Below are 57,671 nucleotides of genomic sequence, written 5' to 3'. Positions count from 1 at the left end.
CAGATGCCGGTTTCCGTCCATGCCATTTACCGGCACCAGAAGACCGGAGGTGATGCCCATGCCGCGCAGCAGGGTTGAGACTTCCAACAGCGAGCCGGAGTTGATGTCCTTATCGTCAAGAGACCAGTATTGCGGCATCATCGATGAAGCGCCGCGCTTTATGACGGGACAATCTGCAAGTTCACCGTCCCGGGTCATCGCATTCACCACCCACACCGGCAGGCTGCTTTCCACCACTATCGGCAGGGCATAGGCATTGCGAATGCTCGGCAGCTTCAGCAAGGTCACGTAGGAATAACCGAACGCCTGCATCACCTGCTGCAGCGCCGCCAGCCATTGGGGTCTGTCGATGGCAGCCGAAAGGTCGCGGCAAAGTCTGGCCTGGCGCTCCGTCTTCGGCATTCAGGCGCCACCCGGCGGTGGGCGCAGGACACCCAGAAGCGACGACCAGGCGGCATGGGCAAACAGTGTTGCAACCTTCATATCGGGCGGACCACCTTGACTAAAGTGCCGGTTTTTCGGGTTTATCCTTCGGCTTGGCCATCAGTTTCTCCAGGAAACCGAGCATGACCGCCGAGACGACAAAGGCCAGATGGATGATGGTGAACCACATCAACTGGCTATCCGTATACTGACTGGCGTTGAGGAATATCTGTAGCAGGTGGATCGACGAAATCGCCACAATCGACGATGCGACCTTGATTTTCAGGCTGCCGGCATCAAGCTTGCCCAGAAACGAAACCTCGTCATCCGCCTCATCGAAACGGCTGACGAAATTCTCGTAGCCGGAAATCATCACCATGACGATAAGGCTTGCGACCAGTGCCGCATCGATCAGCCCGAGCATGGCGAGGATCATGTCCGATTCGTCGTAAGTGAAAACGTTTTTGGCGACTTTCAGGAATTTCAGCACGAAGGAAAATGCATAAACCGCCAGCGCCGCGACGAGCCCGAGATAAAACACGACGAGCAGCCAGCGGCTGGAGAGAATGATCCGCTCGACGAGCAGTTCAAGTGACTTCATTTCCGTATCCGATTACTTTTTTGTATATTGTTGCAGCATGCATTCTTCCGCCATCTAAACTGGCTGCGAATATCCTAGCAAGCGTCAATGTCGGGACTTTGGCCGGAACCCGGCATTTTCGGGCCTCTCCACCGGTCCGGATGCAGTCTCACGGGGCGTCACATTTTTGCCACGCACCGTTATGCTTTAAAACATGATGATAAAAGTCATATATAATATGTTGACAGTTATGATCATGTTTTTTAGTCCTCAGCAATCGGCTTGCCCGTAACAAATCAAAACAGTTTCAGCCGCGACAGCAAGCGCGGCGCGTTTTTGCGCGCCATAGCTTCTGCGCGCGCCTATCCGGGGGTATTTAATGTCCATCTCGCGCACACATTCGGCGCTGTTTTTGTGCACTGCCATGTCTATTCTGCCCTTTGCCGGACCTGCGCAATCGCAGGATGCCGCGTCGCAGACGAACGACACCACCACGCTGGAGAAGATCGTGGTCAAGGGCAAGCGCGTCAAAAGCGCGAATGCAGCCGCCGACACACCGCTTGCAAGCCAGACGACGGCGGAAGACATCAGGAAGAAAGACATCGGCAGCATCAAGGACCTCGGAAACTCCACCGAGCCGGGCGTCGATTATGTGGATGCCAAGCCCGGCAGGCCCGGCGGCCTGTTCATTCGCGGTCTGGGCGGCGCGCGTGTCGTGACCCTGATCGACAATATTCCCGTTCCCTTCTTCAACAATTTCGCCCGTCAGGGACAGGCCACGACGACCCTGAGTGATACCAGTTCGAGCTTTGATTTTTCATCGCTTTCCACGGTTGACGTTGTACGCGGCGCCGATTCCAGCCGCATCGGTTCCGGCGCCCTTGGCGGCGCACTCGTTCTGCGCACGCTTGAGCCGGAAGACCTGATCGGTGAAGGCAAGGACTGGGGCGGTGTTGCCAAGACCACCTATGACAGCGAGGACAGAAGCGTGGGCGGATCGCTCGCCGTTGCAAAGAAGATCGAAAACACCTCGGTTCTGTTCCAGGGCTCCTACAAGCGCGGCAACGAAACGGACAATAAGGGCTTCGCCGATATCTACGGAACCCGCCGCACCAAGCCCAACCCGGCAGATACCTACGAAAGCAACCTGATGTTCAAGATCCGCCAGGATCTGGAAGGCGGCCACCGCATCGGGCTCACGGCCGAGCGTTATTCATTGAGAGATCGCAGCGACATGCGAACCCTGCAAGGCGTCAGCGTATCGGGATCGACTTACCGTATTGGCGACTACAGCGGCTACGAGGATACGGAGCGCGACCGCGTATCGCTTGATTACGAATATGAAGCGCCGTCGACAGACAGCCTGATCGATGCAGCCAATCTGTCGCTCTACTGGACGCGCCTCTCCAAGGAATCCGGCGCTGGCAACCGGCTGACCAACAACTCGCTCTATATCCGCGAAGACAGCATGCGCAACAGCGCTTTCGGCATCGTCGGCGGCCTTGAATCCGGCTTCGAACTCGGCGGCGTGCAGCACACCGTGCGCTTCGGCGGCAACGCCATGACAACCGATTTCAGCCAGGCACTTTATGCCAACACAGGCGGAGTAACCTCATCGTCACAGTCGGACATGCCTGACGTGAGCGGCAAGAGCCTTGGCCTCTATCTCGATGACGAAATCGCGTTTGGAAACGGTTTCCGGCTGACCCCCGGCCTGCGCTTCGATTCCTACGATTACGATCCGGATGGCTCGGTATCCAGCAACAGCGGTTACAACACCTTCGGCCTGCCAAGCGGCAATAGCGGTTCGCGCTTCTCGCCGAAGCTGCTCGCCACCTACGACGTGACACCGGAATTGCAGCTCTTCGCACAATGGTCGATGGCCTATCGCGCTCCGACCATCAACGAGCTTTATCTGAACTTCTCGAATATCAGCTCGGGTTATGCCGTGGTCGGCAACTCCGCACTCAACCCCGAAACCAGCAATGGCTTTGAAATCGGCGCCAATTACGCCTCCGGCGATCTGACGGGGAGCCTGACGCTGTTCCACAACAAGTACAAGAACTTCATCGAGCAATACACGACCTCGACGACGCTGTTCCCCGGCTTCGGCGGCAGGGGCAACGGATCGCTCTTCACCTATCGCAACCGCAACAATGTTGAAATCTCCGGCGTGGAAGCCAAGGTCCGCAAGGAACTCGCAAACGGCTTCTTCGCCCATGCGTCGCTTGCTTATGCTTATGGCAAAGACACAGACAGCAACGAATTCATCCGCACGGTGGCGCCGTTCAAGTCCGTCCTCGGCGTCGGCTACGCACAGGAGACATGGGGCACGGAATTCACCGGCATCTTCTCCTCGCATATGCGTGACGACAAGGTGGCCACAACCTACGACGCACCCGGTTACGGCATCTTCAACCTGACCGGCTGGTGGGAACCGGAACAGACCAAGGGCCTGCGTATTCAGGCCGGCGTCTACAACCTGTTCGACAAGCAATACTGGAACGCCGTCGGCGTTCGTGACGTCAACCCCAATGCCGTCAGCACCGTCAACCAGCCTGTCGACTTCTATACGGAAGCGGGACGCACCTTCAAAATCTCTCTGACCCAGAAATTCTGAACCCGGTCGGAACATCATCTCCAGTCGGGGCGGCCTTCGGGTCGCCCCCTTTTTATCAGCGGCAGTAGAGATAACCTCCCTTTCGCTCCAGCACGTCGAGATGCAGGTGATCCTGATGGGTCGCGTCGCTGCCGGGGGAAAGAACGGTTCGGAAGAACAGGCAGGCGGCGGCTGTGATCGTCCGCTGGAAGGCACCTTCCACCGTTCCATCCTCGCCGCGCGGCTTCATCACCAGCGGATCGCCCTTGTCAAAGGCGATGGTGGAAATATCGACAGCATTGCCCTTGGCATGTTCGGAAATCTTGCCGGTTTCGGCACTGTTGCGGTTGCGGCAAATATAGGTCGAGGCATTGGCAATCGCCGTTACCTTTTTGTCCGGCAGGGCGAGAGCCGCAGCCGGCAGCATCATCTCCTTTGTCCAGCGCGATAGCGCAAGGGCGGTTTCGCAGCGCATGGTGCCAGATGGTTCAAGCTTGATGCCCGGCAGCACCACGGAAAGCTCGATCGGCGCTTCGATACCGCACCCCTGCTCGTCGTCGCGGATCGGCTCGAGCTCTTTGAATTCCGCGCCGATTTCCTTCAATGCGCCAAGGCAGGCCTGAAGCTCTGCCGGGTCTTCCGGCTTCACAGGCTCCGGCGGTTTTTCCTCGGGTTTCGTTGCTTCGACAGCCGGAGTTACCGTCTCGCCGCCGTTTTGCCCCTTGTCATCTTTCTTCTTGTCCTCGGCACCCTTCCCTTCCGCGTCGGATTTTCCTTCTTCAGGCGGTTGCGGCTTGGGGGTCGGCTTCGGTGTGTCTTCGGGCGTTTGCGCGCCCTTATCGGCCGGCTTTTCCGTCGTGGCAGGTGCTTGCTGTTCGCCAGGCTTCGGCTGTGGCACCGGCACCTGTGGCGGCGGTTCGGAAGCGGAAATAAGGGCGAGACTCGTCATCAGAAGACACAGGCGATGAAGCATTTTCCGGGGCACTCCTGACTGTTTCGGCAGGACAGGAACGCAACTCGCGCCGGTAAGGTTCATTCCGTCGCCGGAATCCGCTTGCCAAGGCGAATTGTGCAGGCTAACAATTTTCCCATGAACATCGTGTCTATGAACATTGCTAACTGGTGGTGGAGCAGCTTTACGCGGCCTTGACCAGTCATGTCTTCAGACAAAGTCCAAGCCGCCCGAATTTTCAGGCGGCTTTTTTGTTATTCTGCCGCCTGTCATCGGGCCTGAAAAACGGGAAGTGCGAAAGAAATGGTAACGATCATTCAGGATGACGGAGCGGAAACCTACGAGACGAAAGGCGGCATAAAGGTCAGCCGAAAGCGTCGCGCCGCCGAATATGCCAGCGCCATCGACAACTACATCGAAAAGCTCGATGCCCATCGCGGCGCGGTTTTCTCGTCGAACTACGAATATCCGGGCCGCTACACGCGCTGGGATACGGCCATCATCGATCCGCCGCTCGGCATTTCCTGCTTCGGTCGCCAGATGTGGATCGAAGCCTATAACGGCCGCGGCGAAGTACTGCTCGACTTCATCACCGAAAAGCTGAAGGCGACGCCCGATCTGACGCTGGGCGCATCCTCCGTCCGCCGTCTCGACCTCACGGTCAACGAGCCGGACCGCGTCTTTACAGAAGAAGAACGCTCGAAAATCCCGACCGTCTTCACGGCGCTGCGCGCCATCGTCGACCTGTTCTATTCGAATGCGGATTCGGCCATCGGCCTGTTCGGCGCCTTCGGTTACGATCTCGCTTTCCAGTTCGACGCGATCAAGCTTTCGCTCGCGCGCCCGGAAGACCAGCGCGACATGGTGCTATATCTGCCCGACGAAATTCTCGTCGTGGACCATTATTCCGCCAAGGCCTGGATCGACCGTTACGATTTCGAGAAGGACGGTGTAACGACGGACGGCAAGTCCTCAGAGATCGCGCCCGATCCCTTCAAGACCACCGACACGATCCCGCCCAAGGGCGATCACCGTCCAGGCGAATATTCCGAGCTGGTGGTGAAGGCCAAGGAAAGCTTCCGACGCGGCGATCTGTTCGAGGTCGTTCCCGGGCAGAAGTTCATGGAGCGCTGCGAAAGCAATCCATCGGCGATCTCCCGCCGCCTGAAGGCGATCAACCCTTCGCCCTATTCCTTCTTCATCAATCTCGGTCATCAGGAATATCTGGTCGGTGCTTCGCCGGAAATGTTCGTGCGCGTCTCCGGCCGTCGCATTGAGACCTGCCCGATTTCAGGCACCATCAAGCGTGGCGACGACCCGATTGCCGACAGCGAGCAGATCCTGAAGCTGCTGAATTCGAAGAAGGACGAGTCCGAACTGACCATGTGCTCGGACGTGGACCGCAACGACAAGAGCCGCGTCTGCGAGCCGGGTTCGGTGAAGGTCATCGGCCGCCGCCAGATCGAGATGTATTCGCGCCTCATCCACACGGTCGACCACATCGAGGGCCGTCTGCGCGACGACATGGATGCCTTCGATGGCTTCCTCAGCCACGCCTGGGCCGTCACCGTCACCGGCGCACCGAAGCTCTGGGCCATGCGCTTCATTGAAAGCCATGAAAAGAGCCCGCGCGCCTGGTATGGCGGTGCAATCGGCATGGTGGGTTTCAACGGCGACATGAATACCGGGCTTACGCTGCGCACCATCCGTATCAAGGATGGCATCGCGGAAGTCCGCGCCGGTGCGACGCTTCTCAATGATTCCAATCCGCAGGAAGAAGAAGCCGAAACCGAACTGAAGGCATCCGCCATGATCGCGGCCATTCGCGATGCAAAAGCCACAAACTCGGCCGCCACCAAGCGCGATGCCGCCAAGGTCGGCACCGGCGTCAAAATCCTGCTGGTCGATCACGAAGACAGTTTCGTGCACACGCTGGCGAATTATTTCCGTCAGACGGGTGCCACAGTTTCCACCGTCAGAACGCCGGTCGCAGCGGAGGTCTTCGACCGCTTCCAGCCCGATCTCGTCGTGCTTTCGCCCGGACCGGGCAGCCCGACGGATTTCGACTGCAAGGCGACGATCAAGGCCGCCCGCGCCCGCGAGTTGCCGATCTTCGGCGTGTGCCTCGGTCTTCAGGCGCTGGCGGAAGCCTATGGCGGCGAACTTCGCCAACTTGCGGTACCAATGCACGGCAAGCCCTCACGCATCCGCGTGCTGGAGCCAGGCCTGGTCTTCTCCGGTCTCGGCAAGGAAGTGACCGTCGGTCGCTACCATTCGATCTTCGCCGACCCTTCCACCCTTCCGCGTGATTTCATCATCACCGCTGAAAGTGAAGACGGCACGATCATGGGCATCGAACACGCCAAGGAACCGGTAGCCGCCGTTCAGTTCCACCCGGAATCGATCATGACTCTCGGCCAGGATGCCGGCATGCGCATGATCGAGAACGTCGTGGTGCATCTGACCCGCAAGGCGAAAACCAAGGCAGCGTAAACATCCTGCATCGGCGGCGTCACTTCGGCGCCGCCGGGCAAGCCTCAAACAGCGCGACTTCGAGATCGCCTGCTGCCTAGCTACGCGGCAGCGATGTGGAAATGCACAGCGCGAATTTCTTCAAAAGTTGCATGTCGAAGTGGCCTTCCCGGCGCAACATCCACGTCAGCGCTTCGTTTGCCGTCCAAGGCTTCTTGTAGGGCCGAACCGAGGTTACGGCGTCATAGACATCGCAGATCGCCGCAATGCGCGCGTGAAGACTGATCTCGTTTCCGGCGCAGCCGCTGGGATAACCGCCGCCATCAATGCGCTCGTGATGATTGAAGCAGACATCCAGAACCATGGCCGGCATCTGCTCGTTGCGAGACAAGATATCCCGGCCGAACGTTGGATGAAGATTGATGATTTCCCGCTCGGTGGCGCTTAAACCTTCCGCCTTGTTGAGGATCGACGAAGGAATTTCCACCTTGCCGATATCGTGCAGCAGGCCGCTGATGCCGAGCAGATCGACCGTTTCCTTCTCCAGCCCGAGATAATTGCCAAAATGGATCATCAACCCGCTGACGGAAACCGAATGCACGAAGGTCGTCTCGTCCTTCGACTTCAACCGGGTAACCCCGATGAAAATCGCCGGGTTCGACTGGACCGCATCGGAAATCTTGCCGGCCGCCGCAGTCATGCCCTTGAGGGACACGCAGCCACCGGCTTCGGCAACGGCAAATGTCTCGGCAATGGCATCGGCGGCAGAGCGCACGGCATGGGTAATGGCAGCCATGGTTTCGGGGCCATTGTTTAATCGCGGCGGGACGGTTCCAGAGTACGGCCTACCCTCGATATCGTTTCCCTTGGCCGTATTGATGATGATGCTTTCAGCGCCGCTCAATTTCAATTGACGCATCAACTCTTCATGGCGCAGAAGAAATCGATATCGCTGCAAAAATCCGCTGTTCGAAAGCGCTCCCTCGACCGCTTCGATAAACATGCCAACCGTCAATTGCTGGGTAGAAATTCGTTTGAGCATCAGACGCTTTTATTTTCCTTCCCGGGAATGGTAACCTGCACTGGCAAATGCTGAAAAGACCGGAACCAACCGGTATCCCTGCAAGGGTAAGTTACGCATTCCTAACATTGTTCAATTTTGGAACTTAAACATAAGATAGCACGAATATGAAAATTTTTTACTCTGGATATATTTAAAACGCAAAGAATCAATTCGATTAAGCCAAGAAACAACCTAAGAATGTAAATACTGAAAATTCTCGCGAACGACGTAAACCAGGAGCCGAAGAAAAGCCGCATGAATTCGAAACTTGAAACGCGCATCGATCAGGGTACGGGCCGTGAACCGGCAGATATAGTTCTCAAGGGCGGACGATTCTTCGACCTCGTAACTGGAGAACTTGTTGCCTCCGACATCGCCATATGCGGCGATACCATCGTTGGAACTTGCGAAAGCTACAAGGGTCGCCGGGAAATCGACATTTCGGGGAAAATCGTCGTTCCAGGTTTCATCGATACCCATCTCCACATCGAATCATCGCTGGTGACGCCGCACGAATTCGACCGCTGCGTTCTGCCCTACGGCGTTACCACCGCCATCTGCGACCCGCATGAGATCGCCAATGTTCTGGGCGCGGAGGGGCTTCGGTTCTTCCTGGACAGTTCCATGGAAACCATCATGGACATCCGCGTGCAGCTCTCGTCCTGCGTGCCCGCAACCCATCTGGAAACCTCGGGCGCCGATCTGCCGATCGAAAAACTGCTGCCGTTCCGTGATCATCCGAAGGTTATCGGCCTTGCCGAATTCATGAATTTTCCGGGTGTCATCCACAAAGACCCGGTATGCATGGCAAAACTCGAAGCCTTTCAGGGACAGCATATCGACGGACACGCGCCGCTTCTGTCGAGAACGGCGCTGAACGGATATCTGGCAGCCGGCATCCGCACCGAACATGAGTGCACCAGTGCTGCCGAGGCTTTGGAAAAGATCCGCAAGGGCATGCATATTCTCGTGCGCGAAGGCTCGGTCTCAAAAGACCTGCACGCCCTGATGCCTGTTATCACCGAGCGTCTGTCGCCTTATCTTGCGCTTTGCACCGATGACCGCAACCCACTCGACATCGCCGAACAGGGTCATCTCGATTATATGATCCGCACGGCAATCGCCAACGGCGTGGAACCGCTCGCCATCTACCGCGCCGCCTCGATTTCCGCCGCAAAGGCCTTCGGCCTGCGCGATCGCGGTCTTATCGCACCGGGCTGGCGCGCCGACCTCGTGGTGATCGATACCTTGCAGAACTGCAAGGCCGGCATGGTCTTCTCCGGCGGCCGTATCGTCGATGACGCGCTGTTTGCCACCCGCAAGCCGGTCGCGCCCGTCGGTCTTGACAGCGTCAAGGCAAGACCCGTGCTCGCCGCCCATTTCGGCGTGCCGGTCGCGCAAGGCGAGACCCCGGTGATGGGCGTGCTCCCCGGCAAGATCATCACCGAACATCGCCGCTACACGCTGCCGACGGACGGCAACCAGACGACTGTCGATCTCGCAAACGACATCATCAAGGTCGCCGTCATCGAGCGCCATGGCAAGAACGGCAACCACGCCAACGGCTTCGTGCAGGGCTTCGGGCTGAAGAAGGGTGCCATCGCCTCCACTGTCGGTCATGACAGCCACAATATCTGCGTTGTCGGCGTTAACGAGGACGACATGGCGCTGGCCGCCAACCGGCTCGGCGAAATCAAGGGCGGTTTTGTGGTAGTCGAAGACGGCAAGGTGACGGGCGAGATTGCGCTCCCGGTGGCCGGGTTGATGAGCCTCGAACCTTACGAAACGGTGCGAGACACGCTCCACACCCTGCGAAAGGCAGCCTATGCGCTCGGCACGACGCTCGAGGAGCCTTTCCTGCAGGTGGCTTTCCTGCCGCTACCCGTCATCCCGCACCTGAAGATTTCCGACATGGGCATGGTGGATGTGGATCGGTTTGCACTGATCTGACGATGGAGTTTATCGGCCGGAAACAGCGTAATCTACTTATGCCGCGTTTCTGAGACGGCGCGAGCCGTCTCAGGTTTTCGTTTCTGCAGGCCAGGTCACGTAATAATATTTGCCCGCGACCCTGCCAAAATAGGCGTGGCGCAAGTTCCCGGATTAAGCAGAAAAGAGCCGAGCGACGTCCGCATGAAAATGCCGGTTCAGACAAGGCGAAACGGACGGATTGCTAAATCGGCTGACTTACAGCATCGGCAAGTCATGAATGCGATGGCAGCAGCTTGCGGAAATAAACCACCCGTTCGGTCTCCTCAAACCCCAGCGCCGCATGCATGCGGTGTGAATCGATATTGGCAATATCGGCATCGGAGGCAAGCTCGCTCACACCCTTGCTGATCGCCCAGCGGGTGACCTCGGCGATCAATGCCGCGGCAACGCCCTGACCGCGGAATTCTTCTTCCACATAAACGCCTTCGAGAAACGCAACAGGCGATGTATCGCATCCGTTGACATAATCCCGCCGGAGGCTGACGTCGGCGAAACCGATGGCCATTCCGACCAGATCATAGGCAATGAAACCGGCGTCGTTGTCGGAGAGGTTCTGCAATTCAGCCCTATGTTCGGCAACAGAGGCATCGGGCCATAAACGGTGGCGCAAAAGGGACCAGTCGTCCAGAGATGCTGCGGCGTCCCTGATGGAAAATTTCAGGCTCAAGCGACGACCCCGCAAAACACGTCCAACCCCTCAAGCTTCACGATCCCGGCGTCGAACAGCGGCTCAAAACCCGGCATCGGCAGGATATCCGTGACCTCCATACCCTTCGGGATAGGAAATTCCACCGCCTCACGGGTCAGGTTGAAAACGAACAGCAGTTTTTCGTCACCCTTGTGGCGCGTGAAGGCCAGCACATCGAGATTGGTCTTGATGAAGTCCATATCGCCGTCGCGCAATGCTCCATGGGTTTTGCGGAAGGACAAGACCGCGCGGTAGTGGTTAAGAACCGAGTCCGGCTTGCGCTCCTGCGCATCCGCCGCCTGCATGGCGTGGGCATAGGGCACCGGCAGCCACGGCTTTTCCGCGCTTGAAAAACCCGCATTCGGCTTGCCGGTTTCCCACACCATCGGCGTGCGGCACCCGTCACGCCCCTTGAAGGCGGGCCAGAAGCGAATGCCGTAGGGGTCACGCAAATCCTCGAAGGCCAGTTCGGCCTCGGTCAGGCCCAGCTCCTCACCCTGATACAGACATATAGAGCCGCGCAGGCTGGCGAGAACGCAGATGGCGAGCTTCGCAACCCGCGTCTGCTCCTCGGAGCCTTCGGAAAACCGGCTCAGATGGCGCACCACATCGTGGTTGGAAAAAGCCCAGCACACCCAGCCATCCGTCACCACCTTGCCGAAGGTTTCGACCGAGCCCCGCAGGTGTTTTGCGCTGAAATCCGGGCCAAGCAGATCGAAGGTATAGCACATGTTGAGTTTGTCATCGCCGGATGTGTAGGCCGCGACCGTCTTCAGCGAGCGTGCGCCGTCCCCCACCTCGCCCACGGTGGCGCGGCCCTCATATTCATCGAGAAGCGCGCGGAAGCGCCGTAGGAAGGCCACGTTTTCCGGCCGCGTCTTGTCGTAGAGATGATCCTGCATGCCGTAAGGATTTACGTCGGACGCATCGAGACCAAAGCTTTCGTCGTCCAAAAGCGGCGGGTTGTCGCGCAACAGCTTGTCGTGGAAATAGTGATTGACGGTATCGAGACGAAAACCGTCCACGCCGCGATCGAGCCAGAACCGTACGGTTTCCAGAAGCGCATCCTGAACATCCGGATTGTGAAAATTGAGATCCGGCTGCGAGGCGAGAAAGCTGTGCATGTAATATTGCTTGCGCACGCCATCCCATTCCCATGCCGGCCCGCCGAACACGGAAAGCCAGTTGGTGGGTGCCGTGCCATCCGGTTTGGGATTGGCCCAAACATACCAGTCCGCCTTGCTGTTGATGCGGCTTGCACGGCTGTCCACGAACCAGGGATGCTTATCGGATGTATGCGAAATCACCTGGTCGATGATGACTTTCAGCCCCAGCCGGTGCGCCTCGGCCATCAATGCATCGAAATCGGCAAGCCTGCCAAACATCGGATCGACATTGCAATAATCGGATACGTCATAGCCCATATCGGCCATGGGCGAGGTGAAGAAAGGCGAGAGCCAGATGGCATCGACGCCGAGCGAGGCGATGTAGGACAGCCGCTTCGTCACCCCGGCAAGATCGCCGTAACCGTCCCCGGTCGTATCCTGAAAGGATCGCGGATATACCTGATAGATCACCGCCCCCTTCCACCAGTCCGATTGCGCTTGGGATTTGTGGACCGGGGCATGGGTTGTCGGCATGAGCGATCTCCTGATGAGGGTTGGTCCGAGAATATAAAGCAGCTGTCCCTGCGTAAACCGGAACTTCGCAAATGCCCAAAATCACCTCGAAGCGGGCTTGTCAGGCACCTCCTGTCGTCGTAATCCCGAAGGTAAAGCAAGTGGAGGATGACGGCGTGGGCGGACGGTTTCTGTCGATTGGCGAATGTATGGTGGAACTGTCGCAGGCCGGAAACGGGCTGCTGCGCAAGGGTTTTGCCGGTGATACCTTCAATACGGCATGGTATGCACGTGCCTGTCTGCCAGAAGACTGGTCCGTCGATTATTTCACGGCACTCGGCGACGATCCTCTTTCGCAGGACATGCTGGCCTTCATTGCAGATGCCGGTATCGGCACGGAAAAAATCCGCCGCATCAAGGGCGGCACACCCGGCCTTTACCTCATCAACCTCAAGGATGGTGAGCGCACCTTCAGCTATTGGCGCAACGCAGCCGCAGCAAGGCAACTCGCAGCAGATGCGGACCACCTGCGCAAGACGGTGGAAAGCGCCGACGTCATCTATTTTTCTGGCATCACGCTCGCCATTCTCGCTTCGCCCCACGATGTAGATACTTTCCTTGCGGAACTGCGCCGCGCCAAGGCAGCGGGCAAGCCCGTGGTCTTCGACCCGAACATCCGCCCGCGCCTGTGGTCCGACAAGGACACGATGCTGGAGACGATTACCAACGGCGCACGCGCCGCAACGCTGGTAATGCCAAGTTTCGATGACGAAGCCAGCCATTTCGGCGACACATCCGTCGAGGCCACAATCGAGCGTTACCGTGCACTCGGCGTCGCCAACATCGTCGTCAAGGATGGCGCAAAGGGTGCGACACTCGATTTCAGCGGCGCACGCAGCCACGCTCCGGCGGTAGAAGCCGTGGATGTGGTGGATACGACAAGTGCAGGCGACAGTTTCAACGGCGCGTTTCTCGCCCGATATGTAACCGGCAGTTCGCCGCATGACGCCGCCGTCTTTGCCGCACGGGCAGCGGCAACCGTCATCGGCCATCACGGCGCGCTGATCAGCCCCGAGCTTCTTCCGCTGGTCGGATGATGCAAGACGGAACCGGCTTCCTGATACCTGTGCTTGTCACAGGGATGACCAGGAGAGCGCATTACGGACAAGAGCAAGCTTGTGTGTGCAAAGGACACTTCTCTACCCTCATCCGCCCTGACATGATCCTGTAACACGCACGCCGCATATACGGGCGGAAGCCGGGTGGTGGGGAATCGCCCGCGCGCAGTCGAGCAGGATCGGTGTTTCATGACGAGAATCACGATTGTCACAGATGCCTGGCACCCGCAGGTCAACGGCGTGGTTCGTTCCATCGAAAATACCAATACGGAACTCGCGCGGCTGGGCGTGGATGTGCACATGGTGACACCGCAGAGTTTCTACAGCATCCCCTGCCCGACCTATCCGGAAATCCGCCTGTCAGTCGCCGGCTATCGCCGTGTCGCGGCGGAGATTGAAAAAAGCCAGCCCTCCTTCGTCCACATCGCCACCGAGGGTCCGCTGGGTTTCATGGCGCGGCGCTGGTGCGTGAAGAACAGGATGCGTTTTTCCACCAGCTATCACACCCGCTTTCCCGAATATGTCGCGGCGCGCTTCCCCATCCCGGAAAGCTGGCTTTACGCTTTCGTGCGCTGGTTTCACAATGGCGGCAACACCTGCATGGTGGCGACGCCAAGCCTGGAGACCGAGCTTGAGGCCCGCGGGGTTCGCAACTTGAAGCGCTGGAGCCGCGGCATCGATGCCGAACTGTTCCATCCACGTCCGAAAACGTCGCTGCCTTTCGATCTGCCGAGACCGATCTTCATGACGGTCGGTCGTGTGGCGGTGGAAAAGAACCTGCCTGAATTCCTCGACCTCGAGCTGCCCGGATCGAAGGTCGTGATCGGCGATGGCCCGGCCCGCCATGAATTGCAGGAAAAATATCCGCACGTGCTGTTTACCGGCATCAAGACCGGGGAAGAACTCGCGGCTGCCTATGCGCAGGCCGATGTCTTCGTTTTCCCGTCCAAGACCGACACATTCGGCAACACCATTCTGGAAGCGCTGGCGAGCGGTGTGCCGGTGGCCGCCTTCCCCGTTACCGGGCCGATCGACATTCTCGGCGGCAATCCCGGGGCAGGCGCGCTGAATGACAATCTTCGCGACGCGTGTCTTGCAGCGCTCCATTGTTCATCGCAGGAGGCTCTGGCGCTCTCCAAAAGCTACAGCTGGGAAAAGGCATCGCGGCAATTCCTCGACAACGTCATTCACGCCGCCGGAAAATCCCTGCCGCTTTTGTCCCGCTCACGACTTGCCTGACGTGGAGACACATTGATCCCCGACATTTTATCGGGGAACGGTGGACGAAACAAAGCAGGAGTGTCACAAGACGATCTGGACGCGACCGCCGTTATCTTTAGAACGGGGTCGGGCTGCTGATTGACGTCAGGCGGCTGCCGCGAGATCACGCTGGCCGTCCTAATTTCACAAAGACTTATCCCGTCTCAGATCACCACGCGCCGACGAGCGCCTGGCCGGAAAGCGGCACCGTCCGCGCCTTGCCGTTCCGCTCCGTGACCGAAAGCGACGGGGACATCTGTTTCGGCGACTTGCGGAACCAGTTTGCGGCGACGCTCGCCAGATCGCCAATCATCGCCTGCTTATGCCAGTCGGCAAAACGCCGCGCGGTGGCTTCCGGCTCGGAGCGGTAGAAGAAATCGCCGGAATGATCGAGATCGTTGATGGAAGCCGCCATGGCCGATAGCGGACGCTGAAACATCTTCGGGGGCACGGAAAGTTCGCGTGCGCTCTGCGAAAAAGCGGGCGCCATGAAATCGATAGCCCATCCGTCCGCTTCGACCCAGCAATGGAAATTATCGCCAGCGCCCGTTACGTAACCATCGTCACGATGGTCCGCAAAAAGCATGACCGTCCCGCCCAGATTATAAGCGGCAAGCCCGCCCTTCGGCACAGCTTTCACCTTGTAATGCTGTTGAAGGATGAAGGCGCCGAAGGTGCTGAAATACATGCAGGCCGTAGCCGGGTCGGCATTGTCGTTGACGAGCAGGCTGTTGATGACGCGGTAAATCCGGTGATAGTCGGTCTGCTTGATCAACATGGTTTTTTACTCGCCAGTTTTATGATTATCGGAAGGCAACGGGAGAGACCGGTTCACCGTCGATCTCGATACTGGTGAGACCTCGGCCCAACGCGACGTCATCCTCGGGCTTGTCCCGAGGATCTACCTCCCGAGTCGCAAAATCGAAAGTTTGCAGATTCTCGGGACTAGCGCGAGAATAACGGAGGAGAGGTTTTCAGCAGCCGATTACCGCCTCTTCTTCGCCTTGCTCTCGAATGGATTGTCCGAGCCACGATAATGCACACGGATCGGCACGCCCGGCATGTCGAAATCCTTGCGCAGACCGTTCACGAGGTAGCGCGTGTAGCTCTCCGGAATGGCTTCCGGTCGGGTGCAGGAAATCATGAAGGCCGGCGGACGCGCCTTTACCTGCGTCATGTATTTCAGCTTGAGGCGGCGGCCGGAAACGGCCGGCGGCGGATGCTGCGTGGTCTGCGCATCGAGCCAGCGGTTGAGCTTGGCGGTCGAGATGCGGCGGTTCCAGATCTTGTCGGTATCGATGATGTTCTGCATCAACCGGTCAAGGCCATAGCCCGTCTGGCCGGACATCGGCACGGCGCGGATGCCGCGGGCCTGCGGCAGAAGCCGCTCGGTCTTTTCACGCAGATCGGCCAGAAACGCCTGCGGATCTTCAACCAGATCCCATTTGTTGAAGGCAAGCACGGCGGCGCGGCCTTCGCGGATAACGAGATCGACCAGCTGCAGGTCCTGCTTTTCGAACGGAATGGTGCTGTCGAACACGATCACCACCGTTTCGGCGAAACGAATGGAGCGCAGGGAATCCGCGACCGAGAGCTTCTCCAGCTTCTCCGTCACCCTGGCCTTGCGGCGCATTCCGGCCGTGTCGAACATCTTGATGGTGCGGCCGCGCCAGTCCCACTCGACGGAAATACTATCGCGGGTAATGCCCGCTTCCGGGCCGGTTAGCAGGCGGTCTTCACCAAGGAAACGGTTGATGAGGGTGGACTTGCCAGCATTCGGTCGGCCGATGATGGCGACGCGCAGTGGCTTTGTCTCATCATAAACAGGCTCTTCTTCTTCCTCTTCCTCGCTGCCGGGCTCAGTGCGCGGAAGAACGATATCGGTCTCCGCCTCATCCACTTCAGGCGGGAAGGCAACGTCTTCGCCGATCGCCTCGACGATGGCGTCGCGCAGGTCGATCATGCCCTGGCCATGTTCGGCCGAGATGGCGCACGGGTCGCCAAGACCAAGCGTAAAGGCATCGTAGAAGCCCGCATCGGAACCGCGCGCCTCGGACTTGTTGGCCACCAGAACCACCGGCTTGCCGCGACGGCGCAGCATTTCGGCCAGCGTTTCATCGGCGGGCGTCAGGCCTGCCTTGGCGTCAACGACAAAAAGGGTCACATCGGCTTCGTCGATCGCCGCTTCGGTCTGCGCCCACATGCGGCCCTGAAGCGTCTCCGGCCCGGATTGCTCCAGACCGGCGGTATCGATGATGGTGAAACGAAGGTCGACAAGCTTCGCGTCGCCGGGGCGGCGGTCACGGGTCACGCCCGGCGTATCGTCGACAAGCGCCAGCTTCTTTCCGACCAGACGGTTGAAAAGCGTGGACTTGCCGACATTGGGGCGCCCGACTATGGCGACGGTGAAGCTCATTGATTGTTAATCCTTGGAGGTGGGAAAGCCGTGTTAGACAGCTTTGCCCGAAGCAGTGATATTGTCGAGCATGATCTGCGCGCGGTTCGTCACATTGCGTGGCGCCTGCGCGTCGCTGACGATCTGCTCGAACCATTGTTTGGCCTTGGTGAAATCGCCAGCCTTGTAGGCGGCAAGACCAAGGGCTTCGCGAGCCGATGCACGCATGGTCTGGCCTTCGCCGCTCAACGGCTCCGCAAGTGCAACGACCTGATCATACGTGCCGTTGTCAACCAGCAGCCACGCCGCGCGCACCTTCGCCGTATCGCGGAAGATCTGCGGGGCAGACGTGTCGTTGCCGATCGCGGTGAAGGCAGCAATGGCGCCGGCCGCATCGCCCTTCTGCGAAAGCAGCGTCGCAGAACGGAACTTCGCCAGCACCGGATAATTGCCATGACCGGAGGTTTCAAGATCGGCAAAGGCCTTCAGCGCTTCGTCCGTCTTGTTGTCGGAAGCAAGCTTCAGCGCCGCGATGAACTGGTCGCCGGAATTGGAAGCGCGGCTGGTGTTCCAGTATTCATAGATGCCGGCACCGGCGGCGCCCACAACCACGAGAACGGCGGCGCCAACGACCACGATACCGTAGCGGCCCCAGAAACGGGAAAGCTGCTCGGAACGGATCTGCTCGTTCACTTCGCGGATAAAGGTATCATTTTCGTTTGCCATCAAATTCTCCGTTACCCGCGCGGAGATCGTCGCCGATCCATCCGTTCGCGGACATACCAAGCCGCTTACCCGGGTCAGCAAAAGTCCGGCCGACGGGTCATGGTCGGCCTTCTAGCCTATTTTGCCTGATATGTAAGGGGGAAACGTTGATTTCCTACATGGCGATGGGCTGAACGCCGATCAACCATTCGTGCAGTTTCAGGATGAAAGCGCCCCAGAGAACGATGCCGCCGACGATGGCCACCAGATCGTAACGGCCCGAGACGAAGGGACGGACCACTTTTTCACCCGCTCTTTCCCGGCGCTTCAGCGAAATCCGCATCACCACACCCCAGGCGAGGAACGATGCAAAGAGAAGAATCGAAGAGGTCTCTCCATTCGCCAGAAGATGGGCGAGCGCCCAGATCTTGACCGCCAGAATGAGCGGATGTTTTGTTCTGGTTGCGATGTGGCCAGCCGGGATGAGGCTGGCGATAAGACAGATCATCGCGGGCAGCATCAGGGTCACGGCGAGGTGGCTCGTCCAGACCGGCGGGTTCCACAGAACGCCGGTTTCCTGTCGCGCCTCGCCAAACGCATAGATGACGAGACCGAGCGTTATGAGGCTTGCGAGAGAATAGACGCCCTTGAACGGTCCTTCTCCCATCTTCGCGATCATCTGCGCGCGAAATCGCGGCGCAAACACCTTCAAAAGATGCGTCAGGAAAAACAAGGCAAGACAGAGTACGAGAAAAAGCATGGAACACGGTCCCCCGGTGGAACGGAATGCGGCCTCATTACCGCGACGCAGAAAAGGAATTAGGCTGAAAGACGTAAAAAAGCCAGTTTATTCAAAGCTTCGCCTTATTCCACCCGCAAAAGGCAGCGGTGTTTCACATGACGGATGCCTGATGTTTCGCCCATTGACTGCTTTTTCCCTGTCGCTATGCCTTGCCCTTCCCGCTTTTGCCGAAAATGCGGAGAAGCCGAAGCAACTCGTCATCGTTTCTTTCGACGGTGCGGGCGACAATTCGCTGTGGGAAAGAAGTCGTGCGACGGCGAAGGAGGTCGGCGCGCATTTCACCTATTTCCTTGCCTGCACGCTGGTGATGGACCGCAAGACCAGCGCCAAGACCTATCAGGGCCCCGGCCAGAAGGCCGGGCGCTCCAATGTCGGCTTTGGCCAGTCGCCGGAAGAGGTGGAGACGCGGCTGCGCAACATCTGGTCGGCCTATCGCGAAGGTCACGAAATCGGCAATCACACCTGCGGGCATTTCGATGGCGGCCAATGGACCGCCGAGCAATGGGACGGCGAGTTCACCACCTTCACCAGCACGCTGGAAAATGCCTGGCAGATGATTGGCAAGAAGGGTGAGGAACCCGAAGGCTGGCGCGACATGGTGAAAAACATCAACGGCTTCCGCGCGCCCTATCTTTCGCAGGGGCCGGCGCTGACCGCGGCTCAGAAGAAACACGGCTTCGTTTATGACGCCACCAGCATCACCAAGGGACCGGAATGGCCGGTGGAGCGCGACGGCATCGAACATTTCGGTCTGCCGCTGGTTCCGGAAGGCCCCGGCAATCGCCCGATCATCGCCATGGACTACAACCTCTTCATCCGCCACTCCATCGGCATCGAGACGCCGGACCGCGCGCAGGAATTCGAGGACCGCGCCTATGCGGCGTTCCGCACCGCGTTCGACAAGCAGTATAATGGCGAACGCATCCCTCTGCAGATGGGCTTCCATTTCGTGAAGATGAATGGCGGCGCCTATTGGAACGCCTATGAGCGGCTGCTGCGCGAAGTCTGCCGCAGAGACGATGTCGCCTGCGTGAGTTACGCCGAGGCCATGCCGATCATCAAGGCGCGCAGGAAGCAGAAGACAGAGGGCTAAGGTCCCCGGATACAATGCAAAAGGGCGGCCAGTCGGCCGCCCTTTTTGTTTTCCGTCAGGGCTTGTTGGCCGCCAGCTCTCCGGCTTCCGCTTCCCGCTGAAGATAACGCTCGTCGATTTCAGGCAGTGGCTTGTCATCGATCGCGGCCTCGAAAGCCACAAGACGTTTGTGGATGGACAGCAGCTCGATGATCGTGGTCCAGGAATTGACCAGATACTGGAACGAATTACTGACCTGACCGAAGGCCGTGGCGATCTGCTGGTAGATACCATAGGTGATCTTGCCCGCCACGATGGTGGGAACAAGCATCAGGAGCAGGAACACGGCATCGGCCTGAATGTAGAAATACCGCGCGACGTTGAAGTAGAGGTAGTGCCAATACATGCGGAAATAGTTTTTCCGCACATTGGAGTAAAGCTCCTTGACAGTCGGCGGCTGGGCGCGGTCGGCGTGATCCTCACCGTAGACCAGTTCCTTGCGATAGGCCGCTTCCACACGCTGATTGCGGAAATTCAGGCCGGGCAGCTTGATGCCGACCGTCGCCAGAAGCACGGTGCCGAACACGGACCAGACAATCGCCAGCCAGAACAGCGCGTGCGGCACTTCGCCAAGGATCGGCAATTCGGAGACGTAGGACGACAGCGCAAACAGGATCGGCAGAAACACAACAAGCGTCATGACCGAATTGATCAGGGTAATACCCAACCCCTCCAGCGTGGAGGAGAACCGCATCGTATCTTCCTGAACGCGCTGCGAGGCACCTTCAATGTGGCGCAGCTTTTCCCATTTTGACATGTAGAAGTCGTTCATCGCGGTGCGCCAGCGGAAGATATAATGGCTGGTGAAGAAATCCGTGAGGATCGACACAGCCATGCTGAGAAAGGCGATCTTGGCGAAGACAATCTGAAGACTGTAAAAATCCCAGACTTCGATACCCGGCTGTTTTGACAGCGCATTTTGCAGGAGATCGCCGAAAGGCCGCCGGAAATTGTTGATGACGACGGAAATCTGAACGCCGAAATAGGTCACCGCGATAATCAGCAGCGATCCCCATATGGACCAGAACTTCCAGGGGTGATCCTTGGCGAGAACGGTCCAGACAGCCCCGAACAACACCAGGCACAATGCCAGATAGGCGTAGAAGAACAGATTGGCGGGAACCAGAAAATAGCTGAGATCGTAAGGTTCTTGCTCGGGCATCACGTAGCCCCAAGACCTGCCTAGCCCTTCAACGATGAAGTACCATCCAAGAATGGCGACAAAAGCCCAGACGATGGCGGAGGTGAAGAACAATTTCGGTTTGGGAAAGAAAGAATGAAACACGTTTCGAACTCACGCGCGTTTGAAGTCAGCCATTATTGGCGAAGCACTAGATGGCCCGAACCTAGGGCAGAAATTTGTGCACAGCAACGAAGAAGCGACGACCTTAACAAGATGTAAGGCGCAAACGGCGGATCGATCCCGCAAGGAACCCCTGAAATCGCCCCTTGTGAGGCGCAATATGCCCGGGCGGATTTAGCGCCGCCGCTCCCTGGCGAGAACCGGCAGCATCAGGAGAATGCTGGCGACAAGCACGCCAGAGGCGAGAATACTTGGTGCAGTAAAACTTCCCGTCACCTCGGCAATCCAGCCGGCGGCGAGTGGTCCGACGATCTGTCCAGTACCGAAGGCTGCCGTCATCAGGGCAAAGGCGCGGCGTGGGCTTGGGCCTGCAAATTCCCGGCCCAGCTGAAGGCCATAGGCGGTGATGACCATGAAGGTCAGCCCCAGAAGCAGACCGCCGGCAAGCACGCCCGGAACGGGTGGCAGCATGACGGAAGCGAAGACGCCGACGGCTTCCACAGCAAGCACGATCACGAAAGCGCGCTTCAGCCCCTGCGATTTCAAGACCGGCTTCCAGAGGAAAAGCGAAATGGCGGCGGCACATCCCGTCACGAACCAGGCCAGAAATTCCACGAAAGCGCCAGCAGCAGCCATGCGGGCAATCGCAACAATGAAGGTGGCGGTGATGACGTAACCGAAGCCGAACAGCCCATAGGCGAGCGTCGTCAGAAAGAGCGGCTTCGTCCATTTGAGCGGCGGCTCCGACAGCGCAGAGGCATGCCGGGGTGGCCCGGCGGGCATCACCCGCCAGACGAGAAGAAACGTAGCGAAGGAAAAGACGGCACCGGCAATCCACTCCTCCCGCCAGGAGGCACCGCCGCCATCAAAAACGACGCCGATGAGATAGACCACAAGCGAGGAAATCGCGATGCCGGCACCGACGCCGCCATAATGCAGCGCCTGAATATGGTCCTTGCCAGCTTTCATGGCGTGGCCGATGACGATCTGCGACGTGAAGATCATGGTCATCGCACTGGCAACGCCGGCGAAAAACCGGATCAGGGTGAAGGCCGCAACGGAGTTGAAGGCGGCCATGGCAAGCAGCAACGCGCCCGTGGAAAACAAGCCACAAAGGGCGACCAGCCGTTCGCGTCCCGAGCCCCAGGAATAGGCGGCGAGAACCGCCCCCGCGAGATAACCGGCGAAATTCCCCGCCGCGACGATACCCGCATCCCCCGCCGATAGCGGAACATCCGCCATCATGCCAGGAAGAATGGGGGTGAAGGAAAAACGGCCGAAGCCCATGGCGGACGCCATCATCAAGGCGCCGGCGAAACCGAGTGCAGTCAGATGTTTGGGGGAAAGTGGCTTGTCGATGCTCATGTACGGCTTATCGCAACCGCACTGCCACGGAACAAGCGAGTTATTTTGATCGGCAGCATAAGCCGTCTTTATCGGTACGAGATGCAAGATCCCGTCGCCTGCGCATCCTTATCCACCCTCATTCCTGTGCTTGTCACAGGAATCCAGCCGACGCGCGTCCGCGCGGCGAGAGAAGTCCTTTCAGCCCAAGGACTTGGGCTGGCTGGATCCCTGTGACAGGCACAGGGATGAGGGAGGAGAAAGGTCAACGAATGCGGCAAACGTCGTAATTGGCGCACTCAGCTACGAAACTTGGTGTCTTGTAAAGTGGCGGTCTTCACCCCTCACTCAACCAGCGTCAGCACCAGCGGGCCGTTCTTCGTAGCAACCACGGTATGTTCATACTGCACGGTCGGCGCGCTCGGATCGCTATAGAGCGTCCACGGATCGTCGTCGCCATCTTCGGCCCAATAGGCACCCGTCGACAGGAAGGGTTCAACGGTGAAGACCATGCCCTCCTGCATGATGCGCCGCTCACCCTTGTCCGGCCAGGTCGCCAGTTCCTTCGGCTCCTCATGCAGGGAGCGGCCAATGCCGTGGCTCGCCAGATTGGTGATCAGCGTGTAGCGGTTCTTTTTTGCAAAGGAGCCGATGGCATTGCCGATATCGGCAAAGGGCCGACCGGTTTTCACCTGCTGCAAGCCCGTCCACATGGCGCGCTTGCCATCGCGGCACAGCCGCTCGATCTCCTTTTTCACCGGCGGCACGGCGAAAGACGAACCCGTATCGCCGAAGAAACCGCTCTTCACCGCCGAAACATCGATATTGACGAGATCGCCCGCCTTGATGATGCGCGGGCCGGGAATGCCATGCGCAACCTCTTCGTTGACGCTGATGCAGGTCGCGCCGGGAAACTGGTAGCAGAACTCCGGCGCCGATTGCGCGTCGTTATCCTCCAGTACCTTTCGGCCGATCGCATCCAGTTCGGCCGTGGTGATACCGGGTTCCAGCGCATCCGCCATGGTCTGCATGGCCACGGCGCAGATGCGACCGATATCCTTTAGCAAAACCAGTTCTTCGTCGGTGGAGATGACCATGTTTCTGTCCGTCGTTCTAAATGGCGGGTCTGAAGACGCCCGCCTTGGTAATAATCAGGCCGTGGCTTTCACCGGATCGGCACTCCCCGTCAATTCTTTTCTGACAACAGGCGCGACTTTCGTACCATAAAGCTCGATGCCGCGCATGATCTGGTCATGCGGCATCAGGCCGATTGCCATCTGCAACAGGAAACGGTCGTTCTTGAAAACGCCGTGCGCCTTGATGATCTTTTCCGCCACCAGCTCAGGTTCGCCAAGGAAGAGGTTGCCCTCCGGCCCACGCGCCGCATCGAAATGCGCGCGGTTTGTCGGACCCCAGCCGCGCTCGCGGCCGATGCGGTTCATCACCTCTGCCTGCGGTCCGTAAAACTGGTCCGCCGCCTTGTCGGTGGTGTCGGCAATGAAGCCGTGCACGTTGATGCTGGTGCGCAGCCTGGTCTTTTCCTGCCCCGCCCGGCGTGCAGCTTCGTGATAGAGATCGAACAGCGGCGCGAAACGGCGATATTCGCCGCCGATGATGGCAAGCGCCACCGGCAGCCCCATGGCGCCGGCCCGCGCCACCGATTGCGGCGTGCCGCCAACCGCGATCCAGACCGGCAGGCGCTCCTGAAGGGGACGCGGATAGACCCCGCGCCCATTGATGGCGGGGTGTTTGGTGCCGGACCAGGTGACGATTTCGTTCTCGCGCAGCGCCAAGAGCAGATCGAGCTTTTCCGCAAACAGCACGTCATAGTCTTCGAGGTCGTAACCGAACAGCGGGTAGGATTCGATGAAGGAACCGCGCCCGGCCATGATTTCGGCACGGCCGTTCGACAGGAGATCGACGGTGGAGAATTGCTGGAAGACCCGGACCGGATCATCCGAACTCAGAACCGAGACAGCGCTCGTCAGGCGGATATTCTTCGTCTTCACCGCCGCCGCCGCAAGCACGGTGGAGGGTGAGGACGCGACATAGTCCGGGCGGTGATGTTCACCCAGCCCAAACACATCCAGTCCAACCTGATCGGCAAGCTCGATTTCCTCAAGCAGTTCGCGCAGCCGGCGCGCACCTTCCGGCCCACGGCCATCGACGGGGTTGGGATTGACATCCGCAAAAGTGTAAAGACCGAGTTCCATAGACGATACCTCTGTTTGATTGTTTGAGAGATAGGCACGGACGGCCCGCCAGACAAATGCAAAATCTGGCGTAAAATCTGGATGCTTAGCTTCGAAAAAGTGGATGGGCGCAGGCGCATTATGCCCCATGCCGGCCTCCCCCGAAATCGCGCCCGAAATCGCGATTGCCAGCCCGCCCCCTTTGGGCATAACCTGCTTAAATATGTGCGAAGTAATGCAAAAAGGGGAAAGCATGCATCGGACAGTTATCGTGACAGGCTCCACAAGTGGCATCGGCCTTGGCATCGCACAGAGATTTGCGAGGGAGGGCGCGAATATCGTGCTGAATGGCTTCGGCGACGAAGACGAAATTGAAAAACTCCGCCTCTTGCTGGAAGCCGAAAGTGGCGGGCGCGTGCTCTACCACCCGGCAGATATGACGAAACCGGACGAGATTGCCGATCTCATCAATTCCGCGCATGAAAAGCTTGGTTCGGTCGATGTGCTCGTCAACAATGCCGGCATTCAGCACATCGCTCCGATCGAGGAGTTTCCGACGGAAAAGTGGGATTGGATCATCGCCATCAATCTGACCAGTTCCTTCCATACGATGCGCGTTGCGATACCGCTGATGAAGAAGGCCGGCAAAGGCCGTATCATCAACATTGCCTCTGCCCACGGTCTCGTCGCCTCGCCGTTCAAATCGGCCTATGTGGCAGCCAAGCACGGCATCATGGGCCTGACGAAGACGGCGGCGCTCGAGCTTGCGCAGACGGGCGTCACCGTCAACGCCATCTGTCCCGGTTATGTGCTGACGCCGCTCGTCGAAAAGCAGATACCGGAAATGGCCAAGGTGCGCGGCATCAGCGAAGAGGCGGTGAAGAACGACGTGATGCTGGAATTGCAGGCGACAAAGCAATTCGTCACCATCGATGACGTGGCAGCAGCGGCGCTGTTTCTGGCAAGCGATGCCGCCAGCAACATTACCGGCACGCATATTTCCGTCGATGGCGGCTGGACAGCGCAATAATCGATGACATCTCTTTCCGTTTTGGAAACAATGAATTGCCAAAACGGAAATCGATATGCGCGCGCGGGCGTGCATAGATAGCAGATTGGGAACCGGCTCAACCGGACAAAAAGCAAGGCAGTGCATGAACGACGCGATCAGCTTCATCCTCAACAGCGAAACCATTTCGCTTAAGGGTTTCGGACCGACAGACACGCTTCTCGATTATCTCCGCCTTCAAAGACGGCTGACCGGGACGAAAGAAGGCTGTGCTGAAGGTGACTGCGGCGCCTGCACGGTGTTGGTCGGGCGGCTTGTTGATGGCTCGCTGCGTTATGAAAGCGTCAATGCCTGCATCCGCTTTTTGGGCTCGCTGCATGCAACCCATATCGTGACGGTAGAGCATCTGGCCGGCCGCGATGGCACGCTTCACCCCGTGCAGCAGGCAATGGTGGATTTCCACGGTTCCCAATGCGGTTTCTGCACGCCGGGCTTCATCATGTCGCTCTACGGCCTGTGGCTTGCCAGCGAAAACCCGTCCCGCGCCGATATTGAAAAGGCGCTCCAAGGCAATCTCTGTCGATGCACGGGTTACGAGCCGATTGTGCGGGCTGCCGAAAAGATTGCAGCCGCCCGCCCGAGTGCGCTGTTCGACCCGCTGCAACGCGACCGCACCGATATCATGGCAAGGCTCTGGGCGATCCGCGCCAATGAAACCATTACGGTTACCCGCGGCGAAGATCGGACCATCATCCCGGCAACGCTTGCTGAATTGACCGATATCTATGCCGCCGAGCCGAAGGCTACCATCATTGCCGGTTCCACCGATGTCGGCCTGTGGGTGACAAAGCAGATGCGGGCGCTTAACCCTGTCATCTTCATCAACAACCTCGGCGATCTGCAGGGTATTGCCGTGGATGAGAACGGCGTGACGCTCGGTGCCGGTGTCACCTACAGCCAGGCCTTCAAGACCATTGCAGAACATTTCCCGCCGCTTGCCCGGCTGTTCGATCGTCTTGGCGGCGAACAGGTGCGCAATATGGGAACCATCGGCGGCAACATCGCCAACGGTTCGCCCATCGGCGATACGCCCCCGGCCCTGATCGCGCTCGGCGCCACGCTCACCTTGCGCTCGTCTTCCGGCAGCCGCACCTTGCCGCTGGAAAGCTACTTCATCGATTATGGCAAGCAGGACCGGCTGAGCGGCGAATTCGTCGAAAAGCTTTTCATTCCGTTCCAGACGCCGGGAAGTCACTACGCCGTCTACAAGATTTCCAAGCGCCGGGACGAGGATATCTCCGCTCTCTGCGCCGCCTTCAATCTGACGCTCGATGCCGATGGCGCAGTCGAAAACATCCGCATCGCCTTCGGCGGCATGGCCGGCACGCCGAAACGCGCTGCACATCTCGAGGCAGCGCTTCTCGGCAAGCCCTGGTCTCAGGAAACGATCGATGCGGCGCGCGATGCGCTGGACGATGATTTCACCCCGCTGACCGACTGGCGCGCGACCGCCGAATATCGGCAACTCACAGCCAAGAATTTGCTGACACGGTTTTTCCTCGAGACATCAGGGGAAAAGCAGGAACTTGCCCGCTTCTCGCTGGAGGAGGCTTGAACCATGGACACGACAAGCTTCGATAAGACCAAGACCGAAATCGACGGCCCTGTACACGCCTCGCTCAGGCACGATTCTGCCCATAAACATGTGACGGGCAGCGCCGAATATATCGACGATATTCCCGAACCCGCCGGCCTCGTTCACGGCGCGCTTGGCCTTTCCGACCGGGCCCATGCCGAAATCGTCTCGATGGACCTTTCCGAAGTGGAAGCTACGCCGGGCGTGTTATGGGTGATGACAGGTAAAGACGTGCCCGGCGAAAACGACGTCTCCTCCGGCGGGCGTCATGACGAGCCGCTGCTCGCCGAAACGAAGGTTGAATTTCACGGCCAGCCGATCTTCGCGGTCTTCGCTGAAAGCCGCGATATTGCCCGCAAGGCCGCCCGCAAGGCGAAAATCGTCTACAAGGACCTGCCGCATTTCACCGATATCGACACGGCGATTGAAAATGGCGGTGCGCTCGTCATCGATCCGATGACGCTGAAGCGTGGCGATGCGAAGCTCGAAATGGACGTGGCACCCCGTCGCCTGACCGGTACGATGCGGATCGGCGGGCAGGAGCATTTTTATCTCGAAAGCCACATCGCCATGGCCGTGCCGGGCGAGGACGATGAGGTGACGCTGTGGAGCTCCACCCAGCATCCGAGCGAAATCCAACACATTGTCAGCCACATCCTTCAGGTGCCATCCAATGCCGTCACGGTGCAGGTGCGGCGCATGGGCGGCGGTTTCGGCGGCAAGGAAACCCAGGGAAACCAGTTCGCAGCCCTTTGCGCCATTGCCGCCAAGAAGCTGAACCGGGCCGTGAAAATCCGCCCCGACCGCGACGAAGACATGACCGCCACCGGCAAACGCCACGATTTCCGCGTCGATTACGAGCTAGGCTTCGATGAGGAAGGCCGCATCCACGCCGTCGACGCCACCTATGCGGCCCGCTGCGGCTTTTCCTCCGACCTGTCCGGCCCGGTAACCGACCGCGCGCTGTTTCACGCCGATTCCAGCTATTTCTATCCGCATGTGCATCTGACCTCCCGGCCGCTCAAAACCCATACCGTCTCCAACACCGCCTTTCGCGGTTTCGGCGGCCCGCAGGGCATGCTCGGGGCTGAGCGTTTCATCGAGGAAATCGCCTATGCCGTCGGCAAGGACCCGCTCGATGTCCGCAAGCTCAATTTCTACGGCGAGACCGGTTCGGGCCGCACCACAACCCCCTATCATCAGGAGGTCGAGGACAACATCATCGCCCGCGTCGTCGAGGAATTGGAAGCCTCCAGCGAATACCGCGCGCGCAGGCAGGCAATTGTCGAGTTCAACAAGACCAGCCCGATCATCCGCAAGGGCATTGCGCTCACCCCTGTCAAATTCGGCATCTCCTTCACCATGACCGCCTTCAATCAGGCGGGCGCGCTGGTGCATATCTATAATGACGGTTCGATCCACCTGAACCACGGCGGCACCGAAATGGGCCAGGGCCTCTACACCAAGGTGGCGCAGGTGGTAGCCGATGCCTTCCAGGTGGATATCGGCCGGGTGAAAATCACCGCCACGACCACGGGCAAGGTGCCCAATACGTCGGCCACGGCCGCCTCGTCCGGTACGGACCTCAATGGCATGGCGGCCTATGACGCTGCCCGCCAGATCCGTGAAAGGCTTATCAAATTCGCTGCCGAGAACTGGAACGTGCCGGAAGAAGAGGTTGTCTTCCTGCCAAACCGGGTGCGCATCGGGCTTGAGGAAATCGCCTTCAACGATTTTATCAAACGAGCCTATTTCGCCCGCGTCCAGCTTTCCGCCGCCGGTTTTTACAAGACGCCGAAAATCCATTGGGATCGCGCCGCCGGCCGCGGCACGCCATTTTATTATTTCGCCTATGGCGCGGCCTGTTCGGAAGTGTCGATCGATACACTGACCGGCGAATACATGATGGAGCGCACCGATATTCTCCACGATGTCGGCAAGTCGCTAAACCCGGCCATCGATATCGGGCAGGTGGAAGGCGCCTTCGTGCAGGGCATGGGCTGGCTGACGACGGAGGAATTATGGTGGGACGGCAAGGGGCGGCTGCGCACCCACGCTCCCTCCACCTACAAGATCCCGCTTGCCTCCGACCGGCCGAAGATTTTCAACGTTCAACTGGCGGAATGGTCGGAAAACGCCGAGCCCACCATCGGCCGCTCCAAGGCCGTGGGCGAACCGCCTTTCATGCTGGCGATCTCGATTCTCGAAGCACTCTCCATGGCCGTCGCGTCCATCGCCGACTACAAGGTCTGCCCACGCCTCGATGCGCCGGCAACGCCCGAGCGGGTGCTGATGGCGGTGGAACGGTTGAAGAAGGTGTGAGGGGAGACATAATGACGTCCCTCTCCCGCTTCCTCGCCAGCTCCGGACCTGCAATCCTCGTGGAAATCGAGGCCGTGAAAGGGTCATCGCCGCGCGAGGCGGGAACCTTCATGCTGGTAAGCCGGAAGGCGCTGTGGGAGACCATCGGCGGCGGGCAGTTCGAATATATGGCGATAGACCATGCCCGTGCCATGTTGAAGAACGGTACGATCGAAGACGGCATGGATATTCCGCTCGGCCCCGAAATCGGCCAGTGCTGCGGCGGCCGCACCCTGCTCCGCTTCCGGCTGGTAACGCCGGACATCGCGGCAGCACTCGAGGCAAGGCTTAAGGCTGAAACCGAGCAGCGGCAGGCCGTTTTCATTTTCGGGGCGGGCCATGTCGGCAAGGCGCTGACAGATGCTCTGTCGCTTCTGCCTTTGACACTGACCGTGGTGGAAACCCGTGAAAACGAGTTGCGCGATCTTTCAGCCGGTGTCGTATCCGTGCTGACCCCCATGCCGGAAGCGCTGATCGCGAAAATTCCCGCAAACGGCGCTGCGATCATCGTCACCCACGATCACGCACTCGATTTCCTGATTGCAAAGGAAGCGCTTGCCCGCGACGATCTCGCTTATGTCGGCATGATCGGCTCGAAAACCAAACGCGCCACCTTCGCCCATTGGCTGGAGCGGGAGGGAGAACCCGCTACCCGCCTTCAAAAACTCATCCTGCCGATCGGTGGAAGTAGCGTCAGGGACAAGCGCCCCGCCATTATAGCGGCCCTTGTGGTAGCCGAGTTGCTGCAAGCATTTTCCGCTGCCGAAACCCATCGCACCGAAAATCAGCGCGGCCATCCTCAAGACCAAGATCACGCCTGATCCCGTCGGGCAGGCTTTCATCTACCAGATTATCCGGTCGAAGGCTTTCAAGGGAAAACCGTTCCGCGGTCCGCAGACCCGCGCGCAGGCGGGACCACGCGCGCAAGAGTGCTGTGCGCATGTTCGTCTCCATTTAAAAAATGTCAGAAGCTCAGTTGATGAATTGAGCTAAAAATGCTCTGTTTTCCGGATAAAAACCAATGAAACCTTTGGCAGTTGGCATAAAGAGAACTTATCCATGAAAATGTCCCGCCAGTTCCCCCTGAACGCCCTGCGCGTGTTCGAAGCCGCCGCCCGGCATCTCAGCTTCACCAAGGCCGGTGAGGAACTGGGTATGACGCAGACGGCGGTCAGCTATCAGGTGAAACTGCTGGAAGAGAATGTTGGCGAGCCGCTCTTCATCAGAAAGGCGCGGCAGGTTGTGCTGACCGAGGCCGGGCAGAAACTGGCGCCGAAAGTTGCGGAAGCCTTCAACACTTTACGGGAGGCCGTCGACAATGTCCGTGACACCTCTGACACCACCCTGACCATTCACTCCACCGCGACTTTCGCATCGCGCTGGCTTTCGCGGCATCTGGGAGCTTTCCAGCTTGAACATCCCTCGATCGCCGTGCGGCTCGACACATCAAGCGCATTGATCGATTTTACGCAGTCCGATTGCGATGTCGCCATCCGCTGGAGCAGCGACGATGGCAAAGGACTGATCTATCATCAGTTGCTGCGGGGCGTTTATACGCCGATGCTGCATCCGAACCTCGCCGAAAGCATCGGCGGATTGAAAAAGCCGGAGGATCTTCTGCGCCTGCGCATCATCGATCCGGGTGACATCTGGTGGAGCCAATGGTTCCGGGAAGTCGGCATCGAAAATCCGGGCCTCGACCGTTATCCGCGCAGCCGCCTCAGCGTGCAGGCTTTCGAAGCCGCAGCGGCAATTGCCAGCCAGGGGGTAGCCATGCTCACCCCTGAACTTTATGCGGACGAGATTGCCCTCGGCCGCCTTTATCAGCCCTTCGAGCACCTCAGCAACGAGGGTAAGAACTACTGGCTCGTCTACCCTGAAAACCGCAGGAACATTCGCAAGATAAGGCTGTTTCGCGACTGGATACTGAAGCGGATCGACGAAAACCGGCCGCAAACATCTCAATACCCCATATCAGGCGCATAAAAGCAGCGCGGCGTGTCCTCGTCCGGGAACAGACAGAGATGATATTCTCCATCCTCGGATCGTCTTGCCTCACGCTGCGACCAGCTGAAGACATGGCGCCGCGTCACCAGACGATGATCGCCGGGCGCAAGCGAGACCTCGTAACCATCCTGCGTGACACGAACACTTCGCGTAGGGATCATCTGGCAATCGCCGGTTTCGGCGTCGCCATTGCAGCAGTAGCTTTCATATTTGAACCCCTTGTGGGATTCATGCGCAAGCGCCGTGGCGTTGAATGCCATCAGCAGGAAAAGAACTGTCAGAACAAGGCGCATCGGCACGGTCTCCGTTGAAAACAACGGCGGCTGCCGGAAGGTCATTGCGTCACTTCATTCAAAATCCAAGCATCAACGCATACCCGGACGCAACGGCACCGGGAACTGCAACACCTGCCCCTGATCTGCCCCCCGCCCCCAGGGTTTGCAGCACCCGCTTTCGGAATGAACCGCCAGCGAAAACATGTCATTGAAGCCCTGCGCCTCTGACCGAAAACCGGAAAGAACATGCGCAACATAAATGTGTCAGAGTGCCCTTCGAAGCGTCCTTTCGGACGCAGGTCGCTCCAAGGCCCCGCAGCCCAATAGTTTTGCACATCAGCAGACTGCTCAACGGATAATAGCTGAGTCGCGTTAGCCAGCTAAGCACAAACTCAGCAGCAGGACGGCTCCTTGACGATTGGGCGGGCCGGAAGCGGGACGTCGCCGCGCCTGCGCCAAAGTTGTGGACACGAGCGTACGGGATTGTGAACAATCATCGTGCGGTGTTTGCTTTTCCCTTTCCTAACGGTCAAATTTCTCGCAAGGTGCGCTGCACAAGGATCAGGGGAACCGAATGTACGAATATGCCATTGCGTGGGAATGGATGGCCTTTGCCGTCCGCTGGCTCCACGTCATCACCGCCATCGCCTGGATCGGCTCGTCCTTCTATTTCATCGCGCTCGATCTTGGGCTGGTCAAACGGCCGCATTTGCCGCCGGGGGCCTATGGCGAGGAGTGGCAGGTGCATGGCGGCGGCTTTTACCACATCCAGAAATATCTGGTCGCCCCGGCCCAGATGCCCGAACACCTGACATGGTTCAAATGGGAAAGCTACGTCACCTGGCTGTCCGGCTTCGCCATGCTGTGCATCGTTTATTACGGCGGCGCCGACCTTTTCCTCATCGACCATTCGGTGCTGGCGCTCACCCAGTTCCAGGCCATCTGTCTGTCGCTGGCATCGCTTGCTGTCGGCTGGCTGTTTTACGATTTCCTCTGCAAGTCGCCGCTTGGCAACAACACCTGGGGCCTGATGGTGGTGCTTTACGTCGCGCTGGTGGCGATGGCGTGGGGCTATACGCAGGTCTTCACCGGCCGCGCCGCCTTCCTGCATCTCGGCGCTTTTACCGCCACCATCATGTCGGCGAATGTGTTCTTCATCATCATTCCCAATCAGAAGATCGTCGTTGCCGACCTGATCGCCGGGCGCACGCCGGACCCGAAATATGGCCGCATCGCCAAACAGCGCTCATTGCACAACAACTACCTGACGCTGCCCGTCATCTTCTTCATGCTGTCGAACCACTATCCGCTGGCCTTTGCGACCGAGTTCAACTGGATCATCGCAGCACTCGTCTTCCTGATGGGCGTCACCATCCGCCACTGGTTCAACACCACCCATGCCCGCAAGGGCAAGCCGACATGGACCTGGCTGCTGACCGCGCTCATCTTCATCGTCATCATGTGGCTTTCCAGCGTGCCGAAGGTGCTGACCGGCGAAGAAGAACAGAAGGCGGCAACGCTTTCGCCGATGCAGCAGCAATTCGTCAGCGACGCCCATTTCGCGAGCGCCCGCGATGTCGTTCAGGGTCGCTGTTCCATGTGCCACGCCGCCGAGCCGGTGTGGGAAGGCGTGCCCTTCACGCCGAAATCTGTGAAGCTCGAAACCGACGCGCAGATCGCCGCACACGCCCGCGAAATCTATTTGCAAGCCGGCCGCAGCCATGCCATGCCTCCCGGCAACATCACCGCCATCACCCCGCAGGAGCGCAAAGTGCTGACCGCATGGTATGAAAGCGCCGTTTCCGCGGGCAAAGACGCCAAGGAAAAAACCGAATGAGCATGGTTCTGCTGCGTGGCCGCCTGTTAAGCTTCCGCCGCGCGCCGCTCGCAATCGACGATACGCAAAGCTATCTCTACATCGAGGATGGCGGCCTGCTTATCGAAAACGGCAAGATCGCCGCCATTGGCGACTATGCCGATATTCGCAAGCAGGCACCTGATGACATTGAGGAGAAGGACCACCGCCCTCATCTCATCGTGCCGGGCTTGATCGACATGCACCTGCATTTCCCGCAGATGCAGGTCATCGGCTCCTATGCCGCCAACCTTCTGGAATGGCTGAATACCTATACTTTCCCGGAAGAATGCCGTTTCGTCGAAAGCGCGCATGCCCAGCGCATCGCCACACATTTTTACGATGAGCTTCTGCGCCACGGCACCACCACGGCTGTCGCCTATTGCTCCGTGCACAAGACCTCAGCCGATGCGTTTTTCACTGAGGCCCTGAAGCGCGGCATGCTGATGGTGGGCGGCAAGGTGATGATGGACCGCAACGCCCCGCAGGGCCTGCTGGACACGCCGGAAACCTCCTATGACGAGACCCGGGCCGTCATCGCCGACTGGCACGGCAAGGGCCGCAACCACGTCGCCATCACGCCCCGCTTCGCCATCACCTCTACGCCGAAACAGATGGAAGCAGCCCAGGCGCTGGCGCAGGAATTTCCCGATCTCTTCATCCAGACGCATCTTTCCGAAAATCTGGACGAGATCAAATATACCTGCGAGCTTTACCCGGAAGCGACCGATTACACCGACATCTATGTGCGTTACGGCCTGATGGGCAACAAGACCCTGCTCGGCCACGCCATCCACCTCTCGGAACGTGAGGCGGACGTGCTGTCGGAAACCGGTGCAGTCGCCGTGCATTGCCCCACATCGAACCTCTTCATCGGCTCCGGCCTCTTCCCGATGAAAAAGCTGCAACGGCGCGAAAAGCCGGTGCGCATCGCAGTCGCGACCGATATCGGCGGCGGATCGAGCTATTCCATGCTGCGCACCATGGATGAGGGCTACAAGATCCAGCAATTGCTGGGCGAACGACTGAACCCGCTGGAAAGCTGGTATCTGATGACGCGCGGCAACGCCGAAGCGCTTTCCATGGTCGACCGCATCGGCACGCTGGACGTCGGCACGGATGCCGACATCACGGTTCTCAACGCCTCTTCCACGCCCGCCATGGCGCTGAAGATGGAAGTGGTGAAAAGCCTGACCGAAGAACTGTTCCTGATGCTGACCATGGGCGACGACCGCACAGTCGTCGAGACCTACGTCGCCGGCAAGGCGATGAAAAGCGCGCTTGCATAGTTCGGTTTAGGCCGAAACATCAGGTCGTGGCCTCATCTATATCAGTACATATTGAAACGAGCGGGCGTCGCCTGTTTTTCTCTCCCCGCCGGGGAGAAGAAACAGGCCGCACTCGCCCGTTTCATATGATTGCCTGACAGCCCAAGTCAGCCGAAATGCGAATGACCTCTGGAGTGCGCCGTGCCGGATTTTGAGACAACCACAACGCTCTTGATTGTCGCCACATTCATCGTCGCGGGCGTCGTCAAGGGCGTCACCGGCATGGGCCTGCCGACCGTTGCCATGGGCGTTCTCGGCCTTTTCATGCCGCCGGTCGTTGCAGCTGGCCTGCTCATTCTGCCCTCCTTCATCACCAATATCTGGCAATTGCTGGCCGGACCCGATTTCAAGGCGATTGTCTCGCGACTATGGCCGATGATGATCGCCATTGCCGTCGGCACGCTTCTTGGCATCCGGCTGATGACATCAGGCACCGGCGTCTGGACCACCTCGGCGCTCGGATTATGCCTCGCGGCTTACGCAGCCTACAGCCTTCTTGCAAAGCCCTTCGCCGTTCCCGCAAGGCTGGAACCGAAACTCTCCCCGGCCGTCGGGCTGGCGACCGGCCTTCTGACCGGCGGCACCGGAATTTTCGTGGTCCCCGCCGTGCCCTATATCCAGTCGCTTGGCTTCAGCCGCGACGATCTCGTGCAGGCGCTTGGCATGTCCTTCACCGTTTCCACCGTTGCGCTTGCCGCCGGCCTTGCCTCTCAGGACGCCTTCCGCGTCGAGCACATGTCGCTTTCCGCACTCGCCGTCCTGCCAGCGCTTCTCGGCATGTGGCTTGGCCAGAATATCCGCCGCATCGTCACTCCCGCGACATTCAGGCGCTGGTTCCTCATCTGCCTGCTTATGCTAGGTGGTGAATTGTTCCTGCGGGCTTTCTGGAGTTGATTCAAGCGCAGTCGAACCGTCATTGCTTCAGAGGCGCAATCAGATTATAGGCGACAATTTCTTCGTCTTCCGTCCCCTCATCGTAAATCTTCGCCACCGTGGCGCGCAGATCCGGCGAATAAACCGCTGTCCATCGTTCTTCCTCTTTGCCGTTTTTACGAATGTCGTAGGTCACATAAAACACCTCGTAATTGCAGAATTTAATCGGAAAGGCGCGCCGCTTCGTAACTGCAAGGGTCAGTGACCACTTATCCTCGATTTTGGTAGTTTCGAGGGGCAGAAATTCAAAAGTGCGTCGAGCGCCAACTTTCAGAGGCCAGAATGCTTCCAGATTTGACGTAAAGTGCTGGCTGTAATTGCCGTCATCGCCCGAACGCGCCAGCTCGATTAACCCCCGAAAGAGAAAAAGCCTCTGTTTGCCTGCGCCTTGAAAATCATTCTCCACCAAGACGATCGGTCCGGATCGCCTGAATTCGCTGCGCACCTGACCGTGGGCAAGAACAAACTCATCTCCATCATTTTTACCGGAGGGGCACTCGGCGGCGAAAACAATCGCGGGCGAAATAAGAACTGCGATAAATAATCTGAGTAAATAATTTAACATATTAAAATACGCCATTACTTGAGAAACCATCTGAATTATTATCGAAATACAGTATATTTCAAGCATAATTCCTAGCCATTTGCGAGTGCAAAAAGCACTGCTGCAAAGACGATTGCCATCGCGTAAACGCGATTACCATGTTATGTGAAGCCATCATTCAAATGTGAAGGCTTTATCCATGGGCAAAATCCTCACCATAGCGGACCTGAAGAAACAGGCTCAGTGCCGTGTGCCGAAGATGTTTTTCGACTATGCCGATAGCGGCGCCTGGACGGAAGGCACCTACCGCGCCAATGAGGAGGATTTTTCCAAGATAAAGCTACGCCAGCGTGTGCTGGTGGATATGACCGACCGGTCGCTCGCCACCGAAATGATCGGCCAGAAGGTTTCGATGCCGGTGGCGCTCTCCCCCACTGGACTAACCGGCATGCAGCATGCCGATGGCGAGATGCTGGCGGCAAAAGCGGCGGAAGAATTCGGCGTGCCTTTCACGCTTTCCACCATGAGCATCTGCTCCATCGAGGATGTCGCCTCCGTCACCTCCAAACCTTTCTGGTTCCAGCTTTACGTGATGAAGGACCGCGACTTCGTCAATAATCTGATCGACCGGGCGAAGGCAGCGGGATGCTCGGCGCTGGTGCTGACGCTCGACCTGCAAATTCTCGGCCAGCGCCACAAGGACCTGCGCAACGGCCTCTCCGCCCCGCCGAAATTCACCCCGAAACACATCTGGCAGATGGCGACACGGCCAAGATGGTGCCTCGACATGCTGCGCACGCAACGCCGCAGCTTCGGCAATATCGTCGGCCACGCCAAGAACGTCTCCGACCTCTCGTCGCTCTCCTCCTGGACGGCCGAGCAATTCGATCCGCGCCTGTCGTGGAAGGATGTCGAATGGATCAAGGAGCGTTGGGGCGGCAAGCTCATACTCAAGGGTATCCTTGACGAGGAAGATGCGCGCGCCTCGCTCGATACTGGCGCGGACGCCATCATCGTCTCCAACCATGGCGGTCGCCAGCTCGACGGCGCGCATTCCTCGATCGCCATGCTGCCGAGGATCGTCGATGCCGTTGGCGACAGGGTGGAGGTGCATATGGACGGCGGCATTCGCTCCGGCCAGGACGTGCTGAAGGCAGTAGCACTCGGCGCCAAGGGAACCTACATCGGCCGCCCGTTCCTCTACGGCCTCGGCGCGAATGGCAAGCAGGGCGTGACGACGGCGCTCGAGATCATCCGCAAGGAAATGGATATCAGCATGGCGCTTTGCGGGAAGCGGCTGATTACGGACGTCGATCGCAGCATTCTGGCGTGATGGTGACGACACGGCATACAACGTAAAGATCGAAGCCGATGCTTCGGTAAGAATATCGCCTTTACGCCGCCTCCCTCAGTCCTGTGCTTGTCACAGAGATCCAGCGAGCCCAAGCCCTTGGGCTGAAAGGACTATTCTCGTCGCGCAGACGCGCGCCGGCTGGATTCCTGTGACAAGAACAGGAATGAGGTGGAGAAGTCCGCTCAATGCCCCACCGTCTTCGAAAACACATTGACGATCACCACCCCGGTTACGATGAACCCAAGACCAACCACCGCAGCAATATCGAGCGTCTGGCGGAACACGAAATAGCCAATGCCGGAAATCAGCACGATGCCAAGCCCGCTCCAGATCGCATAGGCAACGCCGACCGGCAGCGCCCGGAGCGTGAACGACAGGAGATAAAAGGCCGCACCGTAAAACAGCGCCATCAGCACCGTCGGCAACAGCTTGGTGAATTGCTGCGATTGCTGCAGAAAGGAAGTTGCGATGACCTCGCAGACGATAGCCGCGACAAGCGCCCCATAAGTCAAAACAGCCGCGTTCATCGTTCCACTTCCTTTTTCGTCTGGGCGATCATCCGGGCCCTCAGAGCCGCCCTGTCGCCACCCGCTTTACCGTCGTCGGCCAGTAGATCGGCAAACCAGATGCCGTCAGCCGCAAGCCGCACCATCTCCAGGACCACCCCGTCATCCGTTTCTTTATGACGGGCAAGGCGCCCCTCAATCCAGCTGTTCCACATGCGCCGAAGCGACGGTTCACCGACCATGGAAACCGAGATCGCTGCCCATTGCCTGCCCGAATCCCTGCCCCGATCCGAGAAAACCGCGTTCACATAGGCCCTTGTGAAGCTCCCAAAAGCTTCACAATCCTGTGAGATGAGGTCGTCGATCTCAGTGTCCAGAGTCGCCAGAAGGTCAGTCATCACCGCTTCCAGCAGCACCTGCTTGGAAGGAAAATGATGAAACAACCCACCCTTCGTCACCCCGGCGGCATCGGCCACTGCCTGCACGGAAAGCGCCGCAACCCCCTGCTCGGCAGCGAGTTTCGCCGCGCAATCGAGAAGATTGCGGCGAACGATCTCAGGCTGCTTTTTGCGTTCATGTGCATTTGTCATGACGGTAAACATACCGGATGGTTGGTTTCTTTGCAAGGAAATTGTGAGGGCGACGGCCGACTTGAATTTCATACTTAATTAAGCATGAAAGCGATCTCTAAAGTTTTAGCGGTTTTGTTGCCGGAAAGTGTCAGTAAAACTTCGCCCATCGCGGCGATCGAACATAAAGGGGTGGACCATGTCGGGAACGATCAAACGGGGAATGGCGGGCGCATGGGTATTCGCACTCGCCTTCTTTTGCGCGATCCTCTCATTGCAGGCATCGCCTGCGCAGGCCGGTTATGCCCATTTCATCATGGATGCCAATACCGGAAAGGTCCTCGCCGCGCAGAACGCCGATGTGCTGAACCACCCGGCATCGCTGACCAAGATGATGACGCTCTATATGACCTTCGAGGCGTTGCACGCCGGCCGGATTCGCTGGGACCAGAAGATAAGGATGTCCAGGAACGGCGCAGCCGTCATCCCCTCGAAGCTTTATGTGCGTGAGGGCCAGACGTTTACGGTGCGCGAAGCCGTCTACGGCATGATCGTCAAATCCGCCAATGACATGGCGGAAGGCATGGGCGACCATCTCGGCGGGTCCGAGGCACAATTTGCGCAGATGATGACCCGTAAGGCCCGCCAGCTTGGCATGACCAAGACGGTTTTCCGCAACGCCTCAGGCCTGCCCAGCAAATCGCAGGTGACGACGGCGCGCGACATGGCGAAACTCGGCCTTGCGTTGCAGCGCGACTTTCCGAAAGAATACGGCCTCTTTGCCATGGAATCCTTCAGCTTCCGGGGCAAGCGCATCCGTGGCCACAATAATCTGATGTATCGCTATCAGGGCATGGACGGCATCAAGACCGGTTACACCAATGCGTCGGGCTTCAACCTCGTCAGCGCCATCAATCACAATGGCCGCCGTGTCGTTGGCGTCGTGCTGGGCGGCAAGACCGCGCGCGGCCGCGATGCGCAGATGGCTGCTCTGCTGGACAAGGCGATGCCGCAGGCCTCGAGAAGCCGTAATACCGAACAGCTCTTGGCAAGCGCCAATGTCAGCCGCACTTTCGATGTGCCGCCCGCAGCCGTCCCTCCGGCAACCGTACCATTGCCTATGTTTGCCGAGCGTCGCGCCGATCCGATCGCCATGCAGATCGCCACGGCGAACAGCCAGATGGCGGATATGATCCAGGTCTCTGCCATTCCGAAACCCGCACCCGCTGCACAAATGACCGGCCAACGCAGCCGCTGGGAAGTGCAGATCGCCGCCACCGACAGCGAAGCTGCCGCCCGCTCGCTGCTCGCCAATGCGCGTTCCAACATCGCCGGCAGCTACTCCGGCATCGCGCCCTATACCGAAGCGGTGCAAAGCGGATCGGCAACGCTCTACCGCGCCCGCTTTACCGGCTTTGAAGACCAGTCTTCGGCGGTTTCCGCCTGTAAGGAGTTGAAGGCGCAGTCTTATGCCTGCGTTGTCATGAACAGCGAAGGGTGAGTTCTACCGCTTGAGCCAACCGTTTTCCAACGCATCGGCCAGATACGGAATGCCGTTGACCTTCGCCATCTCGGCCATGGCAAGATTATCGTAGCGTATCTGCCGGAAATAGACCTGCCAGCCGCGTGCGGTTTCTTCGAGCACGGCGTAGCTGGCAAGCGGATGACCAACCTCGACATGATGGTCGAACGGCGTGTCATCCTTCCAGCCGGGGCAGCCAACGCTGCCGGGATTGACGATCAGGCGGCCATCGGAGAGCTGCACGGTGCGGGCGATATGTGTGTGGCCGCAAAGCATCAGCGGCTGGGTGATGCCATCAGCCATGGCCTCGATTTCGGAAAGCGGTCGCAATTTCAGCACCCCTTCCGGCGAAAGCGTTTCCAGCCAGTACTCCAGATCACCGCGCGGCGAGCCGTGGCAGCAATAGGCGACGTCCTTGAAAACCATGCTGAACGGCAGGGTGTGCAGCCAGTCCAGATGCGCGGCGGTCAGCTGCGCATGCGCCGGCCTCTCCCAGCTGCCCATCTCTTCCGGCGCGCGCTCGATCAATTCGCGATCATGATTGCCGAGAACGCTGGGTATCCAGTTGCCAACCAGCACATCGCCGGTAAAACCCGCTTCCAGCGGACCGCTGAAGCAATCGCCGAGATTAACGACGTCCTTGATGCCCAGGCTCGCGATATCCTCAAGCACGGCCTCCAGTGCGGCGCAGTTTCCATGAATATCGGCAATGGCGGCAAAGATCATGGCGGTCAGCTTCCTCGATAGGTGGAGTAACTATAGGGCGAAAGCAGAAGCGGCACATGGTAATGGCCGCTCTCGTCGGCAATGCCGAAACGGATGGGGATGATGTCGAGAAAGGCGGGTTCCGCCAGGGTGACGCCCTTGCCACGCAGATAATCGCCCGCATGGAAAACCAGCTCGTATTCCCCGGCCTTGAAACTGTCGCCCACAAGTAGCGGCCCGCCATCAACGCGGCCATCGCTATTGGTCTTAACCGTCTTAATCTTCTCGCGACGATCACCCGAGAGCCGGTAAAGCTCGATCGTCAGCCCTTCGGCGGGCGTGCCATGGGCGGCATCGAGGACGTGGGTGGTCAAACCGGTCATAGGCTAGGCTCCGCGATCATGTAGGGCGCATCGAAAAAATGCTCTTCCAGATTGTTGCCCGGCCCCTCGCGATCGGCAACCAGAAAATCCGAAATCGCCTGCAGCGGCATCAACGGATAATGCCATACGTTGCGGCGGTAGTTCACGCCCTGATCGCCGCCCGCCAGAAAAGCCTGCGGCCGACCAGGCTTGCCGCCCTCGTCCTCGGCAACGACGACAAGGAAAGGCCTGCCGGACAGCGGCGAGAAACTCTGGCTGCCGAGCGGATGCCGCTCCATCATCTCGATTGTATGGGGAAAGGTACGCGGCTGTCCGCGGAAAATATTGAGGATGATGCGCGCACCCTCGCCCGCTGCCTCGGGTGCCGCAAGCGCATGATGCCGCTCGGTCTGGCCGCCATTGATGTGGCACATGGAAGAGGGTGTAATTTCGATCACATCACCGAAGGATGCGAACGCCTCTTTGGTGAGAGGCTTGATCTCGAGAAAATCAGTCAAATGTCATTCACCTTGGGCATGCCAGTTTCGGAGGAGTGAGAGACGCGCCTGCAAATCCGGAATGCTCTGCGTTATCGTTTTCCAGACGACCGAGAGTTCCGCCCGAAAATAATCATGCACGATCAAATTGCGCATACCCTTCATCTTAATCCAGGGGATTTCCGGGTGCTGCTGTAAAAACGCGGGGTAATACTTGTCCAGTTTTGCGACCGCCTCGCCAATCAGGGCAAGGCACATCATCACAGCCATCTGGGTTCGCGTATCGGAAGAAAAAGTGGCCTCATCCATATCCTGAATGAAATCCCGTATTTGGGAGGCGGCAACATCCATCTCCTTCAGGTAGAGCAGAAGTCGATCCGTACTCATACTGCTTTGGCTTCCATCAGAACACGCGCCCGGATATCCGAGTGCAGGCCGCCTGAGGTGACGACGTCAACCTCGACACCGAGGATAGTCTTCAGTTCCTCCAGCAATCCGCCAAGATCAAACAGAGTGGTCCCCGGCAACGCATCCACCAGAATATCCAGATCGCTGTCCGGCCTGTCTTCGCCACGGGCGACGGAACCGAACACGCGCGGGTTTGCCGCGTTGAAGCGCTTCGTTGCTTCGCGGATCGCTTCCCTGTTCTTTTCCAGCACCTCGGAGGGTCTCATGGCCTCAATCTCCAGATAGCACGAGTATAGCGGAACGACCGCCGCTCGCCAATTCAGCCCTCGGGCAGCATCGAGGAAAGGCGCAGCCAGGCGATCTTTTCCACCTGCGCCGTCGCCGTCGCAAATTCTGTCGCCGCATCATTGCCGATACGCGTCTCGAAGGCGGAGAGAATATCGTGCCTGTTCAGCCCCTTGACCGCAATGATGAACGGAAAGCCGAATTTTTGCGTATAGGCGGAGTTCAGCTCGGTGAAGCGCGCATGCTTCTCGGGCGAAAGCCGGTCAAGCCCTGCGCCCGCCTGTTCATTGCGGCTATCGGCGGTCAACTCACCTGCTATTGCGAGCTTGCCGGCAAGATCAGGATGCGCGCGCAAAACACCCAGCCGTTCCGCTTCGGAGGCGGCACGAAACTGCGCACATAATCCGCCATGAACCGCCTTCGCTGTTAACTCCAGACCTGCGCCTCCGACATCATAGGCCCGTTCGGCGATAAAAGGCGAATGTTCGAACACACCGCCGAAACGGCTGACAAATTCATCCCGCGTCAGCATCAGAGCGTTCCCGGCTTGTGGTTTTCATGCCAGTGACGAGCGATCTCGATACGCTTCGGGATCCACACCTTTTCATGGCCCAGCACATATTCGATGAAACGGCGAAGGGCTGCGGCGCGGCCGGGACGGCCGACGAGACGGCAATGCAGGCCGACGCTCATCATCTTCGGCGCGCCTTCAAGCCCTTCCTGATAAAGAACGTCGAAAGCGTCTTTCAGATAGGCGAAGAACTGGTCGCCGGAATTGAAACCCTGCGGCGTGGCGAAACGCATATCATTGGTGTCGAGCGTGTAGGGAATGATCAGGAACGGTTTATCCTGCAATCCCTTCACCCAATAGGGCAGATCGTCGGCATAGGAATCGGACGAATAGAGAAAACCACCCTCTTCCATGACGAGACGCAACGTATTGTCGGAAGGCTTGCCCTGATACATGCCAAAGGGGCGCTCGCCCGTCAGCTCCGTATGCAGGCGCACGGCTTCGGCAATATGCTTGCGCTCTTCCTCCTCGGAAAAATCCTTGTATTCCAGCCAGCGATAACCGTGGCTGGCGATTTCCCAACCCGCTTCCTTCATTGCCGCAACGGCTTGCGGGTTGCGCGCCATGGCAGCGGTCACGCCATAAACAGTTGTGGTGACGCCGAGATCGGTGAACATGCGCCACAGCCGCCAGAAACCGGCGCGTGAGCCATATTCGTAGATCGATTCCATGTTCAGGTTGCGCTGGCCGGGCCAGGGCTGCGCACCGACGATTTCCGACAGCAGCGATTCCGACGCCTTGTCGTTGTCGAGAATGCAGCTTTCGCCGCCCTCTTCGTAATTGATGACGAATTGCACGGCGATGCGTGCGCCGCCCGGCCATTTCGGATCGGGACTATTGCGGCCGTAGCCCACCAGATTGCGGGAGTAATTCTCGGAAATCATTCAGCCACCCAAAACACCTCTCCCGACGCGGAACCCGCTTCTGGAAGACATGAGCAAAACAACCATCCGAAGGTGTCCGCCCGACACGGGTAAACACGACACGCTTCAGACATGCGATGCACGGACGGTAGCATCCGAATTCGGAATGTCGAGAGCAATTTTGCCGACATTCCGATGCTTTTTTGTGTACGATTTCTGCGGGGCGCTTCTCAGGCGATCTTTCGGGCGGAAACACGACCCATGGGGTGCAGCGAGTGCACCCGGAAAGGCGCACCGGGTTCATCCTCGATGAAAAGCGCAAGGCTGGAAAATGACAGAGGCCGGGTGAGCAGCGGCTCGAAAACCTTGCGCACGGCACGCTCGATCCTCTGGCTGCTGGAAGGCTCGACACCGCCCGTCAGCGACATCTGAAAACGGAACTCGTCCATCACATGCGGACTGCCCCAGCGGTGCAGATTGGTCAGCTGCGAAGCCGAAAGCCGGTCGGGATCCGCCCGCTCGATTTCCGCCTCGGAGAGCGGCGCGCGGTAGCGGTCGAATTCCTGCACCACACGGGCTGCGAAAAAATTCAGTACTTCGCAGGGGCGCTCGGGAACGAGGCTGAAGACATTGTCATGCCGCGCTACTATAAGTTGTGGCAGCGTGAAGGGGTCCTGCCTGCCGGAAAAATACATCAGGTCGCGCAACAACGCGGCCTCGGAATGACCTTCGGCAAGACGGAACGGGGCTTTTATGGTGCCGTGGAAACCATAACGGCGCGGCAGGGCGGTATGGTAGGAAATCTCCTGCATGCCGAGATCGATCGTGCCCGGCGGCTCCACCGCATGGCCTGAATAGGCATCGCGTCCCAGCCACGCGGCAGCCGCCTGCGTCAGCGGGTCGTTGGGGGAAGGCGTGAAATGGATGGCGTATCGCATGCGCTATCACCTCGCCGCAAATGCGGCCAAACGGGGCTCTTTGCAGGCCAGCAAGTAAGCGATTTGCGTGACAGATTAACGACGTGGACCAAACTAATCAGAAGTTTCTAAAGTCCGGACAGCAATACTCACGTGTTCTTGAAGGCGAAAACCGGAAGGCACGTCCGGCGTGTGGCCACACACGGCCTGCAACGCAGCATCTGCAAGACAGTGGGCAAGGCCGAAGCTGACCTTGAAGCCGCCCGATAACGCCACGAGCCGCGGATATTCGGAAAGTGTACCCACCATCGGGTCCCGTCCAACCGCCTTCGGCCGCAACCCGGCCCAGCGTTCGATCACCGGCGCACGGCCAAGCGACGGCACCACGGCGCATGCATCCGCGAGCAATTTTTCCAGCTTTTCGTCGGTGCTGAATGGATCGGAAAAACAATCTTCGCTGGTACTGCCGATGGCGACAGTGCCATCCTCATGCGGCACGATGTAGAGACCGTTCAGAAAAACGACCGGCATGGCCGGGTCGGCCGCAGCATCCAGAAGGGCGGCCTGCCCCTTCACCGCCTGTCCAAGCACAATGCCGGGTTCCAGACCGATGGCATCGCGGATCAGCGCGAAGGAACCATGGCCGTTCGCGACGATCACATGATCGAAGGCGACCTCGTCGCCCGACGACAGCACCGCCCGCCCTTTATCCGGATCGAGCGAGACGACGCGGCACTGTTCCGCCACCCGCACATGCCGGGCGTTGCGGAGGAAAGCCGACAGAAGGGTGATCATCGCCCGGGGAGAAACCCGTGCGGCCAGCGTATCCAGCACGAAGCCCGCTTTTCCCGCCGCATCGTCCACCCATCCGGCAACGGAAGGGCTGTCACCGACATGCCAGTGGAACCGGCGCCCGTCTGAAACCCAGTTTTCCCCGGCATCCCGCTCGTGCCGTTCGGCAATGCTGCGCAAATGTGGTTTCGGCAGGGGAATGATCCGGCCGCAGCGCCGGTAACCGGCGGAAAGCCCGGTCTCGGCTTCCAACTCGGCGATCTGTTTTTCCAGTGCAACGAGAGCGTCGAACTGGAATTGCTTCTTGTCCGACCAGCGGTCCGGCATATGCGGCATCAGTGCGCCCAACAGCCCGCCGCTTGCACCATCTCCAAGACGGCCCGCTTCCAGCAGCAGGGCGCTTATGCCCATCCTCTCTGCCTTGACGGCAGCCCACAGCCCCATAATGCCGCCACCGACGATGAGGAGCGGCACCGAGCCAGGCAATCTTGGTGCCCGCAATCTTGGTGATTGACCAGATTCGAAAGCGGGACTATCGGCATTAGTCATGACACATTCCAAGGAAAACACCGCAGATATCGGTTCGGCGGCCGACAATCCGCCCGCCGCGCTCGACTGGCGTGAGGGGGATATGCCCTATTCGCTAGCCTTTGACGATCATTTTTATTGCCAGACGGATGGCAGGCTGGAATGCGGCCATGTCTTTCTGTCCGGAAACGGCCTGCCGCAGCGCTGGCTTGAGCGAGAGAGCATCTTCCGCATCGGCGAACTTGGCTTCGGCACCGGTCTCAATCTCTGCGAGACCTGGCGTCAATGGAAAGAGGTGCGCAACGGTCACTCCAAGCTGCATTTCATGTCCTTCGAACTCTACCCGATGAAGTCGGACGAGATCGACCGGGCGCTTTCCCGCTGGCCGGAAGTTGACTCCGAACGCAAGGCACTGGTCGCCCGCTGGCCGGCGGACCCGAAAGGCGAGGTCGATATCGAACTGGATGACCAGACGCGCCTGACAGTGGTGTGCGGCGAAGCGCTCACCGGCATTTCCGGCAGAAGCGAAGGCTTCGACGCCTGGTTTCTGGACGGTTTCGCCCCTGCCCGCAATCCCGACATGTGGTCGCTGGAAATCATGCAGACGCTGTTCGGCAAAACGGTACCGGGGGGCACATTCGCCACCTATGCCGCCGCTGGCTTCGTCCGCCGCAACCTCATAGCCGCCGGTTTTGAACTGGAGCGCCGCAAAGGGTTTGCCGGAAAGCGTGAGATGCTGTGCGGCACCAAGCCATCCCGCTGAGACGGCTCCCACAGCAGCAACCGGCCTTCACTGTCAGGCGGTCGGCACGTCGCGGCGTGGCATCGCGTCTCCCAGCCATTGCGCGATCTTGTCCTCGAGAATTTCGGGGCTGATGGGCTTCGACAGATAATCATCCATGCCTGCTGCGATGCAAAGCTCGCGGTCCGCGTCCTGTGTATGCGCGGTAACGCCGATGATCGGAACATGCCGGCCGTCGGCAGCCGCCTGTTCGGCGGCGCGGATTGCCATTGTCGCCTGATGCCCGTTCATCACCGGCATCGACACATCCATAAGGATGACGGCGGGGTTGTGCTCCTCCCACGCCTGAACGGCCTTCTTGCCATTGCCGACGATCAGGAACCGTAAACCCGCCTGCTGCAAGATCTGGGTAAAGACGATCTGGTTGACGTCGTTGTCCTCGGCCACCAGCACATCCACAAGGCAGGGTCGGCGCCGGTCTGGAACCGTCGTCGGAGGTGACACAACCCGCCGCTTCTTGTCCGTGGGGCCATTGTCTGGCCGCACCGGCGCATCGCTGCCGCCTGAGCCCAGCCCCTGCGGATCCTGCCGGGCGCGCTTCTGCCGCACATCCCGCACCACATCGAACAGGGTGGAACGCAACAGACGCGCCCGCGCCGGCTTCATCAGATGCGCCTGCACGCTGAGATCGGTGAAAAGGCTCTCGTCACCTACAACATCCATAGACGTCAGGAACACGATGGCGATATCGTCGAAACGGCTATCCGCCCTGATCCGCTCGACCACATCCAGCCCGTTCATAACAGGCATGTGATAATCGAGAATGATGGCGTCGATGGCAAAACCGAGGGATGCAGCCTCCTGCAGCACGGCAATGCCTGATGGCCCGTCCTGCACAGCATGGCCGTCGATTCCCCATGTCTTCAGCTGCTCCGTCAATATGCGGCGATTGACGTCGTTATCGTCGATGACGAGTACGCGTATATCCTCGATCGCCATGGCAAGAAGCGGAGCGTCGCGCCGTTTTTCCGTAACGTGAAACGGAATATTGACCTCGAAGGTCGATCCCTTGCCGACTTCGCTCACCACATTGATCGTACCGTCGAAAAGACCGACAAGACCGACCGTGATCGCCAGTCCCAATCCCGTTCCCTCGTGCCGCCGCGTCGCTGAGCCGTCGACCTGGCTGAATTTGTCGAAGATGGTTTCGAGCTTGTCTGCGGGAATGCCGATGCCGCTATCTTCGACGCGCAGCGACAGAATGGTCTCCGACGCTTCCGCCGACTGCGCCGAAAGTTCGATCAGCACATGCCCCATTTCCGTGAACTTGACGGCGTTTCCAACAAGATTGGTGACGACCTGGCGGAACCGCCCGGCGTCCCCCATGACCTTGCCGAAAACCGACGGATCGATCCGGACGACCAGCTCTATGTTCTTTTCCAGCGCCGCTGAGGACAGGAGGGAAACCACATCCTCCACCGCTTCCGCCGGATCGAAAGGCACGCTGCGCAGCTTCATCTGCCCGGCCTCGATCTTGGAGAAGTCGAGAATGTCGTTGATGATCGTCAGGAGCGCATTGCCGGATTTGACGATGATATCGGTGAAGGTTTTCTGGCGTGTATCCAGATTGGATTTGGCCAGAAGTTCCGCCATGCCGAGCACGCCATTCATCGGCGTGCGGATTTCATGGCTCATATTGGCAAGGAATTCAGATTTGGCGCGATCTGCCGCTTCCGCGCGGGAAAGCAGCCGCTGCAACTCCTCCTCGCGCATCTTCATCTCGGTGACGTCGGTGACGATGATGAGCCAGTAATTGCCGGAACTGTTGGTCGCTTCCAGATTGAGCCACGTCTTTCCGGCAATATGGATCAGCCAGGAGAACGGCCTGTTGGCGGCTATGTGCTCTCTCCAGGCGGTCAGCGTCGCGGCCGCCTCCTCTTTGGTGCCAAAATCTCCGCGCCCGGCACAATGGGCAAAAAACCCCGACCAGTTGCAGCCCTTTTCCAGCAGCTGCGGCGGCACGTCGAACATTCGCGCCACAGCCTCGTTGGACATGATGATGGTTCCCTGCTCGACCAGCACCAGCCCCTGCGCCATGGCGCGCGTGGCGCCCTGCATATATTCGCCGACACGCTCAAGTTCGGCCTTTGCCTCACTGATCTCGGCGTCGCGCATGCGCACGTCGGTCACATCGGCATAGGTGCTGAGGATTTTTCCGCCGTCGAGGCGGGTCTTGGAAATGACGGTGACCTTGCCGCTTTTGCTGCGCACCTCGCGCGGCGTGAAGACCTTGTCGTTGCGCAGCCGTTCTGCGCGCTGGTTGTAGAGCTCCTCGAAGGGTATATCGCCATAATCATAAAGGCCGCTTTCGAAATTCGCCTCCATGAATTCGCGATAGCTTTTGCCGACAAGCGACTTCTCGCCGCCGATTTCGCCCCATAACGTGTCGAAGCACGGATTGACATATTCGATGACGAGATCCGCGTTGAGGAGTAGTACGCCAACCGGCAGGGCATGAAGAACCGTTTCGAACTGGCGATGCAGCGCTTCGGCCTGCGCCTGCGCCGCGATCAGCGCATTTTCCCGCTCCTTCAGCAGGCTGACATCGGTGACTGAACCCACCAGATAATATTCGTCATCGGGCGTCGTGACCCGGCCGAGCCGGGTTATGACCGGAACGGCGCCGCCATCCGAAAGCGGAATGGTTCCCGTCTTTTCAATCGCCTCTCCGGTTTGCAGGATATGCTCGTTTTCCCGCTGGAACTCTGCGCCCTCCTCCGGAAACATCTCGCATTCGGTCTTGCCCAAATAGTCGGCGAGGCTGCCGCCCCGGAATTTCTCAAAGGCCGCATTGGCAAAGGTCAGCCGCCTGTCCTGGTCCCGCAGGAACACGCCCACGGGCAATTGCTCAAGCGCGGCGCGCAGCAGCCAGGTCTCGCGGATTTGCTTGCTAAGCAGGGTCTCATGCGCCTTGAACTCCGTCACATCGACGCGAAGCCCCACCAGCATGCCGTTTTCCAGCCGCTTGTTGACCATACGCACCCAGCGGCCATCGGCAAACTGCTCGACCCTTTCGAGATAGGGCAGGGAAAAATCCCGCAACTGCTTCTGCAGCCATGCCTGGTAATCCGGATCGTCCGATTTCACGCTGCGGTAGCCGCTCGAGAAATAGACCGCCTCCATTAGCGTCTCAAGCCGGGTGCCGGGCTTTAGCTGGAGGTTGAAATCGCTGTAGAATTCCACAAAACGCGCATTGCAATAGACGAGCCGGTTTTCACGGTCATAAATCACGATGCCGGCATCGATGAGGTCGATAACGCCGCTGTCGAACAGCAGGTCGGCACTGCCGCCGTCCGAAACACCCTTCACGACAGAGGGCATTTCTTCGAACACCTCAAACAGGAACAGACTGCCGTCATCGCCGGTGAAACGTTCGCAACGCAGCTTGTAAGGCCCTGAAGACGCTGCACCATGGCATGAAATCACTTCGTCCGTGGCAAAGACCAGCGAGCGGCGCTCCCTGTCCTCGCGCTCGGCATCGCGAATATCGGCGGAAAGGGCAAGGCTGGTGTGGCCCGTGAACGCGGCGGGCGGACGCCCCATGACCCGGCCATAGGCTGCATTGACCATGAGGTAGCGAAGCTCGCTGTCCTTGATGCACGCGGGCAAATCCAGAGCGGCGATTGCCCCGTAAGCTTTTTCCAGCAACCCGCATCCTTGGGTCAAGCGATACTCCACACCGTGCAGTTCCATCCTTGTCGAATCAAATATTTCCAGACGTCGTTGCAAAAACGTTATGTGAGAAAACCGCTATTTGCTATGTGCGGAATGGTCGCTTTACCCTTTTTTAACCATAATTATTCGCAAGCCTCCGCGCCTCGCCGGCAATCGCCAGCCTGCCTTCTGCATGGCAGCCATGCGCCGCGAGACGGCAGCGTTACAAAACTATTGCTTGACTTTACGCCATAAAACGCCCACATGCCGGTCAAGCTTTCACCTTCGGCAGCCGCGTGAGCTGCAGCACATGACCAAGATGACTTGGCCCGCATGAAGGAAAAGCGCAACGAATACAGAAGACGGCGTTTTGCCGCACTGATGCGCAGAAAGTTATTCCAACCCACAAGTTCCCAATTCACGCGGGGTTCTTGACGCCGAAACCGCCGGACAGCAGCAACTGCTCCGGACGATTGGTTTTTGGCGCCCCGAAAGGCATTACTATTGACCAGTTTTAGCGAACTCGGCCTCTCTGAAAAGATTGTGGCCAGCGTTACCCAGCTCGGCTACACAACCCCCACCCCCATTCAGGCAAAGGCCATTCCGCTGCTGCTTGAAGGCCGTGATCTCATCGGCCTCGCACAGACCGGCACGGGCAAGACGGCAGCATTCGGCCTGCCCATCATCGAAATGCTGATGAAGCAAGCCGACCGCCCGGCAAACCGCACCACCCGCACCCTCATCCTTGCACCGACCCGCGAACTGGTGAACCAGATCGGCGAAAACCTGCGCTCCTTCGTGAAGAAGACGCCACTGCGCATCAACCAGGTTGTCGGCGGCGCGTCGATCAACAAGCAGCAGCTTCAGCTCGAAAAAGGCACGGACGTCCTGGTGGCGACACCCGGCCGTCTGCTGGACCTCATCGCCCGCAACGCGATCTCGCTTTCCAAGGTCACCTATCTGGTGCTTGATGAAGCCGACCAGATGCTCGATCTGGGCTTCATTCACGATCTGCGCAAGATTTCCAAGATGGTTCCGGCCAAGCGCCAGACCCTGCTGTTTTCGGCAACGATGCCGAAGGCGATTTCCGAGCTTGCCAGCAACTTCCTGACGGACCCGATCAAGGTCGAGGTAACACCTCCGGGCAAGGCCGCCGACAAGGTCGAGCAGTACGTGCATTTCGTCGCCGGCAAGAACGACAAGACCGACCTTCTGAAGAAGTCGCTCAACGAAAACCCGGATGGCCGCTCGATCGTTTTCCTGCGCACCAAGCACGGCGCGGAAAAGCTCTACAAGCATCTGGAACATATCGGCTTCAAGGTCGCTTCCATCCACGGCAACAAGAGCCAGGGCCAGCGCGAGCGGGCACTGAAGGGCTTCAAGGACGGTGAGATCAAGGTTCTGGTCGCAACCGACGTCGCTGCCCGCGGCATCGATATTCCGGCCGTGACGCACGTCTTCAACTATGACCTGCCGGAAGTGCCCGACGCCTATGTCCACCGCATCGGCCGTACCGCCCGTGCCGGCCGCGACGGCATTGCCATCGCGTTCTGCGCACCGGACGAAACACGTCTGCTGCACGATATCGAAAAGCTGATGAAGATCGATATCCCGGTTGCATCCGGTGAACGTCCGGCCGGTCTTGCCAGCCCGACGCGCCCGAACAACAACAACCGTGGTCGCAACAACAATGGCGGCCAGCCGCGTGGACCCCGCGAAGGCGGACGCCACAATGGCGAGCCCCGTCCCTCGCGTCACCACGCCCCGCGTGATGCGGACAATGATCTGGAAGTCACGTCAGACTTCAAGCGCGTGAAGACGGCGGAAGGTGACGCAGGTCGCCCGGCCGGCCCTCGCAAGCAGCGCCGCCCTGCCCGCAAGCCCGGCGGCAGCGGTGGCAACCGTCACGCTCCTGCTGGCGGCAACGGTCAGGAAAAGCGCGCTTCCGGCAACGGAAACGGCAATCGCGGCCGTAACCGCTAAGTAACTTAACTCTGCGCGAGCCGATTCCCCGGTATCGCGTGTCTACCTTCAAACCCCGCAAGCGCAGGCTTGCGGGGTTTTCTTTTTGCTCTCAACCGCCCTGCGCCAACGACCGGCGCCGCGACGGCAGGGTCATGGCCAGCACTCCGGCAATCACGCAGACAAGACCCACCCACATGGCAGGCGTCGGCACTTCTCCAAGAAACACCATGCCAATGGCGACACCGATCGGAACCCGCAGATACGCCTGCGACGTGGTACCGACCGAACCGAGCGTCTGCATCAGCCGGAAATAGACCATGAAGGCGAGCGCGGTTGAAAAGACGCTGAGGCACACAAGTGCGGTGAGCGACGCCGGAGATGGCGACAATGTCCAGGGCCGGTCAACGATCACGCTCACCGGCAGCAGAAGCACGGCGCCGCAGATCAGCGAGCCGGCGGCAGGCATAACGGGATCGAGACCCCTGAAGTTTTTGCTGAAGATGGCGGCACAGGCGTAGGAAAAGGCTGCAGTCAGCACTGCAATCTGGCTCCACAGCGCCTCACCCGCCCCGTTCAACGCATCCAGACCGATGATGAGACAGACACCTGTCATGCCCGCAACAGTGCCGAACAGCTTGCGCCCGCTGACCTGCTCATGCCGGATGATCAGCGCAGTGAGAAGAAAGGTGAAGATCGGCGTCGTCGCATTGAGGATGACGGCGAGACCGGCATCGATGCTCTGCTCCGCCCACGCGATCAGCGTGAAAGGCAATACGCTGTTGATGCAGGCCTGAACGAAGAAGAGCCGCCATGTGGCGAAATCCCGCGGCAACCGCAGCCCGCGCAGGCGAATGACCGCCAGCAGCAACAGACCGGCAATCAGGGTTCTTGCCGCAATGAAGGTCAGCGGTGGTATGGTCTCCACCCCGATCTTGATGAAAGTGTAGGATGCGGCCCACAGAGTGGACAACAGGGCAAGCAGCAGCAATTCGCGGGCGATAGGGTTTTGACTGGTCACGGATCAATTTTCCAACTGCGTTCAGGATGAACCGTTCCTAACCCGAAAACAAGCATCTATGCTTCGGTGACGGCCGAAGTTTCCAACGCTTCAAAAGCATGAAGCCCCGCACGGTACCAGCCATGCGGGGCTTCAATGACAGACCGGTGATTGCAGCGGCCGATCAGGCCCGGCGTTCATCCACCGAGAAAGCGCCCGGACCGGCAAACACGAGGTAAAGGAAGATGAAGCAGAACAGGATCGCGGCGTCGCCCCCATTGAGAGCGGGGAAGAAGCTCTTAGGCCCGTGCGCAATGAAATAGGCAACAGCCATCTGGCCGGACAGGATGAAGGCAACCGGACGCGTGAAAAGGCCGACCAGCACGAGAATGCCGCCAACGGCTTCCAGAAGCGCCGCCACCAGCAGCATCGTCGGCAGGGAGCCGTCCATCTGTGATGCCGGGAAACCGAACAGCTTCTGTGTTCCATGCGAAATGAAAAGCAGCGCCGTCATGATGCGCAGCGCCCCGAGTGCCTGCGGGCGATAGCGGGAGAGATTGTCTAAAATTGCCATGTTCATGTGTCCCCGTTGAAGTGGTGCGACGCTCGATACAGCGCAATCATGCCTTTATGGATACACGTCTCGAACACCGAAAATCACATTTCCGATATAGCAGAACTCCCTTAAATACATAAAGGGAGTCATTCTACACATGGTTGATTTTCCACCATAAAACTGCGCTCATGTGGAAAAAATCAACCCAAGGATACAGGCATTTTTTCGAGTGGCAAAGGCGGAAAAATCCGCCTCTCCGTCAGGCCTGCAGCACCACGACCCTGGAGCCAACCGGCACGCGGCTGTAAAGATCGATGATGTCGTGGTTCAGCATCCGGATACAGCCGCTTGACATGGCGTGGCCGATGGATTGCGGCTGGTTGGTGCCGTGCAGACGGAACATGGTGTCGTTGCCGCCGCGATAGAGGTAGAGCGCCCGTGCGCCGAGCGGGTTGTTCGGGCCCCCCTCCATGCCGCCGGCGTATTTCAGATTGCGCGGATCACGGCGCATCATGTTTGCGGTCGGCGTCCAGGAAGGCCATTCCGACTTCCGGCCGATATAGGCGTCGCCCTTCAGCGCAAGGCCCTGACGACCGACGCCGACGCCGTAACGCATTGCCCGTCCATCGCCCAGTACGTAGTAAAGACGCCGCGCGGGCGTATCCACAATCACCGTTCCAGCCGGATGCGCGGTATCGTATGCCACTTCCTGCCGGCGCAACTCGGGCTTCACCTTGTCGAGATGCATTTCCGGAAGCGGAAACTTCTCGTCCGGCTTCGCCGCATAATTAAGCCTTTGCTGCCCGATGCCGGAACTTGCGCAGCCGGCCAGCAACAGCGGCAATCCGAACAGAACACCACGACGTGAAATAGACATGTAACCCCCGCCAAATCTCTAGATTAACGAGAGGTATAATTTTATGGTTAACAAATCTCTAATATGAGGTTGTAGGAATTAACGTGCCTCAACCGGCGCTGCGGGCCGGCGGTTGGCCAGATACACCCCCGTTACCGCCAGGACCGTGCCGGCAATCATGGCAGGCGTCAGCGTTTCCCCGAAAAGCAGGGCCGCTTCCACGGCGGCAAGCGGCGGCACGAGATAGATCAGCGAGGCAGCGCGCGAGACCTGCCCGCGCCGGATGAGATAGAGCAGCAGAGCCACCGCACCGATGGAGATCGCGCCCACCGACCAGACGAGCGTGGCGGCAAGCCCGAGGCTCCAGTCCACATGACCATCTTCCAGCAACAGCGCGAAGGGAACCGTGACGATGAGGGCGCCGACATATTGCAGCGTGGCGACCGCCATGATGTTTCCGCCATGGACGTATTTCTTCTGGTAAAGGGTGCCATAGGTCACCGACGTCATGCCCAGCACATTCACCGCCACGGCATAAAGCGGCACGGAAAGGCCGAGCGCGCCTGACGCCATGACCTTCGGCAGCACGGCGATGGCAATGCCGACAAAGCCGAGAAGCAAGCCGGCACGCTGCACCGGAGAGATCTTTTCGCCGATCATGTAACGGGCGGCAACCGCCGTCATCAATGGCTGCAAACCGGCAATAATGCCGCCGATCGCCGCCGGCACGCCCTGCCCTATCGCCCACCAGATCATGCCAAGGTAAAGGCCGTGCAGGAACACGCCGGACAAGATTGCCCGGAAAACATCGATGCGCCGTTCAGGCCATTGAATGGAGGAAAACCGGCAGATCGCCCACAATATCGCACCCGCCAACAGGTAACGCAGACAGAGGAAGGTCAGCGGACCAGTATAATAAACGGCATATTTCGCGGTGACCCAGCCGGTCGACCAGAGAAAGACGAAAATGGCCGGAGCCAGACGGTCGAGCGACATGGGAACTTCCCCTGTGCCGCGTGATGCCCCGCAACCGGGCATAGGTCCGGGACATAAGGCATGCGGCGAATTGACATTTTTACGACTTGAAGCAACCGGTCAATAACCCGGCCGGATCTCGGAGCGCACCCCTTGGCGAAACACAGCCGTCCAAGCTAGCCGGTATCCCCATCCCCGCAAAAGGTCAAAAGTGTTTTGGTGATCGCATCTTTCAGATTTTCTGATGCCACACCCAAAACCCATCAACCGAAAGCGAACGAACAAAATTTGTGCATTCGCCCACGGCGCACACAGTGCCACCACCCCGTTCCACCCCACCTTGCCCTGCAACCAATTTGCCAATGCCGCATTTATAGGCTGAAAGCGAAAAAACGCTTCTTTTTTAAAACTCTAGGGCGGTAAAAAATCTTCACGGAGGCCTCCGCATAGTTCTTGCATTGCATTTGTCGTTGTATTCATATGGCAAAAAAGGGGACATCGAAGTTGGCATTTGACGAAATGATAAATGCGGACAACGCGCCGCGAAGCCCATATGAAAACTATAACGAGTGGTACAGCCGGCAGGACAGGGCACACCTGATCCAGAAGTCTAAAGACGCGGAAAACATCTTTCGAAAAACCGGTATTACTTTCGCAGTCTACGGCCACGCCGACAGTTCAGAAAAACTGATCCCCTTCGATATCATTCCGCGCATCATTTCCGGGCGCGAGTGGCGCAAACTGGCCCAGGGTATCGAACAGCGCGTTCTCGCTCTCAACGCTTTCCTCGACGATATCTACCACAAGCAGGAAATCATTCGCGCCGGGCGCATTCCCCGCGAAATCATTGAGAAGAACGTCGCATTCCTCCCGGAAATGATCGGTTTCACGCCACCCGGCGGCGTTTATACCCACATTGTCGGCACGGATATCGTCCGCACAGGCGAAGACCAGTTCTATGTTCTGGAAGACAACGCACGCACGCCTTCAGGTGTCAGCTACATGCTGGAAAACCGTGAAACGATGATGCAGATGTTCCCGGAACTCTTCCATGAAAACCGGGTGCAGCGGGTGGAGGATTATCCCTATCAGCTGCGCCAATCGCTCGCCTCGCTTGCACCCCCAGGCTGCACCGGCAAGCCGCGCGTCGCGGTGCTGACCCCTGGCATCTACAATTCCGCCTATTACGAACATTCCTTCCTGGCCGACATGATGGGCGTGGAGCTGGTGGAAGGGTCCGACCTGCGCGTCATGGACGGCAAGGTCAAGATGCGCACTACCCGTGGCTACGAGGCCATCGACGTGCTTTACCGCCGCGTCGACGACGACTTCCTTGATCCGCTCACCTTCCGGCCGGATTCGGCGCTCGGCGTACCCGGCATCATGGATGTCTACCGCGC

General features: G+C 58.9%; 52 protein-coding genes (2 of these 52 only partly in view). 19 read left to right on the top strand and 33 right to left on the bottom strand.

Annotation, left to right across the window (positions count from 1 at the left end):
• The 3 genes from FB593_RS13455 to FB593_RS27540 form a co-directional block, all read right to left on the bottom strand.
• Positions 1 to 402, bottom strand: the 5' portion of a protein-coding gene (locus FB593_RS13455; protein ID WP_097172353.1) for a helix-turn-helix transcriptional regulator. 315 nt of this gene lie to the left of the window's left edge; the window shows 402 of its 717 coding nt (coding positions 1-402); it begins with the start codon at positions 400 to 402; its stop codon lies beyond the left edge, outside the window.
• 100 nt (positions 403 to 502) lie between these two features.
• Entirely contained in the window at positions 503 to 1,024 is a 522-nt protein-coding gene (locus FB593_RS13450) for a TIGR00645 family protein (RefSeq protein ID WP_013636634.1), read from the bottom strand.
• 249 nt (positions 1,025 to 1,273) lie between these two features.
• A complete protein-coding gene (locus FB593_RS27540) occupies positions 1,274 to 1,429 on the bottom strand; it encodes a hypothetical protein (protein ID WP_162486086.1) in 156 nt (51 codons plus the stop codon).
• On the opposite strand from FB593_RS27540, the gene FB593_RS13445 reads away from it, so the two are divergent.
• Positions 1,383 to 3,623, top strand: coding sequence for a TonB-dependent hemoglobin/transferrin/lactoferrin family receptor (locus FB593_RS13445; RefSeq protein WP_145166670.1), 2,241 nt, complete (start codon positions 1,383 to 1,385; stop codon positions 3,621 to 3,623). The genes FB593_RS27540 and FB593_RS13445 overlap by 47 nt on opposite strands.
• Positions 3,624 to 3,678: 55 nt before the next feature.
• Here FB593_RS13445 and FB593_RS13440 read toward each other — a convergent pair whose 3' ends face one another.
• Positions 3,679 to 4,575: an extensin family protein gene (locus tag FB593_RS13440; protein WP_080797961.1), complete on the bottom strand. Its 897-nt coding sequence runs from the start codon at positions 4,573 to 4,575 to the stop codon at positions 3,679 to 3,681.
• Positions 4,576 to 4,857: 282 nt separating this feature from the next.
• Between FB593_RS13440 and FB593_RS13435 the strand changes: the two genes are divergently transcribed.
• On the top strand, positions 4,858 to 7,047 hold the full coding sequence (locus FB593_RS13435) for an anthranilate synthase (protein WP_003513614.1): 2,190 nt from the start codon (positions 4,858 to 4,860) through the stop codon (positions 7,045 to 7,047).
• Positions 7,048 to 7,123: 76 nt separating this feature from the next.
• Here the strand turns inward: FB593_RS13435 and FB593_RS13430 are convergent, their stop codons facing one another.
• Positions 7,124 to 8,068: an HD-GYP domain-containing protein gene (locus tag FB593_RS13430; RefSeq protein WP_019565182.1), complete on the bottom strand. Its 945-nt coding sequence runs from the start codon at positions 8,066 to 8,068 to the stop codon at positions 7,124 to 7,126.
• Between the two features lie 276 nt (positions 8,069 to 8,344).
• Here FB593_RS13430 and ade point away from each other — a divergent pair, with 276 nt between their 5' ends.
• Positions 8,345 to 10,039: an adenine deaminase gene (gene ade, locus FB593_RS13425; protein ID WP_145166669.1), complete on the top strand. Its 1,695-nt coding sequence runs from the start codon at positions 8,345 to 8,347 to the stop codon at positions 10,037 to 10,039.
• 253 nt (positions 10,040 to 10,292) lie between these two features.
• Here the strand turns inward: ade and aac(6') are convergent, their stop codons facing one another.
• Both aac(6') and FB593_RS13415 read right to left on the bottom strand, forming a co-directional pair.
• Positions 10,293 to 10,748, bottom strand: a complete 456-nt coding sequence (aac(6'), locus tag FB593_RS13420; protein ID WP_019565179.1) for an aminoglycoside 6'-N-acetyltransferase — start codon at positions 10,746 to 10,748, stop codon at positions 10,293 to 10,295.
• A complete protein-coding gene (locus FB593_RS13415) occupies positions 10,745 to 12,409 on the bottom strand; it encodes an alpha-glucosidase family protein (RefSeq protein ID WP_112682155.1) in 1,665 nt (554 codons plus the stop codon). The genes aac(6') and FB593_RS13415 overlap by 4 nt, the downstream gene beginning before the upstream one ends.
• A 155-nt stretch (positions 12,410 to 12,564) precedes the next feature.
• On the opposite strand from FB593_RS13415, the gene FB593_RS13410 reads away from it, so the two are divergent.
• Both FB593_RS13410 and FB593_RS13405 read left to right on the top strand, forming a co-directional pair.
• Positions 12,565 to 13,485, top strand: a complete 921-nt coding sequence (locus tag FB593_RS13410; RefSeq protein ID WP_003513625.1) for a sugar kinase — start codon at positions 12,565 to 12,567, stop codon at positions 13,483 to 13,485.
• A 210-nt stretch (positions 13,486 to 13,695) separates the two neighbouring features.
• A complete protein-coding gene (locus FB593_RS13405; protein WP_080797954.1) occupies positions 13,696 to 14,745 on the top strand; it encodes a bifunctional monoglucosyl/glucuronosyl diacylglycerol synthase in 1,050 nt (349 codons plus the stop codon).
• Positions 14,746 to 14,935: 190 nt separating this feature from the next.
• Here FB593_RS13405 and FB593_RS13400 read toward each other — a convergent pair whose 3' ends face one another.
• The 4 genes from FB593_RS13400 to FB593_RS13385 all read right to left on the bottom strand — a co-directional run bounded on the left by FB593_RS13400 (position 14,936) and on the right by FB593_RS13385 (position 18,626).
• The gene (locus FB593_RS13400; RefSeq protein WP_080797952.1) at positions 14,936 to 15,544 is read right to left on the bottom strand and encodes a DUF2026 family protein; all 609 of its coding nucleotides are present in this window, start codon (positions 15,542 to 15,544) and stop codon (positions 14,936 to 14,938) included.
• A gap of 207 nt (positions 15,545 to 15,751) precedes the next feature.
• Positions 15,752 to 17,182: a ribosome biogenesis GTPase Der gene (gene der / locus FB593_RS13395; RefSeq protein WP_003513631.1), complete on the bottom strand. Its 1,431-nt coding sequence runs from the start codon at positions 17,180 to 17,182 to the stop codon at positions 15,752 to 15,754.
• Positions 17,183 to 17,215: 33 nt separating this feature from the next.
• Entirely contained in the window at positions 17,216 to 17,887 is a 672-nt protein-coding gene (locus FB593_RS13390) for a tetratricopeptide repeat protein (protein WP_145166668.1), read from the bottom strand.
• A gap of 154 nt (positions 17,888 to 18,041) precedes the next feature.
• On the bottom strand, positions 18,042 to 18,626 hold the full coding sequence (locus FB593_RS13385; protein ID WP_003513633.1) for an NnrU family protein: 585 nt from the start codon (positions 18,624 to 18,626) through the stop codon (positions 18,042 to 18,044).
• 151 nt (positions 18,627 to 18,777) lie between these two features.
• Between FB593_RS13385 and FB593_RS13380 the strand changes: the two genes are divergently transcribed.
• On the top strand, positions 18,778 to 19,761 hold the full coding sequence (locus tag FB593_RS13380; RefSeq protein WP_065659128.1) for a polysaccharide deacetylase family protein: 984 nt from the start codon (positions 18,778 to 18,780) through the stop codon (positions 19,759 to 19,761).
• Positions 19,762 to 19,816: 55 nt separating this feature from the next.
• Here FB593_RS13380 and sbmA read toward each other — a convergent pair whose 3' ends face one another.
• From sbmA to FB593_RS13360, 4 genes are all read right to left on the bottom strand, one after another.
• Positions 19,817 to 21,085, bottom strand: a complete 1,269-nt coding sequence (gene sbmA / locus FB593_RS13375) for a peptide antibiotic transporter SbmA (protein ID WP_003513636.1) — start codon at positions 21,083 to 21,085, stop codon at positions 19,817 to 19,819.
• A 192-nt stretch (positions 21,086 to 21,277) separates the two neighbouring features.
• Positions 21,278 to 22,468, bottom strand: coding sequence for an MFS transporter (locus tag FB593_RS13370; RefSeq protein ID WP_112290381.1), 1,191 nt, complete (start codon positions 22,466 to 22,468; stop codon positions 21,278 to 21,280).
• Positions 22,469 to 22,791: 323 nt separating this feature from the next.
• Positions 22,792 to 23,544, bottom strand: coding sequence for a type I methionyl aminopeptidase (gene map, locus FB593_RS13365; protein ID WP_003513640.1), 753 nt, complete (start codon positions 23,542 to 23,544; stop codon positions 22,792 to 22,794).
• Positions 23,545 to 23,598: 54 nt separating this feature from the next.
• Positions 23,599 to 24,660 (bottom strand): LLM class flavin-dependent oxidoreductase, encoded by a 1,062-nt coding sequence (locus FB593_RS13360; RefSeq protein WP_065662334.1) that lies wholly within the window; start codon positions 24,658 to 24,660, stop codon positions 23,599 to 23,601.
• Between the two features lie 232 nt (positions 24,661 to 24,892).
• On the opposite strand from FB593_RS13360, the gene FB593_RS13355 reads away from it, so the two are divergent.
• The 5 genes from FB593_RS13355 to FB593_RS13335 all read left to right on the top strand — a co-directional run bounded on the left by FB593_RS13355 (position 24,893) and on the right by FB593_RS13335 (position 31,631).
• The gene (locus tag FB593_RS13355; RefSeq protein ID WP_025594214.1) at positions 24,893 to 25,669 is read left to right on the top strand and encodes a 3-hydroxybutyrate dehydrogenase; all 777 of its coding nucleotides are present in this window, start codon (positions 24,893 to 24,895) and stop codon (positions 25,667 to 25,669) included.
• Between the two features lie 124 nt (positions 25,670 to 25,793).
• Positions 25,794 to 27,263, top strand: a complete 1,470-nt coding sequence (xdhA, locus tag FB593_RS13350; protein ID WP_111796036.1) for a xanthine dehydrogenase small subunit — start codon at positions 25,794 to 25,796, stop codon at positions 27,261 to 27,263.
• Between the two features lie 3 nt (positions 27,264 to 27,266).
• On the top strand, positions 27,267 to 29,606 hold the full coding sequence (gene xdhB / locus FB593_RS13345; protein ID WP_162633721.1) for a xanthine dehydrogenase molybdopterin binding subunit: 2,340 nt from the start codon (positions 27,267 to 27,269) through the stop codon (positions 29,604 to 29,606).
• 11 nt (positions 29,607 to 29,617) lie between these two features.
• Complete coding sequence (gene xdhC / locus FB593_RS13340; protein ID WP_111796035.1) at positions 29,618 to 30,466, top strand: xanthine dehydrogenase accessory protein XdhC; 849 nt, start codon at positions 29,618 to 29,620, stop codon at positions 30,464 to 30,466.
• A gap of 238 nt (positions 30,467 to 30,704) precedes the next feature.
• On the top strand, positions 30,705 to 31,631 hold the full coding sequence (locus FB593_RS13335; RefSeq protein ID WP_003513655.1) for a LysR substrate-binding domain-containing protein: 927 nt from the start codon (positions 30,705 to 30,707) through the stop codon (positions 31,629 to 31,631).
• Here the strand turns inward: FB593_RS13335 and FB593_RS13330 are convergent.
• Complete coding sequence (locus FB593_RS13330) at positions 31,607 to 31,945, bottom strand: hypothetical protein (RefSeq protein ID WP_003513656.1); 339 nt, start codon at positions 31,943 to 31,945, stop codon at positions 31,607 to 31,609. The two genes, FB593_RS13335 and FB593_RS13330, sit on opposite strands and share 25 nt — an antisense overlap.
• A 556-nt stretch (positions 31,946 to 32,501) precedes the next feature.
• Between FB593_RS13330 and puuD the strand changes: the two genes are divergently transcribed.
• The 3 genes from puuD to FB593_RS13315 all read left to right on the top strand — a co-directional run bounded on the left by puuD (position 32,502) and on the right by FB593_RS13315 (position 36,004).
• A complete protein-coding gene (puuD, locus tag FB593_RS13325; RefSeq protein WP_112290375.1) occupies positions 32,502 to 33,764 on the top strand; it encodes a urate hydroxylase PuuD in 1,263 nt (420 codons plus the stop codon).
• On the top strand, positions 33,761 to 35,071 hold the full coding sequence (gene guaD, locus FB593_RS13320) for a guanine deaminase (protein ID WP_145166667.1): 1,311 nt from the start codon (positions 33,761 to 33,763) through the stop codon (positions 35,069 to 35,071). Before puuD ends, guaD begins: the two co-directional genes overlap by 4 nt.
• Before the next feature lie 180 nt (positions 35,072 to 35,251).
• Entirely contained in the window at positions 35,252 to 36,004 is a 753-nt protein-coding gene (locus FB593_RS13315) for a sulfite exporter TauE/SafE family protein (protein WP_112290370.1), read from the top strand.
• Positions 36,005 to 36,023: 19 nt separating this feature from the next.
• On the opposite strand, the gene FB593_RS13310 is transcribed toward FB593_RS13315, so the two are convergent.
• Positions 36,024 to 36,638, bottom strand: coding sequence for a hypothetical protein (locus FB593_RS13310; protein WP_321186279.1), 615 nt, complete (start codon positions 36,636 to 36,638; stop codon positions 36,024 to 36,026).
• 148 nt (positions 36,639 to 36,786) lie between these two features.
• Between FB593_RS13310 and FB593_RS13305 the strand changes: the two genes are divergently transcribed.
• Positions 36,787 to 37,920 (top strand): alpha-hydroxy acid oxidase, encoded by a 1,134-nt coding sequence (locus FB593_RS13305; RefSeq protein WP_065687121.1) that lies wholly within the window; start codon positions 36,787 to 36,789, stop codon positions 37,918 to 37,920.
• 203 nt (positions 37,921 to 38,123) lie between these two features.
• Here FB593_RS13305 and FB593_RS13295 read toward each other — a convergent pair whose 3' ends face one another.
• Entirely contained in the window at positions 38,124 to 38,468 is a 345-nt protein-coding gene (locus FB593_RS13295; protein ID WP_025594230.1) for a DMT family transporter, read from the bottom strand.
• Positions 38,465 to 39,049 (bottom strand): TetR/AcrR family transcriptional regulator, encoded by a 585-nt coding sequence (locus tag FB593_RS13290; RefSeq protein WP_112290367.1) that lies wholly within the window; start codon positions 39,047 to 39,049, stop codon positions 38,465 to 38,467. The genes FB593_RS13295 and FB593_RS13290 overlap by 4 nt, the downstream gene beginning before the upstream one ends.
• A 190-nt stretch (positions 39,050 to 39,239) precedes the next feature.
• On the opposite strand from FB593_RS13290, the gene FB593_RS13285 reads away from it, so the two are divergent.
• Positions 39,240 to 40,517 (top strand): D-alanyl-D-alanine carboxypeptidase, encoded by a 1,278-nt coding sequence (locus FB593_RS13285; protein WP_162696516.1) that lies wholly within the window; start codon positions 39,240 to 39,242, stop codon positions 40,515 to 40,517.
• A 3-nt stretch (positions 40,518 to 40,520) separates the two neighbouring features.
• Here FB593_RS13285 and FB593_RS13280 read toward each other — a convergent pair whose 3' ends face one another.
• From FB593_RS13280 to FB593_RS13240, 9 genes are all read right to left on the bottom strand, one after another.
• On the bottom strand, positions 40,521 to 41,264 hold the full coding sequence (locus FB593_RS13280) for a metallophosphoesterase family protein (RefSeq protein WP_112391421.1): 744 nt from the start codon (positions 41,262 to 41,264) through the stop codon (positions 40,521 to 40,523).
• Between the two features lie 5 nt (positions 41,265 to 41,269).
• Positions 41,270 to 41,626: a hydroxyisourate hydrolase gene (uraH, locus tag FB593_RS13275; RefSeq protein ID WP_003513673.1), complete on the bottom strand. Its 357-nt coding sequence runs from the start codon at positions 41,624 to 41,626 to the stop codon at positions 41,270 to 41,272.
• Entirely contained in the window at positions 41,623 to 42,123 is a 501-nt protein-coding gene (locus FB593_RS13270; protein ID WP_145166666.1) for an ureidoglycolate lyase, read from the bottom strand. Before FB593_RS13270 ends, uraH begins: the two co-directional genes overlap by 4 nt.
• A gap of 3 nt (positions 42,124 to 42,126) precedes the next feature.
• Positions 42,127 to 42,453, bottom strand: a complete 327-nt coding sequence (locus FB593_RS13265; RefSeq protein WP_272871254.1) for a DUF86 domain-containing protein — start codon at positions 42,451 to 42,453, stop codon at positions 42,127 to 42,129.
• Between the two features lie 32 nt (positions 42,454 to 42,485).
• Positions 42,486 to 42,776: a nucleotidyltransferase family protein gene (locus FB593_RS13260; protein ID WP_003513679.1), complete on the bottom strand. Its 291-nt coding sequence runs from the start codon at positions 42,774 to 42,776 to the stop codon at positions 42,486 to 42,488.
• Positions 42,777 to 42,829: 53 nt separating this feature from the next.
• Positions 42,830 to 43,327 (bottom strand): 2-oxo-4-hydroxy-4-carboxy-5-ureidoimidazoline decarboxylase, encoded by a 498-nt coding sequence (gene uraD, locus FB593_RS13255; RefSeq protein WP_112391422.1) that lies wholly within the window; start codon positions 43,325 to 43,327, stop codon positions 42,830 to 42,832.
• Positions 43,327 to 44,250: an allantoinase PuuE gene (gene puuE, locus FB593_RS13250; RefSeq protein ID WP_145166665.1), complete on the bottom strand. Its 924-nt coding sequence runs from the start codon at positions 44,248 to 44,250 to the stop codon at positions 43,327 to 43,329. Before puuE ends, uraD begins: the two co-directional genes overlap by 1 nt.
• 209 nt (positions 44,251 to 44,459) lie before the next feature.
• Entirely contained in the window at positions 44,460 to 45,167 is a 708-nt protein-coding gene (locus FB593_RS13245; protein ID WP_003513684.1) for a DUF1045 domain-containing protein, read from the bottom strand.
• Positions 45,168 to 45,260: 93 nt separating this feature from the next.
• Entirely contained in the window at positions 45,261 to 46,487 is a 1,227-nt protein-coding gene (locus FB593_RS13240; protein WP_112290354.1) for an NAD(P)/FAD-dependent oxidoreductase, read from the bottom strand.
• Between FB593_RS13240 and mnmD the strand changes: the two genes are divergently transcribed.
• Positions 46,486 to 47,229, top strand: coding sequence for a tRNA (5-methylaminomethyl-2-thiouridine)(34)-methyltransferase MnmD (gene mnmD, locus FB593_RS13235; protein ID WP_112290352.1), 744 nt, complete (start codon positions 46,486 to 46,488; stop codon positions 47,227 to 47,229). The genes FB593_RS13240 and mnmD overlap by 2 nt on opposite strands.
• Before the next feature lie 33 nt (positions 47,230 to 47,262).
• Here the strand turns inward: mnmD and FB593_RS13230 are convergent, their stop codons facing one another.
• Positions 47,263 to 50,961 carry a response regulator gene (locus FB593_RS13230; protein WP_113472922.1) on the bottom strand — a complete coding sequence of 1,233 codons (3,699 nt, stop codon included), beginning with the start codon at positions 50,959 to 50,961 and terminating at the stop codon, positions 47,263 to 47,265.
• Between the two features lie 465 nt (positions 50,962 to 51,426).
• On the opposite strand from FB593_RS13230, the gene FB593_RS13225 reads away from it, so the two are divergent.
• Positions 51,427 to 52,905, top strand: coding sequence for a DEAD/DEAH box helicase (locus FB593_RS13225; protein ID WP_003513690.1), 1,479 nt, complete (start codon positions 51,427 to 51,429; stop codon positions 52,903 to 52,905).
• Positions 52,906 to 52,996: 91 nt separating this feature from the next.
• Here FB593_RS13225 and FB593_RS13220 read toward each other — a convergent pair whose 3' ends face one another.
• From FB593_RS13220 to FB593_RS13205, 4 genes are all read right to left on the bottom strand, one after another.
• Positions 52,997 to 53,905, bottom strand: coding sequence for a DMT family transporter (locus FB593_RS13220; protein WP_013636669.1), 909 nt, complete (start codon positions 53,903 to 53,905; stop codon positions 52,997 to 52,999).
• A 163-nt stretch (positions 53,906 to 54,068) separates the two neighbouring features.
• Positions 54,069 to 54,464, bottom strand: coding sequence for a DoxX family protein (locus tag FB593_RS13215; RefSeq protein WP_019565150.1), 396 nt, complete (start codon positions 54,462 to 54,464; stop codon positions 54,069 to 54,071).
• A 235-nt stretch (positions 54,465 to 54,699) separates the two neighbouring features.
• Positions 54,700 to 55,317 carry a L,D-transpeptidase gene (locus FB593_RS13210; RefSeq protein WP_003513696.1) on the bottom strand — a complete coding sequence of 206 codons (618 nt, stop codon included), beginning with the start codon at positions 55,315 to 55,317 and terminating at the stop codon, positions 54,700 to 54,702.
• A gap of 78 nt (positions 55,318 to 55,395) precedes the next feature.
• Complete coding sequence (locus tag FB593_RS13205) at positions 55,396 to 56,292, bottom strand: DMT family transporter (RefSeq protein WP_003513697.1); 897 nt, start codon at positions 56,290 to 56,292, stop codon at positions 55,396 to 55,398.
• A gap of 483 nt (positions 56,293 to 56,775) precedes the next feature.
• Here FB593_RS13205 and FB593_RS13200 point away from each other — a divergent pair, with 483 nt between their 5' ends.
• Positions 56,776 to 57,671 carry the 5' portion of a circularly permuted type 2 ATP-grasp protein gene (locus tag FB593_RS13200; protein WP_003513699.1) on the top strand. 514 nt of this gene lie beyond the right edge of the window, so the window shows 896 of its 1,410 coding nt (coding positions 1-896); the start codon lies at positions 56,776 to 56,778; the stop codon falls past the right edge of the window.

Source organism: Rhizobium sp. SJZ105 (assembly GCF_007828365.1).
Classification (GTDB): Bacteria; Pseudomonadota; Alphaproteobacteria; order Rhizobiales; family Rhizobiaceae; genus Agrobacterium; species Agrobacterium tumefaciens.
The sequence above is the reverse complement of the archived record's forward strand: the minus strand, read 5'-3'. Positions and strand labels throughout refer to the sequence as shown.

Excerpts from the sequence above, each read along its gene's own strand:
- FB593_RS13435 (WP_003513614.1), top strand. The coding sequence starts at position 4,858 with ATGGTAACGATCATTCAGGATGACGGAGCGGAAACCTACGAGACGAAA.
- FB593_RS13215 (WP_019565150.1), bottom strand. The coding sequence starts at position 54,464 with ATGAACATGGCAATTTTAGACAATCTCTCCCGCTATCGCCCGCAGGCA.
- FB593_RS13330 (WP_003513656.1), bottom strand. The coding sequence starts at position 31,945 with ATGCGCCTTGTTCTGACAGTTCTTTTCCTGCTGATGGCATTCAACGCC.
- FB593_RS13310 (WP_321186279.1), bottom strand. The coding sequence starts at position 36,638 with ATGGTTTCTCAAGTAATGGCGTATTTTAATATGTTAAATTATTTACTC.
- xdhA (WP_111796036.1), top strand. The coding sequence starts at position 25,794 with ATGAACGACGCGATCAGCTTCATCCTCAACAGCGAAACCATTTCGCTT.
- FB593_RS13355 (WP_025594214.1), top strand. The coding sequence starts at position 24,893 with ATGCATCGGACAGTTATCGTGACAGGCTCCACAAGTGGCATCGGCCTT.
- FB593_RS13335 (WP_003513655.1), top strand. The coding sequence starts at position 30,705 with ATGAAAATGTCCCGCCAGTTCCCCCTGAACGCCCTGCGCGTGTTCGAA.
- guaD (WP_145166667.1), top strand. The coding sequence starts at position 33,761 with ATGAGCATGGTTCTGCTGCGTGGCCGCCTGTTAAGCTTCCGCCGCGCG.
- FB593_RS13390 (WP_145166668.1), bottom strand. The coding sequence starts at position 17,887 with ATGGCAAACGAAAATGATACCTTTATCCGCGAAGTGAACGAGCAGATC.
- FB593_RS13295 (WP_025594230.1), bottom strand. The coding sequence starts at position 38,468 with ATGAACGCGGCTGTTTTGACTTATGGGGCGCTTGTCGCGGCTATCGTC.
- FB593_RS13370 (WP_112290381.1), bottom strand. The coding sequence starts at position 22,468 with ATGAGCATCGACAAGCCACTTTCCCCCAAACATCTGACTGCACTCGGT.
- FB593_RS13430 (WP_019565182.1), bottom strand. The coding sequence starts at position 8,068 with ATGCTCAAACGAATTTCTACCCAGCAATTGACGGTTGGCATGTTTATC.
- FB593_RS13285 (WP_162696516.1), top strand. The coding sequence starts at position 39,240 with ATGGCGGGCGCATGGGTATTCGCACTCGCCTTCTTTTGCGCGATCCTC.
- FB593_RS13440 (WP_080797961.1), bottom strand. The coding sequence starts at position 4,575 with ATGCTTCATCGCCTGTGTCTTCTGATGACGAGTCTCGCCCTTATTTCC.
- FB593_RS13405 (WP_080797954.1), top strand. The coding sequence starts at position 13,696 with ATGACGAGAATCACGATTGTCACAGATGCCTGGCACCCGCAGGTCAAC.
- FB593_RS27540 (WP_162486086.1), bottom strand. The coding sequence starts at position 1,429 with ATGGCAGTGCACAAAAACAGCGCCGAATGTGTGCGCGAGATGGACATT.
- FB593_RS13400 (WP_080797952.1), bottom strand. The coding sequence starts at position 15,544 with ATGTTGATCAAGCAGACCGACTATCACCGGATTTACCGCGTCATCAAC.
- FB593_RS13445 (WP_145166670.1), top strand. The coding sequence starts at position 1,383 with ATGTCCATCTCGCGCACACATTCGGCGCTGTTTTTGTGCACTGCCATG.
- FB593_RS13385 (WP_003513633.1), bottom strand. The coding sequence starts at position 18,626 with ATGCTTTTTCTCGTACTCTGTCTTGCCTTGTTTTTCCTGACGCATCTT.
- puuD (WP_112290375.1), top strand. The coding sequence starts at position 32,502 with ATGTACGAATATGCCATTGCGTGGGAATGGATGGCCTTTGCCGTCCGC.
- FB593_RS13240 (WP_112290354.1), bottom strand. The coding sequence starts at position 46,487 with ATGACTAATGCCGATAGTCCCGCTTTCGAATCTGGTCAATCACCAAGA.
- xdhC (WP_111796035.1), top strand. The coding sequence starts at position 29,618 with ATGACGTCCCTCTCCCGCTTCCTCGCCAGCTCCGGACCTGCAATCCTC.
- FB593_RS13245 (WP_003513684.1), bottom strand. The coding sequence starts at position 45,167 with ATGCGATACGCCATCCATTTCACGCCTTCCCCCAACGACCCGCTGACG.
- uraH (WP_003513673.1), bottom strand. The coding sequence starts at position 41,626 with ATGACCGGTTTGACCACCCACGTCCTCGATGCCGCCCATGGCACGCCC.
- FB593_RS13360 (WP_065662334.1), bottom strand. The coding sequence starts at position 24,660 with ATGGAACTCGGTCTTTACACTTTTGCGGATGTCAATCCCAACCCCGTC.
- FB593_RS13380 (WP_065659128.1), top strand. The coding sequence starts at position 18,778 with ATGTTTCGCCCATTGACTGCTTTTTCCCTGTCGCTATGCCTTGCCCTT.
- FB593_RS13280 (WP_112391421.1), bottom strand. The coding sequence starts at position 41,264 with ATGATCTTTGCCGCCATTGCCGATATTCATGGAAACTGCGCCGCACTG.
- der (WP_003513631.1), bottom strand. The coding sequence starts at position 17,182 with ATGAGCTTCACCGTCGCCATAGTCGGGCGCCCCAATGTCGGCAAGTCC.
- map (WP_003513640.1), bottom strand. The coding sequence starts at position 23,544 with ATGGTCATCTCCACCGACGAAGAACTGGTTTTGCTAAAGGATATCGGT.
- FB593_RS13305 (WP_065687121.1), top strand. The coding sequence starts at position 36,787 with ATGGGCAAAATCCTCACCATAGCGGACCTGAAGAAACAGGCTCAGTGC.
- FB593_RS13260 (WP_003513679.1), bottom strand. The coding sequence starts at position 42,776 with ATGAGACCCTCCGAGGTGCTGGAAAAGAACAGGGAAGCGATCCGCGAA.
- FB593_RS13265 (WP_272871254.1), bottom strand. The coding sequence starts at position 42,453 with ATGGATGTTGCCGCCTCCCAAATACGGGATTTCATTCAGGATATGGAT.
- mnmD (WP_112290352.1), top strand. The coding sequence starts at position 46,486 with ATGACACATTCCAAGGAAAACACCGCAGATATCGGTTCGGCGGCCGAC.
- FB593_RS13210 (WP_003513696.1), bottom strand. The coding sequence starts at position 55,317 with ATGTCTATTTCACGTCGTGGTGTTCTGTTCGGATTGCCGCTGTTGCTG.
- ade (WP_145166669.1), top strand. The coding sequence starts at position 8,345 with ATGAATTCGAAACTTGAAACGCGCATCGATCAGGGTACGGGCCGTGAA.
- FB593_RS13230 (WP_113472922.1), bottom strand. The coding sequence starts at position 50,961 with ATGGAACTGCACGGTGTGGAGTATCGCTTGACCCAAGGATGCGGGTTG.
- xdhB (WP_162633721.1), top strand. The coding sequence starts at position 27,267 with ATGGACACGACAAGCTTCGATAAGACCAAGACCGAAATCGACGGCCCT.
- uraD (WP_112391422.1), bottom strand. The coding sequence starts at position 43,327 with ATGCTGACGCGGGATGAATTTGTCAGCCGTTTCGGCGGTGTGTTCGAA.
- puuE (WP_145166665.1), bottom strand. The coding sequence starts at position 44,250 with ATGATTTCCGAGAATTACTCCCGCAATCTGGTGGGCTACGGCCGCAAT.
- FB593_RS13205 (WP_003513697.1), bottom strand. The coding sequence starts at position 56,292 with ATGTCGCTCGACCGTCTGGCTCCGGCCATTTTCGTCTTTCTCTGGTCG.
- FB593_RS13450 (WP_013636634.1), bottom strand. The coding sequence starts at position 1,024 with ATGAAGTCACTTGAACTGCTCGTCGAGCGGATCATTCTCTCCAGCCGC.
- FB593_RS13290 (WP_112290367.1), bottom strand. The coding sequence starts at position 39,049 with ATGTTTACCGTCATGACAAATGCACATGAACGCAAAAAGCAGCCTGAG.
- FB593_RS13415 (WP_112682155.1), bottom strand. The coding sequence starts at position 12,409 with ATGCCGACAACCCATGCCCCGGTCCACAAATCCCAAGCGCAATCGGAC.